At 41.3% G+C, this 47,313-nt stretch carries 45 protein-coding genes, 1 pseudogene and 1 other annotated feature; of the genes and pseudogenes, 31 read left to right on the top strand and 15 right to left on the bottom strand.

The genetic code is table 11. From position 1 onward, the window contains the following. Positions 1–81: 81 nt before the first annotated feature. The 9 genes and pseudogenes from P343_RS37850 to P343_RS35425 all read left to right on the top strand — a co-directional run. A pseudogene (locus tag P343_RS37850) lies at positions 82–216 on the top strand (pentapeptide repeat-containing protein); the annotation flags it as partial. 12 nt (positions 217–228) lie between these two features. Next, on the top strand, positions 229–582 hold the full coding sequence (locus P343_RS35450; RefSeq protein WP_422784836.1) for a pentapeptide repeat-containing protein: 354 nt from the start codon (positions 229–231) through the stop codon (positions 580–582). Positions 583–799: 217 nt separating this feature from the next. Next, entirely contained in the window at positions 800–1,603 is an 804-nt protein-coding gene (locus P343_RS35445; protein WP_023511673.1) for an N-formylglutamate amidohydrolase, read from the top strand. Between the two features lie 86 nt (positions 1,604–1,689). Further along, positions 1,690–2,622, top strand: coding sequence for a DMT family transporter (locus tag P343_RS0119310; protein WP_236620378.1), 933 nt, complete (start codon positions 1,690–1,692; stop codon positions 2,620–2,622). A gap of 8 nt (positions 2,623–2,630) precedes the next feature. Next, a complete protein-coding gene (locus P343_RS0119305; protein WP_084297858.1) occupies positions 2,631–3,161 on the top strand; it encodes an RHS repeat-associated core domain-containing protein in 531 nt (176 codons plus the stop codon). Next, complete coding sequence (locus P343_RS35440; RefSeq protein WP_023511672.1) at positions 3,161–3,592, top strand: hypothetical protein; 432 nt, start codon at positions 3,161–3,163, stop codon at positions 3,590–3,592. The genes P343_RS0119305 and P343_RS35440 overlap by 1 nt, the downstream gene beginning before the upstream one ends. A gap of 1,686 nt (positions 3,593–5,278) precedes the next feature. Beyond that, positions 5,279–6,334 carry a Cfr family 23S rRNA (adenine(2503)-C(8))-methyltransferase gene (locus tag P343_RS35435; RefSeq protein ID WP_023511669.1) on the top strand — a complete coding sequence of 352 codons (1,056 nt, stop codon included), beginning with the start codon at positions 5,279–5,281 and terminating at the stop codon, positions 6,332–6,334. Positions 6,335–6,447: 113 nt separating this feature from the next. Next, a complete protein-coding gene (locus P343_RS35430; RefSeq protein WP_023511668.1) occupies positions 6,448–6,675 on the top strand; it encodes a hypothetical protein in 228 nt (75 codons plus the stop codon). Positions 6,676–7,106: 431 nt separating this feature from the next. After that, positions 7,107–7,370 carry a holin gene (locus P343_RS35425; RefSeq protein ID WP_023511667.1) on the top strand — a complete coding sequence of 88 codons (264 nt, stop codon included), beginning with the start codon at positions 7,107–7,109 and terminating at the stop codon, positions 7,368–7,370. A 172-nt stretch (positions 7,371–7,542) separates the two neighbouring features. Here the strand turns inward: P343_RS35425 and P343_RS35420 are convergent, their stop codons facing one another. The 3 genes from P343_RS35420 to P343_RS35410 form a co-directional block, all read right to left on the bottom strand. Further along, positions 7,543–8,451 (bottom strand): GNAT family N-acetyltransferase, encoded by a 909-nt coding sequence (locus tag P343_RS35420; protein WP_023511666.1) that lies wholly within the window; start codon positions 8,449–8,451, stop codon positions 7,543–7,545. Between the two features lie 318 nt (positions 8,452–8,769). Further along, complete coding sequence (locus tag P343_RS35415; RefSeq protein ID WP_023511665.1) at positions 8,770–9,708, bottom strand: sensor histidine kinase; 939 nt, start codon at positions 9,706–9,708, stop codon at positions 8,770–8,772. Further along, positions 9,695–10,345 carry a response regulator transcription factor gene (locus P343_RS35410; protein ID WP_023511664.1) on the bottom strand — a complete coding sequence of 217 codons (651 nt, stop codon included), beginning with the start codon at positions 10,343–10,345 and terminating at the stop codon, positions 9,695–9,697. Before P343_RS35410 ends, P343_RS35415 begins: the two co-directional genes overlap by 14 nt. Positions 10,346–10,409: 64 nt before the next feature. Here P343_RS35410 and P343_RS37285 point away from each other — a divergent pair, with 64 nt between their 5' ends. The 3 genes from P343_RS37285 (at position 10,410) to P343_RS35400 (ending at position 13,344) form a co-directional block, all read left to right on the top strand. Further along, positions 10,410–10,565, top strand: a complete 156-nt coding sequence (locus P343_RS37285; protein WP_023511663.1) for a hypothetical protein — start codon at positions 10,410–10,412, stop codon at positions 10,563–10,565. Positions 10,566–10,655: 90 nt separating this feature from the next. Further along, positions 10,656–11,087, top strand: coding sequence for a MarR family winged helix-turn-helix transcriptional regulator (locus tag P343_RS35405; RefSeq protein WP_023511662.1), 432 nt, complete (start codon positions 10,656–10,658; stop codon positions 11,085–11,087). Then, complete coding sequence (locus tag P343_RS35400; RefSeq protein ID WP_023511661.1) at positions 11,080–13,344, top strand: ATP-binding cassette domain-containing protein; 2,265 nt, start codon at positions 11,080–11,082, stop codon at positions 13,342–13,344. The genes P343_RS35405 and P343_RS35400 overlap by 8 nt, the downstream gene beginning before the upstream one ends. 79 nt (positions 13,345–13,423) lie before the next feature. Here the strand turns inward: P343_RS35400 and P343_RS37565 are convergent, their stop codons facing one another. Genes P343_RS37565 through P343_RS35390 form a run of 3 tightly spaced genes read right to left on the bottom strand, consistent with a single transcriptional unit; the run spans position 13,424 to position 16,177 of the window. Next, the gene (locus tag P343_RS37565; RefSeq protein WP_236620377.1) at positions 13,424–14,074 is read right to left on the bottom strand and encodes an FtsX-like permease family protein; all 651 of its coding nucleotides are present in this window, start codon (positions 14,072–14,074) and stop codon (positions 13,424–13,426) included. Positions 14,075–14,100: 26 nt separating this feature from the next. Then, a complete protein-coding gene (locus P343_RS35395; protein WP_236620376.1) occupies positions 14,101–15,417 on the bottom strand; it encodes an FtsX-like permease family protein in 1,317 nt (438 codons plus the stop codon). A 1-nt stretch (position 15,418) separates the two neighbouring features. Next, the gene (locus P343_RS35390; protein ID WP_023511660.1) at positions 15,419–16,177 is read right to left on the bottom strand and encodes an ABC transporter ATP-binding protein; all 759 of its coding nucleotides are present in this window, start codon (positions 16,175–16,177) and stop codon (positions 15,419–15,421) included. A 263-nt stretch (positions 16,178–16,440) separates the two neighbouring features. Here P343_RS35390 and P343_RS35385 point away from each other — a divergent pair, with 263 nt between their 5' ends. The 3 genes from P343_RS35385 (at position 16,441) to P343_RS35375 (ending at position 19,841) form a co-directional block, all read left to right on the top strand. Further along, entirely contained in the window at positions 16,441–16,677 is a 237-nt protein-coding gene (locus P343_RS35385; RefSeq protein WP_023511659.1) for a hypothetical protein, read from the top strand. A gap of 469 nt (positions 16,678–17,146) precedes the next feature. Continuing rightward, complete coding sequence (locus P343_RS35380; RefSeq protein ID WP_023511658.1) at positions 17,147–17,584, top strand: YybH family protein; 438 nt, start codon at positions 17,147–17,149, stop codon at positions 17,582–17,584. Between the two features lie 286 nt (positions 17,585–17,870). Next, positions 17,871–19,841, top strand: coding sequence for a methyl-accepting chemotaxis protein (locus P343_RS35375; protein ID WP_023511657.1), 1,971 nt, complete (start codon positions 17,871–17,873; stop codon positions 19,839–19,841). Between the two features lie 121 nt (positions 19,842–19,962). Here P343_RS35375 and P343_RS35370 read toward each other — a convergent pair whose 3' ends face one another. Both P343_RS35370 and hisC read right to left on the bottom strand, forming a co-directional pair. Beyond that, entirely contained in the window at positions 19,963–20,343 is a 381-nt protein-coding gene (locus P343_RS35370) for a VOC family protein (RefSeq protein WP_023511656.1), read from the bottom strand. Positions 20,344–20,486: 143 nt separating this feature from the next. Continuing rightward, complete coding sequence (hisC, locus tag P343_RS35365) at positions 20,487–21,548, bottom strand: histidinol-phosphate transaminase (RefSeq protein WP_023511655.1); 1,062 nt, start codon at positions 21,546–21,548, stop codon at positions 20,487–20,489. Between the two features lie 670 nt (positions 21,549–22,218). On the opposite strand from hisC, the gene P343_RS35355 reads away from it, so the two are divergent. The 3 genes from P343_RS35355 (at position 22,219) to P343_RS35350 (ending at position 26,877) form a co-directional block, all read left to right on the top strand. After that, entirely contained in the window at positions 22,219–22,545 is a 327-nt protein-coding gene (locus P343_RS35355; protein ID WP_023511653.1) for a YnfA family protein, read from the top strand. Between the two features lie 273 nt (positions 22,546–22,818). Beyond that, the gene (locus P343_RS36510; protein ID WP_023511652.1) at positions 22,819–25,395 is read left to right on the top strand and encodes a PAS domain S-box protein; all 2,577 of its coding nucleotides are present in this window, start codon (positions 22,819–22,821) and stop codon (positions 25,393–25,395) included. A gap of 267 nt (positions 25,396–25,662) precedes the next feature. Beyond that, positions 25,663–26,877 (top strand): MFS transporter, encoded by a 1,215-nt coding sequence (locus tag P343_RS35350; protein WP_023511651.1) that lies wholly within the window; start codon positions 25,663–25,665, stop codon positions 26,875–26,877. 247 nt (positions 26,878–27,124) lie between these two features. Here the strand turns inward: P343_RS35350 and P343_RS35345 are convergent, their stop codons facing one another. Continuing rightward, on the bottom strand, positions 27,125–28,312 hold the full coding sequence (locus P343_RS35345; RefSeq protein WP_023511650.1) for a metal-dependent hydrolase family protein: 1,188 nt from the start codon (positions 28,310–28,312) through the stop codon (positions 27,125–27,127). Positions 28,313–28,620: 308 nt separating this feature from the next. Next, positions 28,621–28,839: a binding site (T-box leader), on the top strand. Between the two features lie 40 nt (positions 28,840–28,879). Between P343_RS35345 and thrS the strand changes: the two genes are divergently transcribed. Beyond that, complete coding sequence (gene thrS, locus P343_RS35340; RefSeq protein ID WP_023511649.1) at positions 28,880–30,808, top strand: threonine--tRNA ligase; 1,929 nt, start codon at positions 28,880–28,882, stop codon at positions 30,806–30,808. 233 nt (positions 30,809–31,041) lie between these two features. Here thrS and P343_RS35335 read toward each other — a convergent pair whose 3' ends face one another. The 3 genes from P343_RS35335 to rpiB all read right to left on the bottom strand — a co-directional run bounded on the left by P343_RS35335 (position 31,042) and on the right by rpiB (position 33,384). After that, the gene (locus P343_RS35335; protein WP_023511648.1) at positions 31,042–31,236 is read right to left on the bottom strand and encodes a hypothetical protein; all 195 of its coding nucleotides are present in this window, start codon (positions 31,234–31,236) and stop codon (positions 31,042–31,044) included. Positions 31,237–31,359: 123 nt separating this feature from the next. Beyond that, positions 31,360–32,352, bottom strand: a complete 993-nt coding sequence (locus P343_RS35330) for an acyltransferase family protein (protein WP_023511647.1) — start codon at positions 32,350–32,352, stop codon at positions 31,360–31,362. 561 nt (positions 32,353–32,913) lie between these two features. Beyond that, positions 32,914–33,384: a ribose 5-phosphate isomerase B gene (gene rpiB / locus P343_RS35325; protein WP_023511646.1), complete on the bottom strand. Its 471-nt coding sequence runs from the start codon at positions 33,382–33,384 to the stop codon at positions 32,914–32,916. Positions 33,385–33,648: 264 nt separating this feature from the next. On the opposite strand from rpiB, the gene rpsN reads away from it, so the two are divergent. The 4 genes from rpsN (at position 33,649) to P343_RS35305 (ending at position 36,910) form a co-directional block, all read left to right on the top strand. Then, positions 33,649–33,918: a 30S ribosomal protein S14 gene (gene rpsN / locus P343_RS35320; protein WP_023511645.1), complete on the top strand. Its 270-nt coding sequence runs from the start codon at positions 33,649–33,651 to the stop codon at positions 33,916–33,918. A 195-nt stretch (positions 33,919–34,113) separates the two neighbouring features. Then, the gene (locus tag P343_RS35315) at positions 34,114–35,025 is read left to right on the top strand and encodes a metal ABC transporter solute-binding protein (RefSeq protein ID WP_023511644.1); all 912 of its coding nucleotides are present in this window, start codon (positions 34,114–34,116) and stop codon (positions 35,023–35,025) included. Between the two features lie 211 nt (positions 35,026–35,236). Next, positions 35,237–36,010: a metal ABC transporter ATP-binding protein gene (locus P343_RS35310; protein WP_023511643.1), complete on the top strand. Its 774-nt coding sequence runs from the start codon at positions 35,237–35,239 to the stop codon at positions 36,008–36,010. An 84-nt stretch (positions 36,011–36,094) separates the two neighbouring features. After that, positions 36,095–36,910 carry a metal ABC transporter permease gene (locus P343_RS35305; RefSeq protein ID WP_023511642.1) on the top strand — a complete coding sequence of 272 codons (816 nt, stop codon included), beginning with the start codon at positions 36,095–36,097 and terminating at the stop codon, positions 36,908–36,910. Positions 36,911–36,977: 67 nt separating this feature from the next. On the opposite strand, the gene P343_RS35300 is transcribed toward P343_RS35305, so the two are convergent. Next, complete coding sequence (locus tag P343_RS35300) at positions 36,978–37,847, bottom strand: CvfB family protein (protein WP_023511641.1); 870 nt, start codon at positions 37,845–37,847, stop codon at positions 36,978–36,980. A 246-nt stretch (positions 37,848–38,093) separates the two neighbouring features. On the opposite strand from P343_RS35300, the gene P343_RS35295 reads away from it, so the two are divergent. After that, positions 38,094–38,816, top strand: a complete 723-nt coding sequence (locus tag P343_RS35295; RefSeq protein WP_023511640.1) for a Crp/Fnr family transcriptional regulator — start codon at positions 38,094–38,096, stop codon at positions 38,814–38,816. A gap of 87 nt (positions 38,817–38,903) precedes the next feature. Beyond that, positions 38,904–39,791 carry a thermonuclease family protein gene (locus P343_RS35290; RefSeq protein ID WP_023511639.1) on the top strand — a complete coding sequence of 296 codons (888 nt, stop codon included), beginning with the start codon at positions 38,904–38,906 and terminating at the stop codon, positions 39,789–39,791. Between the two features lie 83 nt (positions 39,792–39,874). On the opposite strand, the gene yvfG is transcribed toward P343_RS35290, so the two are convergent. Together yvfG and P343_RS35280 are read right to left on the bottom strand one after the other, a co-directional pair. Continuing rightward, positions 39,875–40,120, bottom strand: a complete 246-nt coding sequence (gene yvfG / locus P343_RS35285) for a protein YvfG (protein WP_023511638.1) — start codon at positions 40,118–40,120, stop codon at positions 39,875–39,877. A gap of 199 nt (positions 40,121–40,319) precedes the next feature. Continuing rightward, complete coding sequence (locus P343_RS35280) at positions 40,320–40,988, bottom strand: B3/B4 domain-containing protein (protein WP_023511637.1); 669 nt, start codon at positions 40,986–40,988, stop codon at positions 40,320–40,322. Positions 40,989–41,215: 227 nt separating this feature from the next. On the opposite strand from P343_RS35280, the gene P343_RS35275 reads away from it, so the two are divergent. The 6 genes from P343_RS35275 to lepB all read left to right on the top strand — a co-directional run bounded on the left by P343_RS35275 (position 41,216) and on the right by lepB (position 46,916). Continuing rightward, positions 41,216–41,752, top strand: coding sequence for an ABC transporter ATP-binding protein (locus P343_RS35275; protein WP_023511636.1), 537 nt, complete (start codon positions 41,216–41,218; stop codon positions 41,750–41,752). 238 nt (positions 41,753–41,990) lie between these two features. Further along, positions 41,991–42,515 carry a methylated-DNA--[protein]-cysteine S-methyltransferase gene (locus P343_RS35270; RefSeq protein WP_023511635.1) on the top strand — a complete coding sequence of 175 codons (525 nt, stop codon included), beginning with the start codon at positions 41,991–41,993 and terminating at the stop codon, positions 42,513–42,515. Between the two features lie 83 nt (positions 42,516–42,598). Further along, positions 42,599–43,495: an amidase domain-containing protein gene (locus P343_RS0119290; protein ID WP_031264256.1), complete on the top strand. Its 897-nt coding sequence runs from the start codon at positions 42,599–42,601 to the stop codon at positions 43,493–43,495. Between the two features lie 174 nt (positions 43,496–43,669). After that, positions 43,670–44,143, top strand: a complete 474-nt coding sequence (locus tag P343_RS35265; protein WP_023511634.1) for a tRNA (cytidine(34)-2'-O)-methyltransferase — start codon at positions 43,670–43,672, stop codon at positions 44,141–44,143. A 238-nt stretch (positions 44,144–44,381) separates the two neighbouring features. Beyond that, on the top strand, positions 44,382–46,277 hold the full coding sequence (locus tag P343_RS35260) for a PrkA family serine protein kinase (protein WP_023511633.1): 1,896 nt from the start codon (positions 44,382–44,384) through the stop codon (positions 46,275–46,277). Positions 46,278–46,334: 57 nt separating this feature from the next. Next, positions 46,335–46,916 carry a signal peptidase I gene (lepB, locus tag P343_RS35255; protein ID WP_023511632.1) on the top strand — a complete coding sequence of 194 codons (582 nt, stop codon included), beginning with the start codon at positions 46,335–46,337 and terminating at the stop codon, positions 46,914–46,916. The last annotated feature ends 397 nt before the right edge of the window (positions 46,917–47,313 follow it).

Here is a 47,313-nt window from a genome sequence, read left to right as displayed (position 1 = left end):
CGGCCTGATGCTTCACTCCCACTATAAAACAAAAGTGGTGCAGAAGAGTACCGTCGTACTTTCTGCACCATTAAGGTTAGTATGTTTCAAAATGTAATTTTTGAAAATGTATTCTTTCCTTATATTGATCTTTCAGATGTGGAGTTTCGTCAATGTGATTTGTCCAATGTTCATGTCAGTCACGCCATCATGCATCGGGTGAAATTTGATCAGTGCAAGATGGTTGGTATGAATGCAGATGATACATATCTCAGAAATATCACCTTTCATCATTGTACGGGAAACTATGCATCATTCTATGGAACGAATATGAAGCAGGTTGTATTTGATGAGTGCGTTTTAAGCGGCAGTGATTTCAGTTCAGCTACTCTGAGTAAAATAAATTTTGGTCAATCCAATATTGATAAAGCTCAATTTTTGACCACAAAACTAGAGGGGATAGATTTAAGTAGTTGCTCGTTTCAAAGTATTGCTGTCACTGTGGAATGTCTTTCCGGCTGCATTATATCTCCGGAACAAGCTGCAATTTTCGCCAAAGCACTTGGTTTGATTGTAAAAGATCCCTATTCTGAGCAGGGGTAATACGGAACATGGTCATTGGGTCTTTAGAAATGAACAGTTGACGAATACTGTGACATAAACTCATTTACCATGTTCAAAAAATGGACATTTGTGTGGCAATTAAAAGAAACGTGGAAACGGATTTGGAGTTTGCTCTTATCGCGTGTCTGATCTCGCTTTATGTACTTTTTACTTGCAAAATACAGTTGGCTTAAATTTTTGACTCGAGGTGAGCAATTTGAAAAACTACTCTATATTTAATGAACTTGATCAGACTCATCCGATCGTAGTAAGTATTCCGCACAGTGGCACTTACATTTCCTCTGAAATGAGAAAACAGTTGATGCCAAATGTCATTTTACCAAACATGGACTGGTTTTTACGTGAATTATACGATTTTTTAGCCCTAGATCACGTTACAGTCTTAGAAAACAACACCAGCCGATACGTCGCTGATCCTAATCGAGATATTGAAGCAGATCCTACGGGTAATTATCATACACTTGTGTATCAAAAAACGACATTAAACAAACCCATGTATCATCATCCACTTACAAGAGAAGAAGTAGATCAGCGAATCGAAAGGTATTACAAGCCCTATCATCAGGCATTAAAGCAACTTTTAGAAAACAAATTAACAGCTTATAAAAAAGTGATCTTATTGGATTTACATAGCTTTGCTGAATTTGGGAATCCTCCAGTAGTTCAGGACTTTGTTCTTGGTAATCGTAACGGATTAACAACTTCAAGAGAAACGGCCCAAGTCATGATGAGACTGTTGTCTGATGCTGGGTACACGGTCTCAGATAACTATCCTTTTCCTGGAGGATACATTACAAAGCATTATGGAACCAACTATGGAAATCGGATAGAAAGCATGCAAATCGAAATTCGTTATAGAGAATACATCGGGGATCGTTACTATGGTGAAGAAGAATTGACCCATTGGGACAAGTCTACCTTTGAACATGCTAAAGCGAATCTTAAAGTAATATTTCAACATTTCTTGTCTTATATTCATAACAATATAAATTACTGCTAAACTTTACGAATTGTTAAGCGAGCAAAACATAGAGAACGAACTCTTTTATGGTACACATAATTAAGTTTAATGTTGGAGATGGTCTCGTGATTTTATCAAAAAGATATTTTCCCTATATTTCGGCAATTCTTTTTGTGAGTATTATTGGGTTTTCTTTAATGTTTGTTAAAATGGCAATTCGTTTTGCAAATCCTCTCGATATTCTGGCGGATCGATTCACCGTTGCCTTTATCTTTTCTCTGATCATCCTGTTGTTTACGAAAATAAAATTGTCTATTCGTTGGAAAGATATTTTTAATCTTCTCCCACTGGTTTTGCTGAATCCCTTTGTATACTTTTTAACCCAAGCATTAGGCCTTGTTTATTTACCTGCTTCAGAGGCAGGAATTATTCAAGCTATGATTCCTATATTCACTTTACTTTTTGCAGCTCTGTTTCTTAAAGAACGGACCAACTGGCTACAAAAGCTTTCAGTTTGTTTGTCTGTATTTGGTATTATATTTATTTTTATAATGACAGGCGCTCAGTTTGGCTATATAAATTGGTTAGGTATTATTTTATTGCTTGTGAGTACTTTGTCCCATTCGGGTTATAATGTCTTGGCAAGAACGACAACAAGACATTATAAAATGACTGACATTACTTATTTAATGGTTATTATTGGATTTTTGTTATTTAACCTTATGGCTTTAGCTAGTCATCTAATACATGGAACAATTTCAAAGTTTTTTCAGCCATTTTTATATCCCTCGTTTTTTGTATCCATTTTAGTTTTGGGTATTTTTGCATCTTTTACTGCTTTCTTTTTGGCTAATTTTGCCTTATCTAAAATTGAAGCTTCAAAGTTTGGGGTTTTCACCAATCTCACAACCATTATTGCTGTGTTTTCCGGTGCCGTTTTCCTACATGAAACCTTGTTCTATTATCATTATATTGGGGCCGTCCTCGTTATCCTTGGTGTTATTGGTGTTAATGTTTTTGCTGTAAGCACCTATAAAAAGACAACACCTTTAGTGTAGACGGGGAAATAGCAAAAGATAATTCTGTCCGTTATGCTTGTTACTATTATGATTCAGAGACACAGCATTACTATTTAAAAGCTGGTTACTATGATCCGGAGAATGGAAACTTTTTAGCGATGGATACAGATCCTGGTGATGATAATGACTCTTTATCCCAAAATGGATATACTTATGCGAAAAACAATCTTATTTCAAATGTGGATCCTGATGGTAATTTTGCATTCTTAGTAGCTGTGTATTTTATCCCGGTAATCGGAGAATATGTTGCTGCTGGAACATTAATAGCTGCTGGAGCTTACTTAACAGGGTATGGAGTTTGGCAACTTTCAAGAAAAGTAAAAGCTTATTTTATGAATGCTGAACGTCAAGGCTCTAAAGGAAAAGCAAATAGAAAAAAGCAGGGGAGAGAAGTGACTGAAAAGAAAAGAGAGCAATCCAACTTCAAATCTCGATCAAATAAAAATCCTAACAGGGCAATGAAAAAACATACTCCAAGTAAAACACATCAAAGAAAACGTGAAAGTAAGTGGTATTAATGCCGAATAAAAAAAGAACAGGGCTTAGATTGAGATGTGAAAAAGGTGTTAACGAGGAAGTTCGTAACGTTGTCATTTATTTCTGTCAATGGTTAAGAAATGAATACGACTTCCCAATTAGAGTAGTTATTTATCTTAAAAAGGCATATCGTATCAAGACTATTGAAACTCATGAGTTAGTAACAGGATCATTTTTTGGCCCTTTTAATAAGAATGAAGAACCCTATATTAGGGTTGCTACAGGAGACTTTGATGAACTTGTTCAAGAAAGGGGTAAAATAGATGCATTCTTTGCTATTTTAGAAACTATTGCTCATGAAATTGTTCATTACTGTCAATGGCATCATGACGAAGAATTTAATGAAGAGGAGGCAGAATTTCAATCTAAAACAATCGTTGATCGATACGCTGAAACTTTAGAGGATATTTAGAAACCATTTTGATTAAAACTACATGGACTTTATAAAGTTGTCAGCCTATCATGTTGGCAACTTTCCTTTTATTATTTAAACCACTAAATGAACATATTTATTATACAACTAATAAAAGAATGGGATTCGGTGCAAAAAAGTCCAGAATTTGGTCTGGGGTGTTATCCGGGATTTTAAGCGGAGAAACAAAAGAGCCGTCCCTGCGCGTGGTCATTCGACTGGCACACTTTCTAGACGAGTGTGGAAGAACTATGGGGAGACGAGGCTTAGGCTTTGAGGCTCCTTATTTTGTTTTTCAAGGGGTTCAATTTCGTGAACGACCGCCCAATAAATGGAGCCTGCCGGCAGGTCGTGGCGGTGCTCTTTTTCATACTCCTTAGGGTAATCAATTTGTGATTGTTTTTTTCAGTCAATGCATCAACTGCGTACATCATTATCTGCTCCTTTCGAGTGACTAAAAAGTGACCAAGCATTGAAAAAAGCTGACTTTCATTAATAACAATTGACAGTTGCTTCATATGATAATGACTGTTATCAAACGGCTTTTAACATCGTTTGATTTGATTGACAGTCGATAATTAGTATGATATTCAGTCCTATCACTATTATCAGTGGGATCCAAATGGTCATATCGTCGGTATGGTTGTTCGGGACAAAGGTCCAACGGGTGCCTGGAAAACCACACCTTACTATTTTTTGACGGATCAGCGTGGAGATGTAATCCAGATTGTTAATCAATTCGGTGACAAGGTGGGCTCATATTCGTATGATGCTTATGGTAATGTTCTTCGTTTGTGGATAAGTATCATGTTCCCACCCATTCTCAAGTTTTAAAATGGGTGCATCAGTGGGGTTATCTATTGTAATGTTTATAGGATATACAATGACGAAGGTGGCAAAATAATGTCAAAAGAACGAGAAAGAGGAATTCAGAATTCAGATAACAAGTACTATTAAATTGTCTCATTTTACAAAATGTAGTGTTGTGTTATACAATTAAAATAATAAAATGATCGGAAGGGTGAACCAAAGGCCAATGAAAAGCTGATCCTATTGATGAAACAGTCACATGGAAGGCATTACAGATGCAGAGCGTTTATCTGTATGTATGCCTTCAAACGGACTTTTTCAGAGTAGGGTCGGCGATCAGCGGCTAAGCGTCTTTTCCGCGTTCATCCGTACTTATGCCTCCTATTCTGAACTTGGATAGGGGGCGTTTTTACGTCCCAGAAATTGTGAAAATGGGGCAGAAAATCATCTGCCGGATCCTGGCGTTTTGAGAAAAACATCAAACCAGTTTTTCATTAATTTTATCTGCTACTTTAATAATTTATGAATGAAAGGAGGCAAAGGTATGTTAACTTTTTGGCGAATTAAATTCGGTAAAAAAAATAAAATTTCTGGCATTTTGTTTTTAAGGGGAGTAGTCTGCTCTTTTTTAAGCCAAACATCCTCTATAGAAACAGTGGCCGGAAATTATTTGCCTCAATTTATGAAAATCTGTAAGAGATGTACTATTTATTAGTCTATCTTAGATTTAATACAGATTGGATATAAACGTTGGCACCGGTATTTTTTCTGGTGTCTTTTTTATTGGCTAGAGTCACTTCTCCCTTCTACTATATTTTCAATTAATAAACTTTATCTCATTTATTATTTGAACGAATTGTGAAGGGATGTATTAAAATGTTAAAAACATCAACCAAATACGAAAAAATACAACACTATTTAAGGAATATAGATCAGCCCGATTACAGATTCAAACAAATCATCCACTCTATTTTCAAGGAAAGAATTGGTGACTTTGAAAAAATGGATGTTTTACCCAAAACGTTAAGACAGCAATTAGTAAAAGAATTCGGTACAAATATTTTAAGCATTGATCCGGTGTCAGAACAATCTTCTCAGCAAATTCATAAAGTTCTATTTAGACTACCTGATTCTAATAGGGTAGAAACTGTAGGTATGAGATTTAAAGCTGGTTGGCATTCATTTTGTATTTCCTCTCAATGTGGATGTAATTTAGGATGCAAGTTTTGTGCAACCGGTGCTATTGGACTAAAAAGAAACTTAACGGCAGACGAAATAACCGATCAAGTACTTTATTTTTATCTACAAGGCCAATCTTTGGACAGTGTTGCGTTTATGGGAATGGGCGAACCGCTTATGAATGGACATGTATTTAGTGCTTTGGGTATATTAACAGATTCGACATTATTTGGACTAAGCCCAAGGAGGATAACTGTTTCGACAGTGGGGATTATACCTAACATTAGAAGAATGACTCATGACTATCCTCAAGTTCACTTAACATTCTCATTGCATTCGCCTTTTAACGAACAACGGAGTTCTTTGATGCCCGTGAACGATCGCTTTCCTTTAGAAGATGTTATGAACGAGTTAGATGACCATATTCGAGTAACAGGAAAGAAAGTATATATTGCTTATATCATGTTACCTGGATTTAATGACTCTATAGATCATGCAAAGGCTGTGATCAAACTTCTTAAAGGAAGGATTCATTCTGGTAAATTGTACCATGTGAATATTATTAGATATAATCCTACCATAGATGCTCCAGTGCATTATGGAATATCAAATGAAAGGAAAGTAGACGCATTTTATTCCGAATTAAAATCAGCAGGGATTCATGTCACGATCAGAAGTCAATTTGGGATTGATATTAATGCAGCCTGCGGGCAATTATATGGTCAGTATCAAAAAATAAATAAAAAGAGTTAAAGTCGACAATAACTTTGCGTTATCTTGTTTGTTGCCGTTGTACAGCAAAAAGCATGAAAAGTGTTTACCTGTTAATACTCTGAATGTATAAAAAAACAAAGGAGCAAATAAAAATGCAGAAATACAAAATTTTTAACACCATCACAACGGTAATTATTACTGATAGTGAAGCGGAAAGCGTAGCGGAAGCCCTAGCTAATGTCGATGAACTGAACTTTAAGAAGATACAGATGACACTAACAGATGTAAATGGTAAAGAACATGTAATCAATGCGGAGGAATGGAAAATTAAATCTGAAGTGATGAATGAGACAGGTGAGAAGGTCGCTGAATCACACTAAATAATGATTGAACAAAAAAGAAAGCTGCCTGTGATTACAGCCGTAAGACATACCACCGATTGCCAACAATTTTGTTGCCTGTAGTTAAGGTGTTTACCAAATAAGGAAATCCCTGCGATCATTGTTTTTGATCATCTATAGGGATTTCTTTTGTTTATGCACATTGAACAGGATGGATTCTTTCTCAAACCCAAAATGTATCATTTTTTAAGGGGAGGTAACAAATGCACTAAATATCGTAAAGTACTTTTGGGCCCTCTATAGTTGTCAGGGTGATTTTCTTCTCATCTATGGATTCACTTAGAACCTTCTCGACAAAAAACTAATGGCTTAGTCGTTTAAAAAACTGGTCTGTCCTGTTTAAAAGTGAATATCTTTGAATAAGACGAGTCGGCGTATGCCGGCAATTTTGATATGCGGGAGGAATCATCATGACAGAAGTACTCGCTCTTGCAACGATTATGTTGCCCATCATTACTGCGGTAACACAATTGATAAAAAAAAGTATATCAATTCCGAAGAATGCTGTTCCGGCGATCGCATTTGGCGTTGGTCTGCTCATCGGTCTTGCGGCTTATCCATTTACTGATCTGCCACCTGTGCTCCGGTTATGGGCTGGTGGACTTGCCGGATTGTCTAGTACCGGATTGTTTGAGCTTGCACTAAATGATCGACCAGGGAATACCAAAGATTAACAGAATGGCCCTACCCGGCTTTGCTGGGATACATAAAAAGAATAATGCTCTTGCGAAATTGCCTTTATTTAATACACACGCACTCATTATTGAATCTTTCTTATTCTATTGCCCCCTGTTTTTTAGCAAATAAAAAAGCACGGCTATACTGACTGGCCATGCTTCATGTGGATCATTTATTTCTTTGTTTCAGATCGAAGGTATAGGCGACATCCGAATGAACGTCCTTATATCCTTCATGGAGGTAGAGCGTCTTTGCCCGTTCGTTTTTTCCATCGACACATAGGATGGTACGTGTGTAACCGTGCTGTTTCGCGTAATTAATTGAAGCGCGCAGCAGCGTTCGGCCGAGTCCGCGTCCTTGATATTCGGGGATAATTGCGAGCGGTCCGATACACATAATCGGTGCGTTATCGTACTCGTCATCCAGTCCCTGTACAATGCCGATTGCACGATCCTGATGATAGAGGATGAGTGCACCGTCTTCAAGATAATCAGAACCAGTCATTCTGTCGCGGATGATTTCTTCAGTCATCGGTGTCTCGCTGCCTGGAAGTTTGGCGAAGCATTCATTCCTAATTTCGCACCATACCGCTTCATCCTTTCCTGGAATAAGTGGTCGGATCGAATAATCTTCCGGAAGTTCAATCGGATACTCTGAAATACTTTCTTTGACCAGTAGAAAGGAATATCGCCAGAGTTTGAAATTCAGGCTTTCAACCATATTCAGCAATGCTTTATTTGTTAGGGGAATGAACACAAACACACTGTCCATTCCTTCTGCGTGTTTGCTGACAGCCTGCAGCAGCTCTTTGTAATCTGATGCGTTTCCGGTCTCTGTATGAAAAATCCTGAAACGTGCTTTCTTTCCGCTGCGGTAATAATCGTCTATGACGAGTGAGGCTGCACCAATGATTTTTTCTGCGTCATCCATTAAAATATAAGTCGGGTTCTTTTCATTTGGCTCAAAGTTCTCAAATTCTTCGCCGTATAAATACGAGTCATCTAATTCCGCACGATGTTTCGTACAATAGTTCAAAAAATCTTTGACTCTTTCTTTTTTAAGCTTTTCAATACCCATTTTTCTCTCACCTGTCTCTGAAATCCTTGATCGTTAAACTTTAGTGGAAATGAACGAGATCGGAAAAAAGGATTTTTCCAAGAATATCGTACATGAATTGCAGTGTAAATGCTAGATTCATAGTATTTTAAGAGCAGTTAGGGACACGGCAACGGCTATGGAAGTGGAAGGTTTATCCTCCTCTCTTTGCGAGAAGAAAGTGAGAGGACGGTGGTCAGGAAGATCATCAAAGAAACGATAAAGATGGTAATCTTCTGAGTGTGAAACGCTCGTCTTCTCGACAATGTTGAGCTTTACTCATCATAAAAGTACTGATAGTCAGTGTTCAATAATTCGTTTAATCGTCACAGTTGTTCCTTTATCAATTTCAGAATCCACATGAATACGCAAAGAAAGCCGGTCGGCGACTTCCTTCGCTAAGAAGAAACCGAGACCGGTTGCTTTTTTGTCACGGCGGCCGTTGTAGCCGGTAAAGCCGTGCTCAAACAGACGGGGCAAGTCCTCATTTAATATGCCGATGCCTGTGTCGCTGATTTGAATGGATTGCGGGGAAATTTGCACACGGACCTTACCTGCTTTCGTATATTTGACAGCATTGCCTATGATTTGGTCAAGTGCAAAGGAGAGCCACTTCTCGTCGGTGGTCCAAGTCGCATCGCCATCGATGGTAACACTGAGCCCTTTACGAATAAACAGCGGAGCAAACTTGCGCACAACTGACTGAACGAGAGGCTTTATCTGCACGGCTGTAAAGCGGTAGTCGGTTTGTTCGTGGTTCAATCGCAGATAATGCAGCAGCATGTCCAGATAATTTTCTAACTGAAACGTTTGTTCCTTCAATTCATCAACCGTAAAATCACTTGTCTGTCCCATCAAATCGAGGACGGAGAGCGGTACCTTCATTTGATGGCTCCAAATTCGTACGACATCGGTCAAGTCCTCATCAAATTTTTTGATTCCGGCGATTTTATTTTCATAGTATACTTTTTGTTCGTCGAGCAACTTCAACAGATCTTGTTCGGCTTGTGACTGCGGGGTTAAATCAACCTGAGGCACGACTTGCTGGAGCCGCTGGCGATGACGGCACTGAAATCGGTAATAATCATAGGCGCAGAAAATACCGAGGACGGTTGCACCAAATAGCAGACTTGAAAAGAAGGTAAGCATCGGCAAATTACGTAAATAAAAGGTAACACTGATGATGAAAATGGTAACGGCGACGGCCAGTATATAATGTTTTCGTTCACGCCAATACATAGCCGACACCTCGCACCGTTCCGATATAGTCAAACCCAATCGTATTTAGCTTCTTGCGCATGCGGGCGATGTTGACTTGCAGAGCATTGGCATCGATATAGTCATCTGACTCCCAAAGCTTGGCCAGCAGCACGTCTTTGGGTACCGTTTGATTAGGCTGTTCGAACAAGGTGCGCAGCAACTTGGCCTCGGTTGGCGTCAAATCAACTTTGTCCTGTCCCTTTTTCAATTCGGTGCCTTCCAGGATGAAGCTGTTGAAGCTCAATTGGGCTTGTGAGAAGCTGTAGGTTCGGCGCAGCAGGGCATGAATTTTCGCCCTCAGTACGTCGACGGAAAACGGTTTGGTGACGTAATCGTCAGCGCCCATATTCATCGCCATCACCTGGTTCATTTCATCGTCCGCTGAGCTGAGAAAGATGATTGGCGTCGTCGCTTTCTTGCGAATCTCAGTCGTCCAGTAAAAGCCGTTAAAATACGGCAAAGTAATGTCCATTAAGATTAAATCCGGCGTCTCGGTTTCAATTTCCTGACGGATGCTGCGAAAATTTTGCACGGAAACAACCGTGTATTCATCTAGCGCAGACGTTAGTTGTTTCACAATTGCCGCGTCGTCTTCCACAATAAATAGTTTTGTCATCAAAAATTCTCCTATGTGATTAGCTATCTTCATTCTACTGATTTTCACAGAGCGGGACAAATGTGTGAAAAAAAGATATGTGTTGGCTTTCATGGCATATGCCATGAAAAAGTTGAAGATTCCTGAAACGGTAAAAAGTGAAGAAAAGACTTTGAGTTACTCACCGCCTAAACAAGACATAATCGATTATCTTTCTGATATTCCTGATCTGCGCAAGTGAAAGGGTCATTTTTAACTGGCTGAACTGTTTGCTATTAAGTGAGCAACACTATATAATTTCTTATTAGAAACTATTTCCGAGGTGAAACTAATGGACGCATTTGATGACGTATTGATTAATTTGCAATGTGAATTGGTTGCGGAGCGAAATCGAGTCAATCCAAAGGAGATCAGCTGGTTACACTATGATATCCTCCACCTTTTAGCGCAGAAAGAGTGTCTGCTTCCTTCTGAAGTGAGTGCGCTATTAGGCATTAGTCGGACAAAATTGTCCAAAGCACTCAAGAGACTGAAACTGATGGGCTATATTGAACAGAAGCCAAGTGTTCGCGATGGGAGAGAGCTGCAAACCGTATTATCGACTGATGGGCATACATTATTGGCGACGATTGAGAACGGACACAACCAACTGGCTGCCGTTGCGTGCAACCTGTTTACAGAACAAGAGCAGCAGCAGTTTGCACGACTAGCGAGCAAATTTGCCAATGCACTGCGTTCTGAAAGGGTGAACAGGCATGAATGAATTTATTGAGATTAAAGGGGCACGGACGAACAACCTAAAAAATGTGTCGCTCAAGATTCCGAAGCACAAGATCACGGCGGTCACCGGTGTTTCAGGTTCAGGCAAATCTTCTTTGGTTTTTGACACTTTGGCCGCAGAATCGCAACGACTGCTCAACGAAACTTATTCGAGTTACATTCAGCAGCTCCTGCCTCACTACCAACCGCCTCGTGTTGATGCGATCAAAAATCTGCCAGTATCGATTGTGATTGATCAAAAGCGGATTGGCGGCAATGCACGCTCGACGATAGGGACAATTACAGATAGTTATACAAGCCTCAGACTGCTGTTTTCAAGAATCGCCAAACCGTTTATTGGGTATTCGATGGTCTATTCGTTCAATAACCTTGAAGGAATGTGTCCGCGTTGCAAAGGGTTGGGCGAGATAAAACAAATTAATAATCAGCGGTTGATTGATTTTAACCGATCGCTTAATGAAGGAGCCATCCAATTTCCAACCTTCCAGCCCGGTGGCTACCGCTTGAGCCGCTATACGGAGACAGGCAATTTTGATAACGATAAAAAGATTTCAGATTACACCGAAGAAGAGATGAATCTATTGCTCTATGATTCAGGCAGCATGCCGAAGAAGCCAACAAGCAAATGGCCGAAAACCTCAACGTATATCGGGGTGATCCCAAGAATCACAAAAGGTTTTATCGAAAAAGACGACGCGAAGTATGCGGGCGAGTTGGAGCGGATCCTTGATGTACACGTTTGTCCGGAATGTCATGGAACAAGGGTGAACGAAAAGGCGAGATCAGCAAAAATCCAAGGGCGGTCTATCGCGGACTGTGTGACCATGACCGTGTCCGAGCTGTTAGCATTTATTCGTTCGATTGAACACCCTGATGCAACCCTCATATTAAATGAGTTGATTAAGAAGCTGGAAAGCTTGCAGATGGTTGGGCTGAATTATTTATCATTGAATCGCATGACGCGTTCGCTTTCCGGTGGTGAATCGCAGCGGATAAAAATGACAAAGCACTTAAACAGTGCGCTATCAGATATTTTATATATTTTTGATGAGCCCAGTATCGGACTGCACCCGCAGGATCTTTCGGGAGTAATTAAAATGATCAATGGACTGAAGATTAAAGGAAATACGGTTGTTTTAGTGGATCATGATCCGGACATGATTAAAATCGCTGATTATATCATCAACGTAGGGGAACATGCGGGGGAACGAGGCGGCAAGATCACTTTTAAAGGAACATATGCCGACCTGATCCGATCGAGAACAATCACTGGAAATGCACTTGCGAAACCGCATACGATCAATAAAAAAAAGCAGCCCATCTCTTCTTTTTACACGTTGGATCATGTCAACCTTCATAATGTCCGCAACGCTTCTGTGAGCATACCGAAGCAGTGTCTAACCGTGGTCACCGGTGTTGCCGGATCAGGCAAGAGTACCTTGATTCGTTATCTTTTCACGAAAAAGTATCCAGAGGCTAAAATTCTTGATCAAAGCCCAATTCGCGGCAGTAATCGGTCGAATGTGCTTACCTATCTTAATGTGTTCGATCACGTTCGCGATTTGTTTGCCAAATACACGCATAAAAGCAGCTCCCTTTTTAGTTTCAACGGTAAGGGGGCTTGTCCGATGTGTAAGGGGAAAGGTTTTATTAAGCTGGATTTAGCTTATATGGGTGATGTTCAGCAGCTTTGTGAAAAATGTCATGGGAAAAGGTACAATGATGAAGCACTGTCCGTGAAATGGCGAGGTAAGACGATTGATGATTTTCTGCACTTATCTGTTGATGAAGCGGAAATTTGGATTGAAGATCATCGCTTAAAGCAAGTGCTCAATGATCTTATTGGCGTTAATCTTAGCTACATAAAATTAGGACAAGGTTTGGATCAGTTCTCAGGCGGTGAGCTGCAAAGGCTGAAAATCGCTAAAACGCTTACTCAAAATACGAGCAACGTGTTGATTCTGGATGAACCGAGCACAGGACTTCACGAAGCAGATATCGATCAGCTGTTGACATTGTTTAAACAACTACTTAATACGGGTAAAACACTGATTGTCTTAGAACATAATCTGTCGATTATCAGTCAGGCGCAGTGGCTGATTGACATGGGGTTAGGTGGAGGTACTTTAGGGGGCAATGTAATTTTTCAAGGGTATCCTGCTGATTTGTTAAACGCTCCCCATTCGTACACCGCAAAACATTTGCGTCGCTATATCAATGGATCAACGCACCCAATCTAATTAACGGGAGAAGCAGTTCATTCGCAAAAATGGAGGCATTAAAAAAGGGCATCCCGATCGCGGGATGCCCTTTTGAAATTTACCGCTCAACAATTCGATAATACGCCCGGCTTGTTTGTTTGTAGATGATGTAGTAAATGATTGCAACGGCGGAAATTGTTCCTATGCTCGTCAAAAGCAGCAAACTGAAGCGTGTTGTGCCAAACAAACTGATCAGCTTCTGAATCATGATGAAGGCAAAGCTAAAGTGGACAACCGCAACGGCGATCGGCATGAAGAACACAAGCAGGACTTGTGATCGAATCGTTTGCCGCACTTCTTCACTGCTCAAACCAACCTCCTGAAGAATTTCGAAGCTACGTTTATCCTGTTCTCCCTCAGAGATTTGTTTGTAGTAAATGATTAATGCGGTACCGAGAATAAAGGTGAATCCTAAGACCAGACCGATGAACAGGAATCCGCCGGCAAAAGAGAGAAATTGCTGGTGCGTGTCATCATAGCTTTGCAGGCGTGGAGACGTGCCGGAAATTGTCTGATCCTTTTCTTCATTCATTCGCTGAATCGGTTTGTCTCCTTCGGCCAGGTAGTCAGATAAAGTTTTTTGTAGTTTATTTGCATCTTTTGCACTCATATCGGCGTTGATAGTTGTCTCAAAACCTAGCGTGTATTGATTGCCCGCCGCTTTGGCTGCATCGTTTAGAACGGGTTGAATTTGTTCTTTCGAATTCACAATTAGGATCAACCAGTTTGATGCCGTCATGCTGATCGATGGAAAGTTACGGTTCCGCTAATTTTTTCTTTGATTTTAAATGTATGGTCCCCGAACTTCACTTGATCTTCATTGAAGCTGCCGACGGCCGGAAAGGCAATTGCCTCATTGCTACTCAGATGAACTTTGTTCCCAGTCAGCTGCGCATATGTATCTGCGGTCATGAAGTTGACGGCGGTCAGATTGGAAAGCTTTTGTTTGTTCTCAAATTTTCCATTTTGCATCGCTCCGATCATGCTATTCGACATTTCGTAGCTGATTTTATGCTTCAGGTAAATTCCGTTTTTTTCCGCCACCTGATCAATGAACGAAGTGCCTCGCTGCTGCGTCGTATTGATATTGATGATCGTGTTGCGAACGAAATAATCATCCAGAAATCCATTGATGCTGGAGTAGAGCCCAACGGTTGTCGCCAAGGTCACAAATGTCATCGTCACTAATATCGTTATATTTGCCAGCCCGACCGCATTCTGTTTCATGCGGTAAAGCATACTGGAGACGGTAATAAAATGTTTCGGCTGATAATAATAGGCTTTATTTTTTTTCTGCCGTTTGAGCAGCCAAATCGTAAAGCTTAAATAGAACAAGAGCGTGCCGAAAATGACAAACAGCACTGCAATAAAAAATTTAGTTAAGGCATCGAGCGGAGAGGTGACCGTTACAGCAAGGTAGTAACCGATTGCCAGGGATACGAGACCAAGCAGGGCCAGAATGCCGCGTGATTTCGGTTCCTTTTCTCCTTTACTCGCATTTTTAAGCAATTCAAGACTGGACTGACGACGGATGGAGAAGCTACTGATGATCATCAAGAGCAGATAGATGCACGCAAAAATCATGGTCACAATTCCAACCGCAATTGGACTCCACTGTAAGTCAAAATAACTTTCACCGAGCAGATGAATTAAGATCAGATAGAGAAATTTAGCCAGGATGATACCAAAAACAGTTCCTGTAATCACGGTCGCAAAGAACATCATCATGAGTTCCAAAATGGAAATACGGACGATGTGACGCTTTTTCAAACCGAGAATATTGTAGAGACCAAATTCTTTGGTGCGCCGCTTCAGTAAAAAGCGGTAGCTGTAAATCATGAAGATGGTGGCAAAGATCGATAAGACGATTAAACCTAAGCCGAGCAGCATTGCGAAGCTGCCTGAACCTTTCAGCTTTTTCAAGCTTGGGCTAAGTAAGATCGTCGCGATCATCAGATTCATGATGAACATCACTACACTTGAGAGACCGAAGGGAAGAAAATTGCTGATCGATTGGCGGATGTTGCGGCTCGCTAATTTGACGTAAAACATCTTAGCGCACCTCAGTTCCAAGCAGACTGGTCATCGTCATACTGATTTCTTGCATGAATTTAGAGGCTTCGCGGTTCGCACGGTAGAGCTGATGGAAGATGCGGCCGTCTTTGATAAACAGCACACGTTTGGCGTGGCTCGCTGCAATCGCCGAGTGCGTGACCATCAGGATTGTCTGTCCAGTGTCGTTGATTTCTTCAAGCAAGGCAAGTAGACTTTCACTGTTTTTGAAATCGAGTGCTGCTGTTGGTTCATCGGCGAGCACAAGCTCCGGCTCGGTGATCAAGGCGCGAGCGATCGCCACACGCTGTTTCTGACCGCCGGACAATTCGAATGGCTGTTTGTTCAGTAGATCATTGATGTTTAATTTGGGTGCCAACTTTTCGAGGCGCTGTTCCATCACGCGGACTTTCTCGCGTCCCAGAACGAGCGGCAGGAAAATATTGTCGCGCACCGACAGGGTATCAAGCAGATTGAAATCCTGAAAAATGAAGCCCAAATGGGTGCGACGAAATTCCGCCAGTTTGTTTTCTTTGATTTTCGTTACGTCCTGACCGTTCAGGATCACGGATCCGGATGTCGGTTTGTCGAGCGTCGCCAGTGTGTTCAGCAGCGTTGTTTTTCCCGAACCACTTTCACCCATAATGGCAATGTACTCCCCGTCTTCAACACTAAAGCTCACGTCTTGTAAGGCAATGGTTTTTTCTTTACTGAATCTAGTCTGGAATATTTTTTGCAAATGTTTGACTTGTAACAACATCGTGCTCGCTCCTTGATGATTTATTTTCCTGATGTGTTTAGTATACAAGGTCTCGCGCAGCGGCTGCCTTACATTTCTGATGTGCAGTCTTACAGATTTGTCAGATTCAAGTCGGCACCTGGAGAACTGGATCCATTTCTGATTAATAAGTCTTGAAACGCTATTGTGATGGACGAATCAACCTAATCGGAGCTAACTATTTAACCTTATTTAGAAATAGAGTATAATTATTGACAAATAATTTGGAAAAGTGAGGGAATTGAATGTACAAGTGGAAAATGTTGAGTACAATCGGATTTGATAAATATGACCAGAGAACATTGCCTTTGGCGCTTATATCTCCTTATTACGTTGAAGAAGGAAATGTGTACTTTTCCTGTGATGATGATGTGTTAAATAATGAAAACATAGAGACGATTAAAAAGGATTTTCAATGCGGTTTATCCATTGATCAAGAGAATAATATAATAATACTTGAGGATGCTAGAGAGTTATCCTAAATGAAATACCATGGCCAATAGGCTGTCTTACATACTGATGAGGAAATCGTCACCCGACCACCGGCATCAGAATGAGGTTGATATGCTACTATGAAAGTCAGTACTTTGAACAATTCAAAGTACTGATTTTTTCGCAGGATAAGAAAAGTATATAATTTCGAGTGAATTCAGGGTTCATATCAGCGGCGTAATGCTCGGAAAAATTCTGATTCAAACACAGAAGCACGAGACGCCTGCGGAGCGATCCTGTTGATCGCAGGCCAGGGGAGACCCCGCAGATGCTCGGTTGATCGAGGAGGCTCCCGGACTGCCGGCGGCAAGCGAGCAGCTGAAGTGTCGTTCATGCAGAAGATTGATGATTCAAAGTCGCATATAGAGTGACAGGATTCTTGAACAAAGGGAACTTACTAATGGACATCGTGCGATCGAATAAATAAAATTAAAGGAGATTAACAAAGGAGCTGAACTCATGAGCAGCGCTTTTCGTACGGTTAAGGCAGTCTTAGAAAATTACAAATCTGCTATTTATGAGAAAAATGTTGAGCGGTTTCTTTCTGCATATGCTTCGGACGTTCATATTTATGATTGCTGGGAGAATTGGGCGTGCATCGGTATTTCCCAATGGAAGGAAACGATACAAAATTGGTTTAATGGGTTGAATGAGGAAGGATATTATCTCAAAACAAGCTTTGATGATCTAGTCATTGAGGAGAATGCGAATCTCGCTTTTGTTTATTGTGCGGTAACGTTTGCGGCGCACAACGCATGTGGAGAGAAGGTTCATCAGATCACTAATCGATTCACATTCGGTTTGAGAAAAGAAAATGAATCTTGGAGTATAATACATGAACATTCCTCGTTGCCAATAAATATGGAGACCAGGGAGGGTATTTTTAACTTAAGATAAACATGATTCCTAATAACGGCTCGATGCTTGGTTTTTTCATATGTTTTTGTATCAAGGGTTCTCATGATGATGAGGACTCTTTTATTTTGCCTCGAATATGCGCTTCCGAGTAGAAAGTAAATCATCTGGAAAAAGTGAACCTTTTGTGAAAAGTAAGAATTATGTCCGATTCCTTATTAACCAGTTTTATTAAAAACCGATGTAGAAATAGGAGGAAATGTGTCGGATTTAATGATGACTATTCACTCGTTTAAAAATACAGCATAGACAGGAGCAGAATTTTACAATGATCGAGAAAAAAAGGCGGGGACATGCTAAGTTGCGATTAAGATTCGCACTCATCTTTATGACTGTTATGCTTGTTATTGTCCCTTCAGGAATGGTTGGAACGTTTTCGTATCTTAGTGCAAAAAATGAAATGATGCGCAGTATTAGCGGAAATGCCAGAAACAGTATCAATATTCTTAGTGAGAACATCAATCAGATGATCGGAGACCAGCACGCTCGTATCAATTACTTGGCGAATATGATCAGTGCCGATCATATAAAAAGCAATAGTGTGAAGGCTTTATTAAGCAGTCAATTTCACAGTACAAAACTTGCGGATAATATTTCGGCTGCGGATACAAATGGCTATTTTCTTAGTGGTAATGGTACAAAAATGCCTAAAGGATTCGATCCGAGGACACGTCCGTGGTATAAATTGGCGATGGCGAGTCCTGGAAAAGTTGTATTGACCGAACCGTACATCTCTGCTAGTACTGGACACCATGTCGTTGCTTTTGCAAGAACCACAAAAGATGGTAAGGCAATTATTAATTTGACGATTGACTTGAGTGCATTGCAGAAAATCGTTAAAGAAGTTCGAATTGGAAAATCAGGATATGCGAGCTTATACAGCGCAGAGAACACGGCAATGGTGAGTAAGTTGGTAAAAGCCGGAAAGAAAACACCAAATCAAGCACGTTATAGAAAAAACAGCGGTTCATTTTTTACCAACCAGATGGGTGTACCTCGTCAAGTGAATTTCATACACAATAAAAGTACCGGATGGGTCATCATTGGTAACGTTTCGGAAGCTGAAATCAATTCGGACTTACATAAAATTCTCGTTCAGACTGTAATTGTTGGCTTGATCATGGCAATATTAGGCACTCTTATTGCTCTGCTCGCTGTTCGAAACATTATCAGTCCGATGAAAAAAATATTAGATGTATCTTCACGCGTCATCAATAAAGACTTAACGCAAAAAGTGAATGTTAAAAGCTTTGTAGAATTTGAGCATCTTGGTGAAGGCTTTAATAAAATGATTGAAGAATTACGTCATATTCTTAATAGTGTTGGTGAGAAGGCAGGTGCACTTGCTTCTTCATCGGAAGAACTGACGGCTTCGACAGAAGAAAGTAAAGCAACCATTGATGAAATCGCCCAATCTATTCAGCAGATGGCTGTTGGGGCAAATGATTCTTATAAAGAAACCGAGTCAACTGCTGCATCTACTGATTCGATACAAAATCAAATTGAACAAATTGATGGGAATGCGGATCATCTGCATCATGCTTCTGATGATGCCATGAATAAGGTTGAATTCGGAAAAAGGACGTTAAAACAAACGACGAGTCAGATTCAAATTATAGAAGAAAAACAAGAAGAAGCATTAAAGACGATTGAAGAATTTACGAATCAAGTCGCAAGAATTGAAGAAATGAACCAGTTGATTGACGATATCGCTGCACAAACGCAGCTGCTTTCACTAAATGCGGCAATCGAAGCTGCACGGGCTGGCGAAGAGGGACGCGGTTTTGCTGTTGTTGCCGATGAGATTCGAAAGCTTGCCGAACAGTCTGCGGATTCAACAAAGAAGATTTCAGAAGTCGTCGGCTTGTTGCAAGTACACAGCACCAAATCTATGGAATCCATGAAAACCGGCAGTATTGAGATAAATAAAGGTCTTGAGTCAGTAAATAAAACTGCGGATTCATTTGAAAACATTGCTGAGTCAATGAACAGTGTGTCAAAAGAGATTCAACAAATGACACAAGCCATCAAAATGATTGCTCAGGAAACCGGACAAGTTGATGCTGCCGTTAAAAATATAAATGAAGCAGCATCAAAGGTAAGCAGCGAATCACAAAATGCTTCTGCAGCTACTGAAGAGCAATCTGCTTCAATGGAAGAAATCGCGAGCAACGCGACGGCTCTATCGGATATGGCTGAAGAACTGCATCAAATTGTTTCGTCTTTTAAAACAAAATAATGGTTGCCACATTTATTTAGAATAAGATTAAATGTCATAAAAAAGGCTGCTGTACCGGTTATTCGGACAGCAGCCTTTTTATTTTGGATACATGCTGATCAATGTTTTGGGTTATTTCAACTCACTTTTTTTCCAATACTGCAAAGTAATTTCCTTCGTTATCAGCAAAATTAAAAACCCGGCCCGTAGGCATGGTAACAATGTCTCCAACTGTAATATTTTTATCAGTAAAGTTCTTGTAGAGCGCATCCAAATTTTCTGTGAAAAAAAGTAATGATGGTGCACCGAGATTCAATTCAGGCTGCATTTTAGCGATTAGTTCTTTATTGTGGAGAACAATGCTCGTTTCTGCTTCCTCGGAGGGAGCAATTTCAAACCATCTTAGTCCTTGTCCGTTATCTTCTTTAGAAACGAGGTGAAATCCGGCTTTTTCTGTCCAGAATTTCAAAGAGTCATCTTGATTAGTTACATAGAGCATGACTTGACCGAGTTTATGAATCATTCGTTTCGTCTCCATTTTCATTGTTATTTATGAGTAACTTACTTTACTATACCCAATAATTCCTAACAAAGATTAATAAAAATAGCGTTCAATAAAAGGAAAAGGACAGAAGTGGTTACTCCTGCCCTTAAATGCTAACCTATTTATTTTTTAAGAATAAGTTTTAGTGCATCGATCAGCTTGTCCATCTCTTCGTCTGTGCCGATCGTAATTCTTAAGTGATTTGAAATGCGCGGCTGGTTGAAATAACGGACAAGGACGCCATGATCGCGCAGTTCGTGAAAAATGACTTCAGCGTCCACTTCTGTATGACTGGCAAAAATGAAGTTTGACTGCGATGGTACGACTGTGAACCCTATATTTTGAAGCCGTTCGATCGTTTGCTCTCTTGTTGTAACAATTTTCTTAGCCATCTCTTGATAATACGCATCGTCATCAATTGCTGCTTTTGCGCCGGCAAGAGCTAATCGGTCAATCGTATACGAATTAAATGAGTTCTTCACGCGATTCAGACCGTCAATAAGTTCTTTTTGGCCTAATGCATAGCCTACCCGGATTCCTGCTAGGGAGGAATATTTGGACAGGGTCCGGATGACAAGCAGATTAGGATAATCGTTAATGAAAGGAATAACCGATTCGCCGCCAAAATCGATATACGCTTCGTCGATAATCACGACATGATCTTTGTTCGCTTCCAGTATTTCTTTGACCTCTGAGAGTGAAACTCCACGTCCGGTCGGTGCATTCGGATTAGGAATGACAACGCCGCCATTCGGCTCGCAGAAAGCTTTGACCGGTAGACTGAAATCTTCATTAAGTGGAATAATTTTCGGACTCAGTGAGCATAAGTTCGCGTACACCTTATAAAAACTGTATGTAATATCGGCAAAAGCTACCGGATTTTCGGCGGAAAAGAAGGACATAAAACTAAAGGCGAGTACTTCATCTGAACCGTTGCCGACAAAAATTTGTTCAGGATCTAATTGAAAGTGCTCGGCAGCCGTTTTTCGTAATTCATCGGCGTTCGGATCTGGATATAGTCGCAGCTGTTCATTAACCGCTTGTTTGATTGCTTTGACCACTTTCGGAGAAGGCGGATACGGATTTTCATTGGTATTCAATTTTACATACTTTTTATCCTTAGGCTGCTCACCAGGCACATAAGGATCCAGCTTCTGCACAAGTTCATTCCAAAATTTACTCATGGCGCACCTCACTTAATCGATCAATAGATTCTGTACTTCAAATTTAGTTATATTCTCTTTACTATGATACAGTATTACCAAGTGAAAGTAAAAGAAATTTCGTTGCATTGTTAAATAGGCCTAGCTGACACTTATATAAAATTCATGATGTTCATCAAAACGTATGACAAAAAAGCATCGTTAAGATCACAGTATAAAATTGCTTGTTTACTTATAATCAAGGTGTAATGATGAAAATAGTTTCTAATAATAAATCACTTTTTTTCTGGGTTTCATAAAGATCATTTAAGATTATCTCACATTTTTACAGTTAGAATAGGTATTCCAATAAGCTCTGATAAAATGGAAATATCAAACTTACACTATTAATGAATCTTCTATTTAGTTGAGCAAGGAATCGATACATGGCCTTGTCATTATTTTGTTTTCCGTGAAAAAATAAATAATAGAGGAGTCAATGTAAACTATGAAAGAATATACAATCTATAGAGTAATTGTATCTTTTGCGATCATAATTTTTATCATATCATTCATCTCCCAGAACTTTTTTCATACTGCGGAACCTTACGCAAATTTCATAGGATTAATGTTGTTATGTATCGCTGTTATGAAGTTAATCGATGACAAGAATAAGCGTGAAAAATATTTAATCTAAGACAAGGGGTAGACAATGATTAGAACAGTTATTTTGTTTATTTTTGCCGGTCTAGCAGAAATCGGCGGTGGTTATTTAATTTGGCAGTGGCTAAGAGAAGGAAGATCGTTTTATTTGGGACTGATTGGTGGAGTGATTTTAGCATTATATGGTGTCATTGCAACACTGCAGGTGTTCCCGTCATTTGGCAGGGTTTATGCTGCATATGGCGGTGTCTTTATCGTTCTGTCACTTTTATGGAGTTGGGGTATTGATCGAAAAACACCGGATTTATATGACTGGATTGGTGCACTGATTTGTATCATCGGCGTTTCCGTGATGGTGCTTGCCCCGAGGCATTAATGAGATTAGTTGGAACAAAATTCCAATTTGCGCGTAGATAGGAGTAAAATGATTAGTAATTACTGTGATCACTTAACATTTGCAAGATTGTTCCGATATTAACAACAAAGATAAATATAGGTCTAATTAACTGTAACCATAGTCATTTTGTTGTAAGATGAAACAATTAGAGCGTGAATATACATAAAATCGCTTTACAAAGAAATTAATGGAAAACATGTGGATTCAGAAACAGAAACAGATACGGAAGTATTAGGTTGTGGGGCTGAAACGATGAATAACACACGTGATCAGTATTTACCGGTAGGGATCGCTTATCAAGAAATGGTTTATGATTCTAAGGGATCCCCATGTGATTTTATCTTTCTTCAAACAAATTCTGCATTTAAAGAAATGATTGGCCTTAGCGATGTGCCAATTGTCGGCAAACGATTTTCTGAGGTGATGCCGGATATTCAAGAGGATATACGGCAAGAATTAATTTGGAAATTTGCTGATGTGGCACTTCGCGGGGGAACAAGAATTATTGATGTACCGCCTGCGATGATGCAGTACCCCTATAAAGTCTGTGAATACTCTTTCGAAAAAAATCGCTTCTGGACGAATTTAATCTATTCTTCAAATGAGCAAATGCCTCCTCTTCAAGAAATGAACGAACATAATAAACTCAAATTATCTGCTGCGAAAAGCGAGGAAAACTACCATTTGCTTCTCGACAATGTGTCGGAAGCGATTGTGATTGCTCAAGACGGCTATGTTAAATTATGCAATTACGCCGTGGAGGACTTAACAAAATTTAGTCAATCCCACCTTTTTTCCGTCCCTTTCTATGAAATGATTGCCGCACCCGATCGAGAACGGATGAGAACAAACCACTTTAAACAGATGCGTGGAGAAAGAGAGGGCTCTTTTTCGCGATTTCGCATTTATACAGCCAATGGGGAACTGCGTTGGATTGCTATGAAATCGCTTCGGATTAACTGGGAGGGAAAACTTGCGAGCCTGAATTTTCTTAGTGATATCACCGAACAAGTACGCACTGAAGAAGCGTTAAAAATTAGTGAGGAACAATTTAAATTCATCTTTGAAAATGCTGCTGAAGCGATTCTTATCGTCCAAGACTACCGAATCCGAATCGCAAATCCTGTAGCCATAAACCTTTCAGGTTATACCGAACGGGAATTGCTTCATACAGATGTTCACCACTTTATTTATTACGAGGACCGAAAAGGCAGCCTTCAAATCTATCGCAAACAAGTGAATTCTGGACTTAAGCATTTTAAAGCAGAATTCCGTGTTATGAAGAAAAATGGTGAGATCATTTGGGCGCAGGCAAACGGTGTTGCGGTCAAATGGGAGGGACGCGAGGCGATTCAGTATTTTATCAACGATATAACCGAGCAGAAAAAAGCTGAGGACGCGCTCAAGGCGAGTGAAATGAAGTACCGTTTGATCACAGAATTTGCTTCGGATGTGATCTGGGTCTATAACCATACACGTCAATGCGTCACCTATCTTAGTCCCTCCATTGCCCATTTAAGAGGCGTTTCGGTGAAGACAGCGTCTTTGATGAGCCTAGAGGAGACATTTAGTCCGGATTCCCTCAGCATATTGCGTCGTACTATGGCTCAAAAACTACCAACATTTTTGGAACATCCCGATGTATCCAATACGTTTATTTGCGAAGTGCAACAATATCGTGCGGATGGAAGTCTTGTGTGGACGGAATTATCCATAAGATTACGTTATAACGCAGCGCATGAAATTGAAGTTATTGGTGTCACACGAAACATCGAAGAACGAAAAAAGGCGGAAAAAAGTGTTCTTTATTTAAGCTACCATGACCAGCTCACCGGATTATATAATCGGCGTTTCTATGATGAAGAATTGAAACGGATCGAAAGCTCGGAAAGCTATCCTATAACTTTAGTGCTTGCCGATGTGAATGGATTGAAATTAACCAACGATGCATTTGGTCATCACGCCGGCGATGAATTGTTGATTCGAATTTCGCAGGTTCTTAAAGAAGAAAGCAGAACGGGTGATATCATTGCAAGAGTCGGAGGCGACGAATTCGTTCTGCTTTGGCCGAAATCGGATGAAACATTTGTTGAGGAGCGGCTCACTCGAATCCATCATGCGCTGTTATCGGCGAATAGTGTTAACCATACGGTCCTTTCCGTTTCTTTTGGCTGGGCAGTTAAGCATTCCAGAGAGCAGACCATGAGGACTATATTTACAGATGCCGAAAATAATATGTATCAGCATAAGCTATTTGAAGGAAACAGCATGCGCAGTAAAACGATTAAGATGATTTCCAATACGTTATACGAAAAACTCCCCTCGGAGGAAAAGCATGCCCGGCGTGTTAGCAAACTATGCGCGGCGATTGGTGAAAAACTGAACATGGATACAAACGATATTAATGAACTGAGGATGGCGGGTTTGTTGCATGATATCGGGAAGATCACGATTGAAGAAAATCTGTTCAGAAAAGAAAAATTGACCGAATCGGAATGGGCAAGAATCCGTCTGCATCCGGAAAAAGGCTATCATATCTTAAAATTGTCAAATGAGTTTATGAATATCTCCCAATTTATTCTATGCCATCATGAACGTATTGATGGAAAGGGCTATCCACTAGGATTAAAAGGTAAAGAAATTCCATTGCCTGCAAGAATTATCAGTGTAGTTGGTGCCTTTGATGAAATGGTGACTGATAAGCCTTATCGAAGGAAAATGAATCAGGAAGCAGCAGTTGAAGAGTTAAAAAAGAATGCAGGTACCCAGTTTGATGCGGAAATCGTAAACTTATTTATTTCAGACATCATAGAACTAAACCACAAATAATCCCACAAGCATTTACCTAGAAGACAAAGAGCAGAGACTTCCAAAAATGTATTGAGGAATTTTTAAAATTTTCCATTCACCTATCTAAAATTAGTGCTATAATTTCATTACTGTGAAATATATCTTTCTATAATGATCGAAATAAACGGCTGAAAAACCCGCCTGATGAATCATGGTTGAATATTAGTCGGGCAATTTTTTTTGCCTTGTTATTCGATGAAAATCAAAAATGACATTCTATATATATGGTAAATGGGGTGAAACATAATGAATCAGTTATTGAGAAATCGTCAATTTTTACTGTTGCTTGGGGGACAAAGTGTTTCTATATTTGGAGATCAAATCTATTATATCGGCTTGATGTGGACAATTATGAAACAGACGGGTTCAACGATGTCTCTTGGGATGAGTGTAATTTGCATGACGCTTCCCTCAATCTTTGTTATGCCATGGGCCGGCGTTATGGCTGATCGGAATATAAAGAAACAAATACTGATGATTACTGACTTTGTCAGAGGGCTGATGATGTTGATGCTCGTTGTTCTCACTATGAACGGGCATTTCTCATTGCTCATGATCAATTTAGTCCTCGTCATAATCTCGGCAATGAATGCATTTTTTTCACCTGCCCTTTCCTCTACACTTCCACTTGTTATAGATAGGAACAATTTATCAAAAGGAAATTCGATCTTTGAATTTATTAGGCGCTTTTCAGCAATACTTGGACCGGCAATCGGAGGTATATTGATTTCGATTCTCTCAATCAGTGCAGTTTTTGCTTTGAATGGTCTATCGTTTATTATTTCTTTTTTCTTTTCTCTTTTTCTTAAAATTCCTTTAGTCAGTCAGCCGGAGCATGGTGAATCATTTTTAATGAGATTTAAAGAGGGGTTTTTCTACACGCTTCGAATGAAACGTCTTTTATGCCTTACTTTAGTTGGCGGTGTCATTATTAATTTTTTTCTTGCACCGATTGAAGTTTTTCTTGTCGCTATCAGTCATCAGTTGAAATTTGGATCAGCCGGCTTGGGTTGGTTAGACGCGGCAATATCTATCGGAGCTTTATTAGGAAGCCTGACTATTCTATTCGGGCACATTAGCAATCAGATCAGACTGGCAGTGATTGGCCTTGTCCTAGAAGGTGCTGCTTTAATTTTAGTGGGGCTATTTCCGGGTTTTATTCCGCTAGTCGTTTTCTTAGGATTACTAGGTCTGGGGATCAGCTTCGCAAGTATCGGAATTAGCACTACTTACCAATTGATTACTGAAGATGACAAGCGGGGACGGGTCAATAGCTTCAATGGTATGTTGGGCACTTGTACTGTCCCACTGGGCACACTTTTTGGCTCATTTCTGACCAGCAAACTATCTGTAGCGTGGATTCTGGTTGGCTTCGGCCTCATTGTATCAAGTTCAGGGATGACACTCTATTTTCCTTTTAAAGAAAAACTGCAGACAACCCGCAAAGTGAGTACCTATTGATTCATTTTACCCTTTGAATCGAATTAACTGCGCTAGCCCTATAGTTTTTTGAGAAGGTGTTTCCTACATGGGAGAGACTCGGATTACCAAATGAAAAATCGAGAAGAAATCGTTCATACTGATTTCTCCCCGATTCATTGCTCAAAGAGTTTTTTAGGACCGCCTATTCTCTCTTTTCGCCAGTTAATAGTCATTAGTGTTTCCACTCGACAATAATTGATCATAAAGCGAAAAACACGAAATTAACTTATTTAACTTCTACACCTTTTTTAAATACGCGTTTTTCTTGTTGAACAATCTTGATATCGTCCAGAGGATTGCCATTTAATACAATAAAGTCCGCGTATTTTCCTTCTTCAATCGTACCGTATTCGTCGTCAATTTTTAATAGCTGTGCGCCATTGATCGTTGCTGACTGCAGTGTTTGGAGCGGCGTACAGCCTGCTCCGACCATTAATTGCAATTCGAATGCCGAGTCATTCTTGAAATCATTATTTGGTGTGCCGGCATCTGTACCCATGGCAAGCTTCACACCTGCCTCAGCAGCTCTGCCTATGCTTTCCATGTGTGCCTTTTTGACTTCTCGAGCGACGTCAAGCATGAAATCAGGGACTTGTCCTTCTCCGCGATCCGAAATACCGTAAACGGCGATCAAGGTCGGAACAATAAATGTGCCCGAATCTAGGAACATCTGAATCGCTTCATCATCGAGATAAAAGGCGTGCTCTACAGAATCAACACCGGCGCGAACTGCATTCTTGATGCCCTCTGTCCCCTGAGCGTGTGCGTTTGCAGTTCTGCCTTTATGGTGCGCTTCAATGACCGCGGCACGCAGTTCCTCTTCAGTCAGTTGAACATCATCTGGAGATTCGCCACCAAATGAGACGCCGCCTGTTGCCATAAGTTTAATATTATCCGCACCATTTTTCAGCGCTTGACGTGCTGCTTTGCGAGCTTCATCTGGGGAATCTACTTCGTAGCTGAGTGTACAGAAATGTCCTCCGGTCATCGCAAGTGGACGACCTGATGCACAGATACCTGGTGCAAACAAATTCCCGCCTTTTTCAAGCTTGGATAATTGGATGTCGACATCAAAATCAGCACCAACATCGCGGATATATGTAACGCCGTGCTTGAGTAGATCACTTAAGTTATCAAGAGCTATTTTAGTCGCTACAACCGGTGTAAGCTTAGGTGATCCCAGAGGATCAAGCTTCCCTGAAACATCTGAGGTAATATGCGTGTGCGCATTGATCATACCGGGCATCACATATTTGTTTCCCAAGTCAACCGTCTGATCAGCTTCAGCTGCTAACCCTGTGCCTGCTTCTGTAATTTTCCCCGTTTCATCATCGACAACGAAATATGCATTAGCCTCAAAATGATCTTTGTTACCATCAAAAAGAGAAAAGTTCTTATACAGCGTCTTTGTCATAAAATGAATCTCCTCTCATAAAATCATAATTTTAAGAACTATTGAAATAGAATTGTTAATAAATATTTATAGGCTTAATAATAGTTTAACAAGAATACTCACCCATTCAATGGTTTATTTACGATTTTCTGAATTTCATAAAAATACTTATTTATAAAAAGGATTTATTGAACCCTCTAATAGGGCTAAAATGAACAATAACCATTCGCTCTATTTTTTTGATTGTTAATCGTTGATCATGATTTTTGTCGACACTTGCACTTCTAGAACGAAACGCATACAATAATAACAATGACAGTAGAAATGGTATAAAAGCATTGAAGAGGACATGAGCTGTTGTGATCGTTCCCAGAGAGGGAAGATTTGCTGTGAACTTCCTAACAGAGCACAATTGCTTACCGCCTTGGAGCTTCAGCGGTGAATTTAAAGTAGTCGCTGACGGTACAGCCGTTATCTGATCAAGTGCCATAACCTTGCACAGGTTATGGAACAAGGGTGGAACCACGAGCTTAACACTCGTCTCTTATGGGAGACGGGTGTTTTCTATTTTTCAAAGGAGTGAACGTTATGTCGTCTGTTTCATTAACATTTCCGGACGGATCTGTTCGGGAATTTCCAAAAGGTGTGACTTCTGAACAAGTCGCAGAATCCATTAGTTCCAGTCTCAAGAAAAAATCGGTTGCGGGCAAGGTCAACGGTGATCTTTACGACCTCACGAGACCGATTGAAGAAGACTCTGCTATTGAGATTGTCACTCAGGATTCGGAAGATGGTCTGGAAATCATGCGCCACAGCAGTGCGCACTTGCTTGCCCAGGCTCTGAGACGGATCTATCCTGATGTTAAATTAGGCATTGGTCCGGTGATCAAGAATGGTTTTTATTACGATGTCGATATGGAACATTCTCTGTCAAAAGAGGATTTTCCGAAGATCGAAAAAGAAATGAAGAAGATCATCAGCGAGAACCTGCCGATTGTACGCAAGGAAGTCAGTCGCGCGGAAGCCATTGATCTTTTCACGAAATTAAATGATCATCTGAAGCTTGAATTGATCCGTGATCTTCCGGAAGATGCGACGATTACGATTTATTCGCAAGGCGAATATGTGGATCTTTGCCGCGGACCGCATCTCCCGTCAACCGGAAAAATCAAGATTTTCAAATTGATGAATGTATCCGGCGCTTATTGGCGTGGAAATAGCGACAACCAAATGCTGCAACGGATCTATGGTGTCGGCTTCTTAAAGCAGAAAGATTTGGATGATTATCTTCACTTTCTTGAAGAAGCGGCTAAGCGAGATCACAGAAAGCTCGGCAAACAACTGGAACTGTTTATGTTCTCTGAAGAAGCACCAGGTATGCCATTCTATCTGACAAACGGCCAGATCATCCGTACGGAATTGGAAAATTTCTCTCGTGAACTGCAGCGCCAGGTGGACTATGATGAAGTGCGTACACCATTGATGATGAATCAGAGGCTTTGGGAAAATTCAGGCCACTGGGATCACTATCATGAAAACATGTATTTCACAAAAGTGGACGACGTCAACTATGCGCTGAAGCCAATGAACTGCCCGGGTCACATGCTGATTTACAAAGACACGCTTCACTCATACCGAGATCTGCCGATTCGGATCGCCGAATTTGGACAGGTACACCGCCACGAATTGAGCGGCGCGCTGAACGGTATGCTGCGTGTGCGTACGTTCTGTCAGGATGACGCGCACATCTTTGTTCGTCCGGATCAAATTGAAAGTGAAATTAAGAATATCTTCCAGTTGATCGGCAAGATCTATAACACATTCGGCTTCGAATTCACAGTCGAATTGTCGACACGTCCTGAAGATCACATGGGAAGCATTGAAATGTGGGATCAGGCGGAAGCTGCACTGGAACGCGTACTGCATGCGATCAACATGCCGTACACGATCAATGAAGGCGACGGCGCGTTCTATGGTCCGAAGATCGACTTCCACATTAAAGATGCAATTGGCCGCAGTCATCAATGTGCGACGATTCAGCTTGACTATCAGATGCCAGAGAAATTCGATCTGACGTATATTGATGAAAATAACGAAAAAGTGCGTCCGGTTGTCATCCACCGTGCGATTTATGGTTCGCTCGACCGTTTCTTCGCGATTCTGATCGAACACTTCGCCGGAGCCTTCCCAACTTGGCTTGCACCGACGCAAGTGCAGATCATTCCAGTTGCCGATGTGCACATTGATTACGTTAAGAATCTTGTCACTGACCTGAAGAAGGTCGGCATTCGCGCTCACGCTGACCTGCGCGGTGAGAAGCTCGGATACAAGATCCGCGATGCTCAGACGCACAAGATTCCGTACATGCTGGTTATCGGTGATCAAGAAATTGAACAAAACGCAGTGAATGTCCGTAAATACGGTGAACAGGAATCGAAGACGGTTTCTTATGAAGCATTCAAAGCAGATATTCTTGAAGAAATTAAGAATAGGGTAACTAAAGTAGAAAAAGCATGATTATATCGATGAAAAGAGCAGGCGGATTAACTTCCGCCTGCTTTTTTTAATGCTCGAAAAGGATCAAAAAATGGTGACGACCGGATTATTTAGAGTTTTGACCGGATTAATTATGTTTTAGACCGGATTATCCGCTGCGACGACCGAATTAATCATAAATTAGACCGAATGAAAAAAATAGAGATCCTGTCGATGCAAAAAAGCACCGCATCTCGCGGCGCTTTTCAATAAACCTATTTTCGTTGATCGAGTTTCTTACTGATTTCATCCAGCTTATCTAAAATTTCCTTGTTCCGTTGCTCCGGCGCATGTTGCACTTGCTTTTTAATGAATAGAACAGCGATCACAATAATTGCAAGCGAGATTAAAAAAAGAATGATCATGATAATGAATTGAAAAATGATGTTGCCAAGACTAAATGAAAGCATTTTATTCCTCCATTCGTTCATTTAGATCCATTACCTTCAGTATAGCATCAAATTCGCATCACAAAATAAACATCCCCGCATATCTCGGGGATGTTCAATACTGTAAATTGATTCTGTTGCCAGTTATTGCTGCAAACGCGGCATTTTAATTTCAACAATTGGCTCGGTACACAAACGGACAGGACGGCTTGCCAGCAAGTAACAGAGTGCGAGTGAAGCGGCGAACAGGAATGCATATTGATAAAGATTTTGAATGCTGTCATAGATCGGAAACAAGACCATGGTCTTTATGAAAAATCCATGAAGTAAGTAGATATACAAGGTGTTTTTGCCCAGCGTCGTAAATGAGAAGCGTTTCTTAGGAATCAGCGACATAAACGCGAAGATGGTTATTAAAGTGACACAATAGACGGCAAGCCTTACAAGACCGCCTTCCATTTTCGGCAGCCCGAAAGCATGGTAGGAGGAGTCATGCAGTACCCAATCCTGAAGATCTTTAGGAAAAATGTAGCGGCAAGCAAGAAAGACCCCCGCCAAAGTAAATAATCCGGCGATTTTGAACGGTATACGGGTTAGAACATTCATAAAGTGTTCTTTCTTCAACAAATAACCGAGATAGAAGAACGGAAAGAATGCCAGCGTGCGAGAGGCGCTGTAATCCGTACCAATAGGGTCGAAAAATCCGGCACTCAAGCCAATCAGCAACGCAACAGGGAAGCCAAATTTACCAAACTTTGAAAAAGGAATGATCATTAGTTTCCAGCAAAGCATACTGATCAGAAACCAAAGCGTCCAATGCGGGGTCACAAGATCGAACTTTAGCACTTTAGTATACCCGGTTGCATAATAAAAGTAAGAGTAGATGATCTGGAAAATCAGATAAGGAATCATGGTTTTCTTGATTACGTTTAGCACATAGCCTTGTTTGTTAAAGTGCTTAGAGAAAAAACCTGAAATAAGAATGAACGCAGGCATATGAAAAATAAATATGAACGTGTACAGTGAATAAATTATGGGCATGTCAGACTTCAGATTAGTCAGGCTATGTCCAAAAACGACAAGTAAAATCAAGAAAAACTTGGCGTTATCAAAATAGCTGTCTCTGATCTTCGTCATGATTTTCATCTCTCCTTTTTTACTCGTTATCATAGGAGTTTCGTTTCCCTTCGTAATGAAATTGCGGTTGTCATTAAGCGTTCATGCGCATGAAAAAAGGGTGTAACACTGTAACATTTAAACTCGTCTCTGTTTTTTTGATCATGCGTTTATTCTCCCACTGGAAAATTAATATTTACTTAATCGTCCAATGAAGCTAAAAGACTGTATATTAAAATCTCATTTTTTTCACAAAAAAAAGCCTCTTTCATTCTCTTTCCTGTGCTCCGGATCTGGTCCGGATCGAAGAGAATATCAAGAAGCAAAATATGTTATAGCATATTTAAAAAGCGGTTTCAACACTATTTTGTTAGAAAATGGAAATACGAATAGGACAGGTATGATTCGCGGAAAATAAGAGGGAAAGAAAGCTTGATAATACTGGGTTTTTAACCAATTTCAGAAAGATAACAAGTGTGTTTCATTTTTGATTTCTTCGATAGATCAGTGGCTCTTTCTACGAAAAAAAATACAGCCCCTTTTCAGAGACTGCAGAATGTTGCTATCGACTTGTATACCGAATCAAATCTCAGACAGTTTTTTCAAGTGCTTTTCTGAAATAGCCTGTACCTTTTTAATGCGGTTTGTATATTTTTCAATACCGCTGAGTACATCCGTGTGCATCCAGACATCGACAATTTCCAAAGCAATGCCGGAGCCGATAATTTTGCCGCCGATACAAAGTACGTTACTGTCGGTATGCTGACGTGCCAGTTTTGCGCAGAATGGATCTTGGCATACAGCGGCGTTCAGTCCGTAAATGCGGTTAGCAATGAGCGCACTTCCGTAGCCAACCCCGTCAACAAAGATTCCACGATCAGCTTCCCCCTTAGCGACAGCGAGTGAGGCAGGGTAAACATAATCAGACAAATCACATGATTCTTTGCTATCCGTGCCGAAATCAATGACTTCATGTCCTTCATTCTCAAGCCAGGCCTTAATTTCACCCTTCAATTCATATCCAGCGTGGTCACTTGCCATTGCAATTTTCAAAGTTCATTCCCCCAGTGTTATAACTCTTCTTTGCGCTTCCAAACCTATTATAGTATAGGATGCGTTATTTTTTACGATTAGGAGACATAAAAATCAGCAATTGATCATGTCGATCCCTATAAAAGGACCAATCGATAATACAGGAGGAACAGATATAATCACATTTTTATGTTGTTCCGGCTTGCGATCATGAGCAAAGAGTGCTTTAATATAAAATATAAATCGAAATGATTACGATTTAAAAAATTATTAAGGAGTCTTTTTATGGCGAAGAAATCCAAAATGATCAAGGAACAGAAACGTGAAGCGCTTGTCATAAAATATGCTGACCTGCGACGTGAACTTAAAGATAGTGGTGAGTATGCCGCTCTCGCAAAGCTTCCTCGTGATTCATCCCCGACGCGACTTCACAATCGTTGCCCTTTAACCGGTCGTCCGCACGGATATATGAGAAAATTTAATATGTCCCGTATTTCGTTCCGAGAGTATGCTTATAAAGGCCAAATTCCCGGTGTGAAAAAAGCAAGCTGGTAATCGTACTGAAAGCGCGGCTTGTAGCGGAATGGGAATGAATTTTCGACTGGTCAGAATTTGAGGATATGCTTTTAAAAAAGTTTTTGTATTAACTTGACAAAGAAAAACGTAATAATTACTATTTGTAACTGTGAGCTTAAATCGAAACAATTCCGATTGCTAAAAGGTTATCTATTTTGGAGGTACTTTATAGAAATGAAAATATTCAGTTCTGCACGCCGCTCTGCTTTTTTATTTACTGCTATTCTTTTGTTAATCGGCTTACTTACAGGATGCAGTCAGTCAGGTTCAAATGGTTCCGGCAAAAATTCAAAGATTGCTATTGTTGCCGCAGAAGATTTTTATGGCGAAGTAGCCAAAGCTGTTGGTGGCAGTCATGTGAATGTGACATCGATTATCAACAAACCAAGCATGGATCCGCATGATTATGAACCGTCAACCGGAACCGCAAGAGCGGTTAGTCAGGCAAAACTTGTTGTCTATAATGGAATCGGCTATGACAGCTGGATGGAAAACCTTGCAAAGAATACTAAAGATCAGACAGTCATTCGAGTTGCTGAAGATCTAATGGGCAAAAAGGATGGAGACAACGAGCACCTTTGGTATCAGCCCGAGACGATGCCGAAACTTGCCGATTATCTAGCAGGCAAACTTTCAAAAATTGATCCTAAACATGCTGCCGAATATAAGAAAAACGCAAAAAAATATAGAGCAAGCATTAAGCCGGTAGAAGATGAAGTTACCAAGCTCAGTCAAAAATCCAATCAGAAACTCGTTGATGTTTCCGAACCTGTTTTTGACTACACATTGGAAGCATTGGGTTATAAAGTAGCGAATAATCATTTTGAAATTGCCGTAGAACAGGAATCCGATCCATCACCAAAGGACATTGCAAATATGCAGAAGGATATCAAAGAAAAACGGATTGCCTTCTTTGTCAGCAACATTCAGGAGATTAGCCCTACGGTGAAAAAAATAATGGCATTGGCTGATAAGCATGGCGTACCTGTGGTTAAAGTGACGGAAACTCTACCAGCAGGAAAAGACTATAAAACGTGGATGCTGGATCAGTTGAAACAGATTGAAAACGCGCAGAACAATAATTAATTGAAAAATGCGGATCGGAGAATCGGAGAGAAGGACAGAATCCTGCATCTCCGATTCATCTTCTTGTTAGAAGGTTGATCAGTTTGCTTGACAAATCAAATCGAAATAATTACTATTTATCAATGCGACATGTTACAGTGGGCACGACAATTTCTAATAGATTTACATATTGCGAAGTTCAAAGTCATTTTAATTTCAGGGAGGTTTTCAAATGCTGCGTCAAATCCAGATCAGTGATCTTCAAGTAAGCTTTAATGGAGAAGAAATTCTGAAGGATCTTTCTTTTGGCGTTTCTGCAGGTGAAATGTTTGCCATTATCGGACCAAACGGAGCCGGGAAATCAACCCTGTTAAAATCGATTCTTGGACTGATTCGCCCTCAGCACGGAAAGATAACGATGAACAGTGAAGGTAAAAAAGTAGTCGTTGGCTATGTACCTCAATCACGTGTGATTGATGAGGAGACGCCGATCAGTGCGAGGGATTTCGTTTCACTTGGACAAATATCCGGCTTTTTTCCATGGCCTTCTATGCGAGAAAGAAAAATATTGAAAGAAATAATGATCTTTACGGATACGGACCGCTTTGCAAATAAACCGGTCGGCAAATTATCCGGAGGAGAACGTCAGCGGGTTTTTCTGGCTCAGGCGCTCGTACGCCATCCGGACCTGCTACTTCTTGATGAGTCCACAGCAAATCTTGATCCGAATGCCCAGGCTCAGATGATGGACCTTGTAAAAAAAGCAGTCAAGGAATGGGGTGTGACCGTTATTTTTATCTGCCATGATCTTCAGTTGGTTAGAAAATATGCGGATCATATTTTACTCATGTCCCGTGGTTATTATAAGACTGGAAATGAACAAACCATACTTGATGATCATGATCTGTTGAAGGCAGTCTATCAGACGGTTACTTCTGGAAATGAAGAGAGTCGCACAGGGGGATCAGTTTCAGCGGGACTATCGCTTTCAGCTTCTCAAAGGTAAAAGGCGAGATTAGCTGAAACGTTCTGTTCAGAGCGAATTTAATTGAAGCCTTCTTCTCAAGAGCTATTAACGGAGGATAAAAAGATGTTTCAGTACGACTTTATGCAGCATGCTTTTATTGCAGGAACATTGATTGCTGTGATGTGCGGCGTTATCGGTGTTTTTATTATCGCGCGATCGCTTTCTTTTATTGCGCATACAATTTCACATATCGGTTTTGCGGGTGCTGCCTTTGCTGCTTTTGCCGGTATTGATCCGCTGATCGGTTTGCTGGCTTTTACAATCCTTGGTTCTCTTGGCGTCGGACAGATGGGCGTCCGGATGTTCCGCCGCGACGCATCAATCAGCGTGATCTTAAGTCTTGCGCTTGGCCTTGGCATTTTGTTTTTATCGCTAGGTAACGTTCAGGGGAATTATTCGAGAACCTTGCTTTTTGGCAGTGTGGTCGGCATTGATCTGCAGGATATCTGGCAAATTGTCGCAATCACTCTATTAGTGCTTTTGGCGCTGGCAACTGGGTACCGCTGGCTCAAGTTTGATTCTTTTGATCAGGTAGGCGCTCAAGCGGCGGGATTGCCGATCCGCTGGATTTCCATTTGTTTTCTTCTGCTGATGGCTGTCGCAGTCAGCGTTACCGTCCAGATTGTCGGGGCGTTGCTTGTCTTTGCCTTGATGACCGTACCTGCGGCGGCAGCAAGATTCTATACACAGTCAATTTTCGGGATGATCCTGCTTTCTTCACTTATTGCCATGTTAAGCGTTTGGTTTGGCCTTGTTGCCGGTTATTATACAAATGCTCCGGTTAGTTTCTTCATTGTTGCATTTGATGCGGCAAGTTATTTTCTCGGCATGGCATTTCGAACGGTAATGGAGAGACGAAGCGCTGTTCGGGTGGAGTAAGGGGCAATCTGATTTTTAACCAAAATAGGACCGCTGCCTGGTTGGCAGGGGTCCTATTTTAATGCGTTTAATGATCTTTACTTTCTTTTAGATAACTCCAACCGTCTTTTTGGTAGAGTTTACCTTCTTTCATTAGTTGGCCGAGCGCTTTTTTAAAGTCGCCTTTGCTTATTGCGAATCGCTCCTTAATGTCTTCAGGGAGGCTCTTATCCCAGTAGGGCATCGCACCGTCTCGACTGTTCATATAAAGAACAATCTTCTCCACATTCTGGTCGATCAGTTCATAGCTTCTTGGACGCATAGAAAGGTTTAATGTCCCTTCATCCTTTACAGCGATGACTCGGCACTGAATAGCTTGTCCAACACGGATGGTGCCGGTGATCTCGGATGTATGGATGAAACCAATATACCCATCCTCAGTCAGCACGTGAGCGCCGTCCAGAAGTAGGCGGTAAACCGTTGCCTGAATATCTTTATTCCTTAACTCGCCAGGTGCATCAACCGCCAGCGTGTTGATCACTGACTCGTCTGCAAGCTGGGCAAACAGGCGATTTTTTGGATCAAACTTCAAGCTGCAGTAGAGGCGGTCACCGGGTTGCGGCCAGTAGATCCATTCATCAGGAAGATCGTCTTTAGAAAGCAAAATGTCTTTGCTGATGCCGATGTCAACAAAGACACCATATTTTTTCTGAAGTGATACGGCGGTTACCCAGACGAACGTTCCAAGTCGGATTTCAGGGATCGTCATTGTAGCTGCGATTCTCCCCTGGTGATCCTGATAAAGAAATACGGTGACTTTTTCGTTCTCATTCAGTTTCCCGGTCACATCATTTTCGTGGAGCAGCACTTCCTGGCTGCCATCGGTAAGAAAGTAGCCAAAAGGAGCTTTATGCGAAACATCAAGAGTCGCAACAGTTCCGGCTAAAAGTTCTGCCAAATTTGTTCCTTCTTTCTACGGTCATCATCCGCTGTTCAGCGGTTCTAGTCCTCATTATAACATGATACCCCCACATTCTATTCAAGAGATCGGCAGAAAAAGAAATTCATGGAAGAAAAAATGATTAGGAAAACGGATACTTTGCTAAAGCTGTATGATTTTCGTCACACTTTTTCAGTGAAATTGAGAAAACATCTTGTATAATGTAAGAAGAAAAGGCTATCGAATAATAAGGGCGTGAATGCTATGGAAGAAGTCGCTTGCTTGAAACAGGACGGATTGAACAATACATGCATGTTTTCTAAGCAAAGCCTGCAGGCGCTGAAATCGATGATGACTGAGACGACATTTAAAAAAGGGTCCAATATTTTCTGGGAAGGAGATCTTTCCGATAAGCTCTTTTATGTGACTCGCGGACGGGTAAAATTATTCAAATCCGCCTATGATGGGAAAGATCTCGTGATCCATTACTTTATGGAGGGCGATTTGTTTGGCGAAATCAGCTGTCTAGGCAGCGTGGAATGCTCGTTTACGGCAACTGCAGTCACGGATTGCACCGTTGGCGTCATTTCAGAGAAAGACCTTGAACCGTTGCTTCTTTCCAATTCAAGCCTATCTTTTGAGTTCATGAAGTGGATTGGCATGATGGGTCAGTTCACCCAAATAAAAATGCGTGATCTGCTCTTCTACGGAAAGAATGGTGCCTTGGCCTCAACCCTTTTGCGCATGCTTCATGGGTATAGCAGGTCAGATGAAGATGGCATCCATTATACGATCAGCCTGACCAATTCGGATTTGGCTCAACTGATCGGCTCGACACGCGAAACGGTGAATCGGATGCTTCAGTCGTGGAAAAATGATGGGGCTATTGACTATTTTCATGGATCGATTGTAATTAAAGACTTGAATTATATCAAAGCGATCTGTCATTGCGAAGATCGTTGCCCATTGAATATCTGCCGCTTATAATGCGGTCTGAATCTTTTGGAGCGGCCCTTTCATAAAGTGGCCGCTTATTTCTGCTCAATAATAGAAAAGTTAATAGGTGGACAGGTCATGAAAAATAAGATGATAAAAGGTATGCTAATCGTATTCTCGATTCTGATTCTGAGCGGTTGCGAGTCGCTCACAGATGGAGGAGACTCAGGCACCACTGCTCAGCCGATTTCCAGCTCATCCAGTGTGTCAACAGCTACTGACGAAGCACAAGTTCTGGTCAAACAAAGTGAGACACCTGTCAACGGCGTAGCGGCGAAGGTGATCAAGGTTGTCGATGGTGATACGCTGCAGGTTCTATATCAGAAGAAAGTGTCGACAGTACGCGTTCTGTTGATTGACACACCGGAGACGCATCACCCGAGATTGGGGGTTCAACCATTTGGACCAGAAGCGAGTGCACATGCGCATCAATTACTGGATGGAAAAACAGTCACGCTAGAACTCGCAAAGGATGGAGGGCGCGATAAATACGGCAGGTTGCTTGCCTATGTATTCGTTGGTGGAAAATCCTTTGAAGAGCTTCAGCTTGCGAGCGGGCTGGCACGTGTCGCCTACATATATCCGCCGAATACTAAATATCTGGATCAGTACCGGGCGATTGAACAGCAAGCACGTGAGAAGAAAATAGGAATCTGGTCGGTTCCGGGTTATGCCCAGGCAGATGGTTATCATCCGGCAGTTATGAAAGGGACAGAAGCCTATAGTGAGATAAAAAGCAGTAATGACCAGACAAAAAATACGTATTCTGAACCAAAAAGTTCTGCTGACGGCCAATTCTCACCTGATCAAAATGGTGATTGCGCCGGGTCAATCAAAGGCAATGTCTCTGATAGAGGAAAGATATACCATATGCCCTCGGATCGCTATTATAAAGTGACCAAGGCGGAAATTTGTTTTAAGAATCGTGATGCCGCAGAGAAGGCTGGTTTCCGTGCGGCTAAATGATCACATAGATATGTAGAAATAGACCATATAAAAAACGCATTGAATACCTTGATCGGTATTCAATGCGTTTTTTGATCAAAGGGTTATTGCTGCTGCATTTGCTGCTGTTCAGCGATTTCCGTTTTCACAGCTTTATAAGCTGTGTCCAGATTACGGATACGTCTGATCAATTCAAAGTTTTTGTTGATCCGATCCTGGATGATTGCCGAAACAACAGTATGATAATAGCTGTTCATCGTCTGAACCGGAGACTGGATATCGCCATTCTTTTTAATTTGCAGGTGCAGCGCTTCTTTAAAGTAATCAACGCTGAAAAGGTCTGAGTTCATCTTTTTCACCTCGTAATGAAAGTCATAAAAGAGGATGTTCGATAAGTCCGGGAAAAATTGCTGTCAAATCTCTGCGTCAACTTGTTTCTCCGCTCCTCACGTATTGTTTGCATACGCTCTGGTGCTCGAAACGGCGTTTCCTTGATCTTCTCGGCCCTTTTTGTCCTCCTGATCGAACAGACTCTTAAAGAAACATATTCTATTGAATCAATTTCCATTCGTGATTCCCGCCATGGACTTGCGTGAACATTTCGGCAATCTTACTAATCATTAGCTTTGCTTCTTCACTATCCATAGATGGCCGAAGGTAAATGATTTGCAGCGCGTCTGTTGTTTGTTCGGTGACGCAACTTCTCCTAGAATCAACAATTGGACTGCCGAACGCGCCCATGCTGTCAACAGAAATAATTTTTCCAGACATATGCATGGTACGGCCATTCAGTCCTTCATAGCTGTCTTTGTCCGTGCCGATAGTGATCTGAATCGGTACGTTCAGATGTGCCGTATCATAGATCCCCATTGGAATACCGTGCTGGACACTGAAAAAGTTAATCAAGTCAACTGCGGAATGTACGTAATGTGGTGCCCCGTCCTTCTTAATCTTACGCAGAAGTGCTTCTTGTGATGGCCGATACCGTGACGGATCTGTCCCGACTTTTTTAAAAGTGTTCCGCCACTCTTTAACACCATCAATTTCGCTAATCGGATGAGCCTGTAAAGACAGCTGTATATTTTCATAGAAAAGCGGCAGGCGGTCTCCGATTAATGGAGGAAGATCACCAATCACAATTGACTGATAATATATAGCCCCGACTTTGAAATCGGTCACAGCATCTTTTAACTGATAAGAAATCGAAAGATCAAGCATGGCGCGCCCCCTGATTGAACATGTCTATAAATTAGTGTACCATAATTTGTCCCAAATTCTTGAACAAGTCGATCATTTGTGCGTATTGTTCTGTTAAAATGAGATTAAGAAAATGAAAGGGATGAGTGACATGGTAATCAATTCTTGCCGATCTGAATGCTTAAACGGTGAATCAGATTAATTCAGGGCTGCCTCACATGCCTTGAATATAGGCTAGGGGTGTTATGATGTTTTCATTGATCCGTCTTGTTTCAAGAAAAACAATTTATATTACTTTTACCATCCAATTGCTTCATAAACTTGCTTTCTTATCGGTACCGATCATTGAGATGAAGCTTATCGATGCGTTAACCGAAAAAGCGCATGCAGGACTTCCTATGTATGTGACGTTATCTGTTCTCTTCTTTTTTCTCTGTCAAGGCTTGAATTATGCTGTTGATCTGGCTGAAGGTTATGCCGCAAAAGAAGCCTGGGTCTCTATTTATGTACGGCTCGATCAAGAATTACGTGATTTGGACGTAAAACGCAGCAATGTGACATCCGCCAATTTGCAGCAGTTTATGGGCCAGAATTATGAATTGATCAAACGGTTTATTTTTCAGGCCCCTTTGCTCGTAGTTATCAACAGCCTCTACATTATAGGGATCATCGTCTGCATGCTTTCCCTCTCGATCCCAATCACTCTTGTCGTCGCACTTTCAATTCCTATTTTTCTCGTACTATCTATGCGTTTCGAAAAGAGAATGACGGCAAATCAAACATGATATCCAAACAGAAAAAAGTATTTATTTCTTTGATGAACCGACGAATTTCCTGGATAATAGCAATAAAGGTGTTGTTTGCGACTTAATCTGTAATCTTGTTGAGAAAGGGAAAATCGTGGTCGTGGTTTCTCATGATCCGCTTTTTCTAAAATTGGCAAACACATCAGTTTTGGAGATAAAGGCTGCCATTTCGACGGCAGATTGAAGCCTACACATCGAACACGAAGGAGAAAATAATATGAACCAGGAAGACTACATCGCCGTCCAAGAGATTGAGACTTCTATTGGATATTTGACCCTGTCTGTTTATGATCATCAGCTATGCCATCTCGATTTCGGCTCGCTGGAGGAAAACAAACCACAACTTGCTCTTTGGGCAAAGAAGCATGAGTTGCCTGTCCTGCTTAAAGTGGACGAGACGCAATGTTCCGAAGCTGCCGAACAGCTGCGCGATTATTTTTCTGGAGCAAGGAAAGAGTTTTCTCTCAAGCTCCTTATGAAGGGAACCGAGTTTCAGCGTAAAGTATGGGCAGCCTTGGCAGAAATTCCTTTTGGAGAGACAAGGTCTTATAAAGACATAGCACAAGCCGTGAAAAATCCGAAGGGCGTCCGGGCAGTCGGTATGGCGAATAACCGCAATCCAATACCGATTGTTGTTCCTTGTCATCGTGTGATTGGTTCGGATGGCTCTTTAATTGGCTATGGCGGTGGACTTGATGTGAAGAAGTTTCTGTTGAAGCTGGAAAATCGAATCAATGCGTAAAGCTGAATAATGAGACCGCTGAGCATGAATTGACCTGCATATGCATAGGTTGTAACGAAATCATGCCGAAGCGGGGAATTTAATTGGATTGGAAAAAGGCGTTTCAAAAACACTTGCACATGTTGGGCGACTTCTGGGTTGACGGCTTGGATGTATATCAACTTCCATTTAGTGATGATGAACAGAAGAGGCTTCAGAACAAGAAACGGGATCTGCTGGATCAGCATGCTGAGATCGTGAGATCATTAATCCAAGCAAGAAAGATTCACGTCGAGGATAAGCGTGAAGATCTTGTTATTAACTATTGTCTGCATAGTCAGTGGCTGATCAAGAAAAATGGAGATTTTTATCTTGAAGAGAGGCTGGAAGACCGGCAGGGTGTCTTTCGAGAAAATCATCTTGCGGCTGATAAGCTTGTTCCGATTCTGCCTGTTCAGGAGCCGGTCACAGGCCGTGATACGGCTGATGAGGAATCATTAAGTGCACGCAACCGCAAATATGATCGGCTGCAGGCGGTTCGTTACGCCGATCTTTGGTGGAATCGCAGAAATCCTCAGTATCCGAAGGTTAGTGATGATTGTACAAATTTTATTTCACAATGCCTTCATGCCGGTGGTATCTCCATGTGGGGTGATCCGATTCGCAATAGGGGCTGGTGGCAGCAGCAGACGAACTGGAGCTTTAGCTGGACCGTCGCAAACAGCCTGCGTTGGTATTTAAGCCGGCAGGGAAGCATTATCGGTGCTGTTGAGAAAAGCAGTGCGGATCAACTGGTGCCTGGAGACGTCATTTGCTACGATTTTGAAGGGGACGGGCACTGGAATCACAATACCATGGTCACAGCCATGGATCCGTCTGGTTCACCACTTGTTAATGCGCATACGTATGATGCATGCCATAGATCATGGACCTATACAGATTCTCCGGCTTGGACCAAGAAGATTGAGTACAAATTTTTCCATATTAAAGACAGTGTCTGATTTTTCGTTTTTTAGTTGTGCTATAATAAGCTCAGTTTTAACCGAAAAAGTGGTCGGTACATCCGGCCTTTTTTTACGGGCATTTTCTGAAGGACAAGTATTATGGAAACTCCATTTTTTATTAAAAATGACTGCAAACCATGAACAAATGATCTTGTATAGGAGTGCTGAAAATTGAGTAATCATGTTGTGCTATACCAACCTTTAATTCCCCCTAATACAGGCAATATTGCCCGAACTTGCGCGGGAACGCACAGTTCATTACATTTGATTCGTCCGCTCGGATTTTCTACAGATGATAAGCATTTGAAACGCGCTGGACTAGATTACTGGGCGTCTGTTGATCTTCATTATTATGATTCGCTTGACGATTTTTTTGCCAAGCATTCTGAAGGTGAATTTTATTTGGTTGAGACGGATGGCAGCAGGCCTTATGACACCTTCGATTACAGTGATCCTAGTAAAGAATACTTTTTCTTTTTTGGGCGTGAAACAACGGGGCTTCCTAAAGAGTTCATCACCCAATATCAGGATCGGTGTGTTCGGCTGCCAATGACTGGTGCAATCCGTTCACTTAATTTGTCAAACTCAGCAGCAATCATTATCTATGAAGCGCTTCGTCAACAACATTTTCCTGGTTTGAACTAAGTTATTTGCATTCTAGATTTGAAATAGTCTTCAAATCTTAATAGTTTGTCATCTGCCGAGCATTCGCCACTTTTTTTCGGGAGATCATGAATTATTTTTTCTGAAATCATCGCTTTCTCTACGGAATTTTGAAGGTTATTCCGTATCCGTTCCTAGTTTCCATGAAAGATTAACGTCCACCTGCATACACTTAAGTACATGGGTGAATCTTAGGTGATTCCTTTCTGGGGGGGATACAATGAACTTTCTTGATAAACTGAAACAATTCCGCGACTATGAGGAACAATTGAAATGGGACGGCACGTTCGCAGACTACCTGGAATTGGTGAAGAAGAACCCGATGATTACACAGTCCGCACATTCCAGAGTCTATCAGATGATTATCTCGGCAGGTGTCTCAGAACAAGATGGACACAAACACTATCATTTCTTTGACGGACAGATTTTTGGCCTGGATGAAGCGATTGAACGCTTAGTTGAGGAATATTTCCATCCAGCAGCAAGACGGCTGGATGTCAAAAAGCGGATTTTGCTCTTGATGGGTCCGGTCAGTGGCGGTAAGTCGACAATTGTGACGATGCTCAAACGTGGACTCGAAAAATATTCGTGGACGGATGAAGGTGCTATTTATGCAATCAAGGATTGCCCGATGCATGAGGATCCATTGCACCTGATTCCGCCGCATCTGCGCGAAGATTTCTTCAAGGAGACAGGCATCCGGATAGAGGGTAACCTGTCACCGCTTAATGCGATGCGTCTTGAAAAAGAGTTTGGCAGTAAGATCGAAGAAGTGCCGGTTGAACGCATTTTCCTTTCAGAAGATAAACGTGTCGGCATCGGCACGTTCAGCCCATCTGATCCGAAGTCTCAGGATATCGCCGATCTGACCGGAAGTATCGACTTCTCAACGATTGCTGAGTATGGGTCTGAATCGGATCCGCGTGCCTACCGATTCGATGGTGAACTGAACAAGGCCAATCGCGGCCTTATGGAATTTCAGGAAATGCTCAAATGTGACGAGAAGTTCCTGTGGCATTTGCTCTCACTGACACAGGAAGGTAATTTTAAAGCCGGACGCTTTGCGCTGATTTCAGCAGATGAATTGATTGTCGCTCACACGAACGAAACAGAATATCGAACATTTATCAGCAACAAAAAGAATGAAGCCCTCCATTCACGTATGATTGTGATGCCGGTTCCTTATAATCTCAGAGTTAGTGACGAGGAAAAAATCTATGAGAAGCTGATCTCTGAAAGCGACGTAGCGAATGTTCATATTGCGCCGCATGCTTTAAGGACTGCGGCAGTTTTTTCGATACTTACGCGTCTGAAAGAGTCAAAGAGCAGGGGCATTGATTTCCTTAAAAAAATGCGGTTGTATGATGGGGAGATTGTTGAGGGGTATAATGAAGCAGATATCAAGGAACTAAAATATGAATTTTCGGATGAGGGCATGAGCGGTATTGATCCGCGCTATGTGATTAACCGGATCTCTTCGGCAATCATTAAGAAAGGCGTGCCTTCAATCAACGCGCTTGATATTCTGCGCTCAATTAAAGAGGGACTTGATCAGCACCCGTCCATCACGGATGAAGACAGAGCCCATTACACTGAATTTATTGCACTTGCTCGCCGTGAATATGATGAGCTGGCAAAGAGCGAGGTTCAGAAGGCATTTGTCTATTCTTTTGAAGAATCTGCAAAGACGATGATGGATAATTACCTGGATAATGTCGAGGCGTATTGCAACAGCAGTAAAATATTTGATCCGATTACGGGCGATGAGATTGATCCTGATGAGAAACTGATGCGTTCAATTGAAGAGCAGATCGGAATTTCAGAAAATGCGAAGAAAGCGTTCAGAGAAGAAATACTGATTCGAATTTCAGCATACGCACGTAAAGGGAAGCGATTTAATTACCAGTCCCATGAGCGTTTGAAGGAAGCGATTCAGAAGAAACTGTTCGCGGATCTGAAAGATGTGGTCAAGATTACGACTTCAAGCAAGACGCCGGATGAGACTCAGTTGAAAAGAATTAATGAAGTTATTGCCAGACTTGTCGACGAATACGGTTATAATACAACTTCAGCAAACGAATTACTAAGATATGTAGGAAGCTTGCTTAATCGCTGATCATCAAGTATCTGTTTTTCTTGCTCATCAGTAGGGGCGGCAATTAAAGAAGGGGCAATGAACGAGTCAATGAGCAAAACAAAAAGAGAACTGTGGAGTTGGATCAAAGCGGTAGCAATCGCGATTCTGATCGCCTTGCTTGTCCGCAATTTTATTTTCAGCAATTACATTGTCCGGGGCGAGTCGATGATGCCGACGCTTCAGGACGGAAATCGGTTAATCGTTAATAAAATTGGTTATGAAATTGGCAATCCGCACCGGTTTGATATTATTGTCTTCCATGCAACGAAGACGGATGATTATGTCAAACGGGTGATCGGATTGCCGGGAGATACGATCTCCTATAACAATGATCAGCTCTATGTGAATGGCAAAGCGGTGGCGGAACCTTACCTTCAGCAATACAAAGATGCGCTTCCTAAAGGACAACAGCTTACGGATAATTTCAGCTTGCAATCAAAGACAGGCAAACTCCGTGTGCCGAAGGGAGAACTCTGGGTAATGGGTGATAATCGCCAGAACAGCGAGGATAGCCGCTATTTCGGATTTATTCAGGAAAAATCTGTGGTTGGCAAAGTCGCTGTCCGCTACTGGCCTTTTGACAAATGGGCAGTTCTTCAAATAGCTTCCAAAAATTGACAGGCATTGCAGAACAGAGCGCCGAATCAGTTATCGGCGCTTTTTTTGCAAGTAAAAAAAGTATATAAAATTCAGGGTTCATCTTAGCGGTGTAATGCTCGGGAAAAATTCTGATTCAAACACGGAAGCGCGAGACGCCTGCGGGACTGCCATTGTTGATGCGAGCCAAGTGAGACCCCGCAGATTACTGCTTGTTTGAGGAGGCTCACGGATCGCCCGCGGCAAGCGAGCAGCTGAAGTGTCGTTTTAAGCACAAGATAGATGATTCAAAGCCGCATATTGAGTGAGAATAAAGGATCAGGCGTAGCCTGGTTTTTTCTACCCTTTGTCAAGTACTTGAGTAAAATTATTGGCGGATAGCGAAGTCTTCAAGATTTTTTCTGGAAAAAGAGTACAC

The sequence above is a fragment of the Sporolactobacillus laevolacticus DSM 442 genome, assembly GCF_000497245.1.
GTDB lineage: Bacteria > Bacillota > Bacilli > Bacillales > Sporolactobacillaceae > Sporolactobacillus > Sporolactobacillus laevolacticus.
Note: the sequence above shows the minus strand (reverse complement) of the source record. Positions and strands in the feature narration are given on the sequence as shown.

Excerpts from the sequence above, each read along its gene's own strand:
- P343_RS35450 (WP_422784836.1), top strand. The coding sequence starts at position 229 with ATGAATGCAGATGATACATATCTCAGAAATATCACCTTTCATCATTGT.
- P343_RS35440 (WP_023511672.1), top strand. The coding sequence starts at position 3,161 with ATGCCGAATAAAAAAAGAACAGGGCTTAGATTGAGATGTGAAAAAGGT.
- P343_RS35435 (WP_023511669.1), top strand. The coding sequence starts at position 5,279 with ATGTTAAAAACATCAACCAAATACGAAAAAATACAACACTATTTAAGG.
- P343_RS35430 (WP_023511668.1), top strand. The coding sequence starts at position 6,448 with ATGCAGAAATACAAAATTTTTAACACCATCACAACGGTAATTATTACT.
- P343_RS35425 (WP_023511667.1), top strand. The coding sequence starts at position 7,107 with ATGACAGAAGTACTCGCTCTTGCAACGATTATGTTGCCCATCATTACT.
- P343_RS35420 (WP_023511666.1), bottom strand. The coding sequence starts at position 8,451 with ATGGGTATTGAAAAGCTTAAAAAAGAAAGAGTCAAAGATTTTTTGAAC.
- P343_RS35415 (WP_023511665.1), bottom strand. The coding sequence starts at position 9,708 with ATGTATTGGCGTGAACGAAAACATTATATACTGGCCGTCGCCGTTACC.
- P343_RS35410 (WP_023511664.1), bottom strand. The coding sequence starts at position 10,345 with ATGACAAAACTATTTATTGTGGAAGACGACGCGGCAATTGTGAAACAA.
- P343_RS35405 (WP_023511662.1), top strand. The coding sequence starts at position 10,656 with ATGGACGCATTTGATGACGTATTGATTAATTTGCAATGTGAATTGGTT.
- P343_RS35400 (WP_023511661.1), top strand. The coding sequence starts at position 11,080 with ATGAATGAATTTATTGAGATTAAAGGGGCACGGACGAACAACCTAAAA.
- P343_RS35395 (WP_236620376.1), bottom strand. The coding sequence starts at position 15,417 with ATGTTTTACGTCAAATTAGCGAGCCGCAACATCCGCCAATCGATCAGC.
- P343_RS35390 (WP_023511660.1), bottom strand. The coding sequence starts at position 16,177 with ATGTTGTTACAAGTCAAACATTTGCAAAAAATATTCCAGACTAGATTC.
- P343_RS35385 (WP_023511659.1), top strand. The coding sequence starts at position 16,441 with ATGTACAAGTGGAAAATGTTGAGTACAATCGGATTTGATAAATATGAC.
- P343_RS35380 (WP_023511658.1), top strand. The coding sequence starts at position 17,147 with ATGAGCAGCGCTTTTCGTACGGTTAAGGCAGTCTTAGAAAATTACAAA.
- P343_RS35375 (WP_023511657.1), top strand. The coding sequence starts at position 17,871 with ATGATCGAGAAAAAAAGGCGGGGACATGCTAAGTTGCGATTAAGATTC.
- P343_RS35370 (WP_023511656.1), bottom strand. The coding sequence starts at position 20,343 with ATGATTCATAAACTCGGTCAAGTCATGCTCTATGTAACTAATCAAGAT.
- hisC (WP_023511655.1), bottom strand. The coding sequence starts at position 21,548 with ATGAGTAAATTTTGGAATGAACTTGTGCAGAAGCTGGATCCTTATGTG.
- P343_RS35355 (WP_023511653.1), top strand. The coding sequence starts at position 22,219 with ATGATTAGAACAGTTATTTTGTTTATTTTTGCCGGTCTAGCAGAAATC.
- P343_RS36510 (WP_023511652.1), top strand. The coding sequence starts at position 22,819 with ATGAATAACACACGTGATCAGTATTTACCGGTAGGGATCGCTTATCAA.
- P343_RS35350 (WP_023511651.1), top strand. The coding sequence starts at position 25,663 with ATGAATCAGTTATTGAGAAATCGTCAATTTTTACTGTTGCTTGGGGGA.
- P343_RS35345 (WP_023511650.1), bottom strand. The coding sequence starts at position 28,312 with ATGACAAAGACGCTGTATAAGAACTTTTCTCTTTTTGATGGTAACAAA.
- thrS (WP_023511649.1), top strand. The coding sequence starts at position 28,880 with ATGTCGTCTGTTTCATTAACATTTCCGGACGGATCTGTTCGGGAATTT.
- P343_RS35335 (WP_023511648.1), bottom strand. The coding sequence starts at position 31,236 with ATGCTTTCATTTAGTCTTGGCAACATCATTTTTCAATTCATTATCATG.
- P343_RS35330 (WP_023511647.1), bottom strand. The coding sequence starts at position 32,352 with ATGACGAAGATCAGAGACAGCTATTTTGATAACGCCAAGTTTTTCTTG.
- rpsN (WP_023511645.1), top strand. The coding sequence starts at position 33,649 with ATGGCGAAGAAATCCAAAATGATCAAGGAACAGAAACGTGAAGCGCTT.
- P343_RS35315 (WP_023511644.1), top strand. The coding sequence starts at position 34,114 with ATGAAAATATTCAGTTCTGCACGCCGCTCTGCTTTTTTATTTACTGCT.
- P343_RS35310 (WP_023511643.1), top strand. The coding sequence starts at position 35,237 with ATGCTGCGTCAAATCCAGATCAGTGATCTTCAAGTAAGCTTTAATGGA.
- P343_RS35305 (WP_023511642.1), top strand. The coding sequence starts at position 36,095 with ATGTTTCAGTACGACTTTATGCAGCATGCTTTTATTGCAGGAACATTG.
- P343_RS35295 (WP_023511640.1), top strand. The coding sequence starts at position 38,094 with ATGGAAGAAGTCGCTTGCTTGAAACAGGACGGATTGAACAATACATGC.
- P343_RS35290 (WP_023511639.1), top strand. The coding sequence starts at position 38,904 with ATGAAAAATAAGATGATAAAAGGTATGCTAATCGTATTCTCGATTCTG.
- yvfG (WP_023511638.1), bottom strand. The coding sequence starts at position 40,120 with ATGAACTCAGACCTTTTCAGCGTTGATTACTTTAAAGAAGCGCTGCAC.
- P343_RS35280 (WP_023511637.1), bottom strand. The coding sequence starts at position 40,988 with ATGCTTGATCTTTCGATTTCTTATCAGTTAAAAGATGCTGTGACCGAT.
- P343_RS35275 (WP_023511636.1), top strand. The coding sequence starts at position 41,216 with ATGTTTTCATTGATCCGTCTTGTTTCAAGAAAAACAATTTATATTACT.
- P343_RS35270 (WP_023511635.1), top strand. The coding sequence starts at position 41,991 with ATGAACCAGGAAGACTACATCGCCGTCCAAGAGATTGAGACTTCTATT.
- P343_RS35260 (WP_023511633.1), top strand. The coding sequence starts at position 44,382 with ATGAACTTTCTTGATAAACTGAAACAATTCCGCGACTATGAGGAACAA.
- lepB (WP_023511632.1), top strand. The coding sequence starts at position 46,335 with ATGAACGAGTCAATGAGCAAAACAAAAAGAGAACTGTGGAGTTGGATC.